The following is a 54,994-nucleotide window of genomic DNA, read 5'->3' on the forward strand; positions in this document are numbered from 1 at the left end:
GATGGCCGACCTCGGCCGGGCTCATGCCCTTCTGCTCGATGAGGTGCAGCACCACGCCGGGGTCAAGCGCCCCGCAGCGCGTGCCCATGGGCAGGCCGTCCAGAGCGGTGAAGCTCATGGTGGAATCCTGGCTGTGCCCGTCCTGCAGCGCGCAGGCCGAGGCGCCGGAACCCAGATGGGCGATGACCACGCTGCCGGCGGCGGCTTCCAGGTCGAGTTCGCGCAGGCGGCCCGCGACATATTCATAGGACAGCCCGTGAAAGCCGTAGCGCCGCACGCCGTCCTCATAGAGCGCCCGGGGCAGGGCGAAGCGATCGGCAATCTCCGGGTGGTCGCGATGGAACGCGGTGTCGAAACAGGCAACCTGCGGAAGATCGGGTCGACGCTGGCGGATGACGCGAATGGGGTCGAGGTTGGTCAGCTGGTGCAGCGGAGCCAGCGGGATGAAGCTCTCCAGCCGCGTGAAAACCGCGTCGTCGATCAGGACGGGATGGCTGTAATCGGGCCCGCCATGCACCACGCGATGGCCGACGCCAATCAGATGATGGTCGTCGATCAGCGGCGTGATCCAGTCGCCAATGGCGTGCTGGGCCTCATGCGGGCTGGCGATTTCCTGCGCTGAGAAGGATTGATCGACCAGAGATGCGCCGTCGCCGTCGCGGGCGATGAGGCGCGGACGGGTGCCGATGCCGTCCAGCGCGCCTCCGATCAGGGGGGCGAAATCCTCGCCGTCCACCCGGTAGAGCTTGAACTTGATGGAGGAGGAGCCGGCATTCACCACGAAAAGCACGTCGCTCATGGTCTAGCCCCCAAGGCCCGGTTGGCGCAGCCGCGCATCGGCATAGAGCACGGCGACGGCGCAGGAGGCGAGGCGGGTTTTCAGCGTATCGGCGCGGCTGGTCAGGATCACCGGAACGCGCGCACCAAGCACGATCCCGGCGGCGTCAGCGCCGGCCATGAAGGTGAGGTTCTTGGCGAGCATGTTGCCGGCTTCGAGATCGGGGGCGACGAGGATCTGCGCACGGCCGGCGACGGGCGAGGTCAGGCCCTTGATGCGCGCGGCGTCGGGCGAGATGGCGTTGTCGAGCGCCAGCGGTCCGTCGAGTTCGGCGCCGGTGATCTGGCCACGCTCGGCCATCTTGCACAGCGCGGCGGCGTCAAGGGTGGAGGGGATGCTGGTGGTCACGGTCTCGATGGCGGAGAGAATCGCCACGCGCGGGCGTCCGAGCCCGAGGCCCCGATGCAGGTCGATCGCGTTCTGGACGATGTCGCGCTTGGCGTCGAGGTCGGGGAAGATGTTGACCGCCGCATCGGTGATGAACAGCGGCTCGGGATAGGACGGCACGTCCATGATGAAGACATGGCTGACGCGCCGGCCGGTGCGCAGGCCCGTGTCGCGCGCGGTGATGGCGGCGAGCATCTCGTCGCTGTGCAGGCTGCCTTTCATCAGCAGCGCCGCCTCGCCTTCGCGCACCAGTTCCACCGCGCGCGCCGCGGAGGCCGCGCTGTGCGGGGTGTCAACTCTTTCAATGTCGGTGAGATCGAGCCCGTGCTCGCGCGCTACCGTGTCGATCCGTGCCTGCGGGCCGACCAGTATGGGGATGATGAGCCCGGCCGCGGCGGCATCCAGGGCGGCGCGCAACGAAGATTCATCGCAGGGGTGAGCCACCGCCGTGCGCAGCGGGCCGACGGCGGCGGCGCGGGCGATCAGGTCGCGATAATTGCCGTGGGTGGGATGCGGGCTGACGCTTTGATCCATGACGTTCCTTGCGACCCGTGGCGTGGCCGGGTGGAGCCTTGATGAAGGTTGCCACGGGAAGGTGAAGGGGCCGTGGCGTCCTTGACCTGTCGCAAGAGACCAGAATTTGCAGCCCCCGGCCAGCAGGGGGCTGACGGGTGAGGCTCAGTCCTCGTTGGCGGCGCGCATCTGCTTTTCCAGCAGCTTGCGCTCGACGGTCTGGAGATGGGCGCGCATCGCGGCGGCAGCCCCCGCCATGTCGCGGTGCTCGATGGCGTCGACGATCGCGTCATGTTCGGCAAAGCTGTGATGGGTCGGCAGCGGGCGTACCGGCGCCGTGCGCAGCCGGCCCCAGGTCACGGCCCGGCGTACCGCGTTCAGCGTATCGAACAGGCCGAGCAGCAGGCTGTTCTGCGTCGCTTCGGCAATGGTGCGGTGAAGCCGCGTGTCCCAGCCTTCATATTGCCGCCAGGTTTCCGCCTGCCGCGAGCGGGTGAGGCACAGGCGCATCTCGGAAATGGCGGCGGGGGTCGCGGTGAAGGCGGCGGCGCGGGTAATCTCCGGTTCGATGACGAGGCGCGCGCGCATCACCTCGGCCGGATTGCTGCGTCGGGCGAGGGCGGCGATGTCGGCGAAGGTGTCGAGCGGCCGGCTGCCCATGAAGGTGCCCTTGCCGACATGGCGCCAGAGCTGGCCCTCGGCTTCGAGCACGTCGAGCGCCTTGCGCAGTTCGGTGCGCGAGACGCCGAGGGCGGCGGACAGCTCGCGCTCGGGCGGCAGGCGCCCATCATCGGGCAGGTCCGTCTGGGCCAGATAGGCGCGCAGTTGGGTGACGATGCCCTGTGCCGGATGGGTATCAGGATGGGAATTCAGCATAGGCGCAGGGCTCAACCAAAGTTCGAATTGGTTCAATCTATGAAGCGGCGGACCCGAGCGGTCAAGCCGTTTTGAACTTGACCGCATCTTTCAGCCAATATAAACCAAAAAGCAATTGGTCGTTTACCTCGCGGGGTAACGGCAGCCGTGGATCCAACCACTCGGCATCATGGGAGACGAAAATGCTCAAGAGCCTTACCCAGGGATTGGTGCGCCTGTCGGGCACCGCCGCCGTGCTCGGCGTCAGCGCGACGCTGGCCTTCGCGCCGCAGGCTGAAGCCAAGGTGCGCGTCGCCTATGGCGACATTGCGAGCGTCGAGAACCTCCATCTCCTCGCCGCCTTCGAGCTCGCCAAGCAGAAGGGTGTCGAAATCGAGATGACCTATCTGAAGTCCGAGGACATCGCGGCCCAGGCCGTGGTCGGCGGGCAGGCGGATATCGGCGTCGGCGGTCCCTATGCGCTGATCCAGAAGGTGAAGGTGCCGGTGCGCATCTTCCTGCAGCTCTCCACGCTGCGCTTCTACCCGGCGGTCAATGCCGAATTCTACAAGACCTGGAAGGACCTCGACGGCCAGGAAATCGCCGTGCATTCGCGCGGTTCCGGCACCGAGGCGATCATGAAGCTGATGGAGGAGAAGCAGGGCATCAAGTTCTCCAAGATCAGCTACATCCCCGGCTCGGAAGTGCGCACCGGCGCGCTGCTGCAGGGCAATGTGAAGGCGACCATCGTCGACACCAATGGGCGCAAGCTGCTCGCGGCGAAGGCGCCGGGCAAGTTCATCATCCTGCCGCTGGATGGCATCAACGCCACCGATGAGGCGCTGTTCGCCCGCCAGGACTTCCTCGACAAGAACCCGAAGGACGTCGACATCATCGTCGAGTCGATCCTGACCACCTGGCGCGAAGTCACCAAGAACCCGGCGATCGTTGCCGAGTGGCGCACCAAGTACAAGCTCCTGCCGGACCTGCCGGCCGATCAGGTCGCCGAGATCACGCCCTATTTCACTGAACTCGCCGAAGGCAAGGCTTTCCCGCTCAATGGTGGCGGCGAGGCGGCAGCCAAGGACGACTTCGCCTTCTACACGCTCTCCGGCCAACTCACCGGCAAGCCGGCCGAGCTGAAGGTCGAGGAGTTCTGGGCGCTCGAGCCGCTGAACCGCGCGCTCGGCAAGATCGGCACGAATTGAGGCCGGCTTGATGGCAGTACCCGCTCACGTGAACGGCCCCTCGCGGACCGTCCCCGGCACCGAGGCTTCCTCCTTCTGGAGGAAGCTTTCGGAGCACCGCTCGGCCCTTTGGCGCATCGCCTCCATCGGGCTGTTCTTCCTCATCTGGGAAATCGCCGGCCGCATACCGATCAGCTTCGCCTTCCCGACCTTTCTGGAAACGCTGCGCGCCTTCGTCACCATGACGCTCGACGGCTCCTTCGTCGCCGCCTATGCGGAAACGCTGCAGCCGCTCGTCATCGGTATCGCCATCTCCACGGTGATCGGCATCGCGCTCGGCATCGTCATGGGTCTGTCGCGCTTCGCCGAATGGCTGGCCGCCCCGGTCTTCATCGTGCTGCAGGCCGCGCCGATGGCAGCGCTGATCCCGCTGATCACCTTCGTTTACGGTATCGGCCTGCTGGCAAAAACGCTGGCCGTCATCATGCTCGCTCTGCCGGTGATCGTGCTCAATGGCTATAAGGCGGTGCGCAATGCCAATCCGTCATTGGTTGCCATGTGCTATTCCTTCCAGGGAAACCTCTGGCAGCGCATCACCAAGATCATCATCCCCGATGCCAGCCCGGTCATTTTCGCCGGCCTGCGCCTCGGCCTCGCCGCCGGCTTCATCGGCGTGATCCTCGCCGAACTGCTGATCACCCCGACCGGCATCGGCGATCTCATCACCTATCACCGCTCGGTGGCGAACTACGCGGAAATGTATGCCGCCGTCGTCTCCATCATCCTCGTGTCCACGCTGACGCTGGCGGCGCTTGAGGCCTTCGAGCTTCGCGTGCTGCGTCCGGAAAAGAGAAGGTCCTGAGCCATGCGCAATATCACGGCGCATGCGGCGTCCGCCGCTGCCCATCCCGCCGGTGCCGACGTCGCGGTCGAGGTGCGGGGTGTCTGCAAGATGTATAGCGAGGTCGAGGCGCTGCGCAGCATCGACCTTGATTTCCCCGCCGGCAAGCTGACCACGCTGCTCGGCCCCTCGGGCTGCGGTAAGACCACGCTGCTCAAGATCATCGCCGGCCTCATTCCCGCGACCTCGGGCGAGATCCGCGTGAACGGCAAGACCGTGACCGGCCCCGGCCCGGAACGCGCCTTCGTGTTCCAGGACTTCGCGCTGATGCCCTGGGCGACGGTGATGCGCAATGTCGCCTTCGGCCTTGAGCTGAAGGGCATGGGCAAGGACGAGCGCCAGTCGATCGCCGCCCGATATATCAACGAGGTCGGGCTTGCCGGCTTCGAGAACAAGTACCCGCACGAACTCTCCGGCGGCATGCGCCAGCGTGTGGGCCTTGCCCGCGCCTTCGCGGTGAATGCCGACGTGCTGCTGCTCGACGAGCCGTTCTCGGCGGTGGATGAACAGAACCGTCGCAAGTTCCAGGAAGACCTGCTGCGCCTCGTCGCGCTGGAGAAGAAGACCTTCATCTTCGTCACCCATTCGATCGAGGAAGCGGTCTACTGCTCGGACCGCATCGTCATCCTCTCCCGCCGGCCGGGCCGCATCGCCCAGATCATCGAGCCGGAGATCGACCGCTCGGCGTCTCCCGACGCCATTCGCCGTGACCAGGGTTATCTCGATACCGTCGAGGAGATCTGGCAGGGCCTCAAGCGTTACGTCGATTAGGGGAGGGCGCGATGACACTTTTCGGCTATCGCGTGCCCATGATGGCCTCGCTCCTCGTGTGGTGCGTCATCTGGGAACTGGTGGGGCAATCGGGGGCGATGTTCCTCATCCCGCCGCTCTCGGACGTGCTGGTCGCGGCCGTGGCGCTGGTGCAGACCGGCACCTGGCAGGCGGCGGCGGTGACGACGCTGAACAGCTTCCTCATCGGCATGTTCTTCGCCATCCTTGTTGGCATCATCCTGGGCGTTCTGATGGGGCGCTTCCAGGCGGTCGACAATCTGTTGGGTATCTGGGTCAACATCTTCGTCTCGGCGCCGCTCTCTGCGCTGGTGCCGGTGCTGATGATCCTGTTCGGCATGGGCGAGACCACGGTGGTGGTCACCGTCTTCCTGTTCGCCGTCTGGATTATTGTGCTGGACACGCGGGCCGGGATACAGGGCGTGCCCAATTCCCTCATCGAGATGGGGCGCAGCTACGGCGCCTCGCCCCTCGCCCTCTACGGCAAGATCATTCTTCTCGCCGCGCTTCCCGAAATCCTCGCCGGCATCCGGCTGGGCGTGGTGCGCGGTGTGAAGGGCGTGGTGATCGGCCAATTGCTGGTTTCCATCCTCGGCTATGGCGAGTTGTTCGAGCTCTATTCGCGCAACTTCGACATGGAGAACTTCTGGGCCCTGACCATTATCCTGTTCGCCGCGGCGATGGGGTTGTCGGCCCTGATCGAAAATATTGAGAAACGCGTCGACTATTACGCAGGAGTACGCTGATGAACGCCCCTCTCGACCATTCCGCCTATGTGATCGCGCCTCCTGGCATTCCGACGCTCCCCGTCGAAGGCTCGGACAAGCTGTTCCCCATCCACCGCATCTACTGCGTCGGCCGCAACTATGCCGAGCACGCGATCGAGATGGGGCATGATCCGAACAAGGAGCCGCCCTTCTTCTTCCAGAAGAATCCCGACAACGTCATCACCAATGGCACCTTCCCCTATCCCGACAAATCCAGCGATGTGCATTACGAGCTGGAAATGCTCGTGGCGCTGAGCAAGGGCGGGGTGAACATCCCCGTGGAGACGGCGATGGAACATGTGTGGGGCTATGGCATCGGTCTCGACATGACCCGCCGCGACCTGCAGGGCGAGGCCAAGAAGCTCGGACGGCCGTGGGAAGTGGGCAAGGCGTTCGAAGCTTCCGCGCCCTGCTCGGCGTTGGTGCCGGCCTCGAAGATCGGTCACCCGACCGACGGCAAGGTGTGGCTGAACGTCAATGGCGTGCAGCGCCAGGTCGGCGACCTCAACCAGATGATCTGGAAGGTGCCGGAGATGATCTCGATCCTCTCGGGCCTGTTCGAGCTGAAGGCCGGCGACATCATCATGTCCGGCACGCCCGCCGGCGTCGGCGCGATCGTGCGCGGCGACGTGATGGAAGGCGGCGTCGACGGCGTCGGCAGATTCACCGTCAAGGTCGTCTAGGCCATTCCATCTTAGAGAGAAAAAGGCGGCCTGCGGGCCGCCTTTTTTGTTGGCTCAGGACGGGCGGCGGGCGACGAGGTCGATCTCGACCAGCGCCTCGCGGGCGAGGCCGGTGACGCCAACGCAGGTGCGGGCGGGGCGGCGGTCGGCCGGGAAATAGGACGCATAGGCGGCGTTCATCGCCGGGTAGTCGCGGTGGAATTCGGTGAGATACACCCGTGCCTGCACGACATGGGAGAGGTCGAGCCCCAGCCCGTCCAGCACGATGACCAGATTGTCCATCACACGGCGCGTCTGTGCCTCCACGCCCTCGGGGAGGGGGCGGGAATCATCGTCCGGCCAGGTTGGCATCTGGCCGGTGATGAACACCCAGCCATCGGCTTCGACGGCGTGACTGAAGGGCGCGACCGGCGTCGGCGCGCCGGGAATCATGAGGAATTGCGGGGGCATAGAGGCTCCGGTGAAGAGGCTGATTCAGGCGGCGAGTTTGGTGAGCACGGCGGCGAAGCGGCGGCGGGCAACCTCGCGGTCACGGTGCCGGCCGGCTTCCACCAGCTTAACGCCGCGCCGCCACACACAGTCAACCGCCGTGCCGGCCGCGGCGAAAATCCAGCCGTCGAACAAGGCGTTACCTTGTCGCTCCGTCAGCGAGGGATGGCTTGCGTCGAGGCTGACCATATCGGCGGGCGCGCCGACTTTGAGGCCGGCCGGGGCGCCCAGCGCCTGCGCGCCGCCCTCCAGCGCGCCGGCGAACAGGGCGGCGCCGGTGGAGCGGCCCTCGGTCATCGCCAATACGTTGCGGGCGCGGTGGGCGAGGCGCTGGGAATATTCCAGCAGGCGCAGCTCCTCGGCGGCGTCGATCCGAACATTCGAATCCGAGCCGACGCCATAGCGCCCGCCCGCCTCCAGAAAGGCCGGAGCGGGGAAGATGCCGTCGCCGAGATTGGCCTCGGTGATCGGGCAAAGCCCTGCCACGGCGCCGCTTTTCGCCATGGCGCGGGTCTCCTGCGGCCTCATGTGGGTGGCGTGGATGAGGCACCATCGGGCATCCACCGGGGCATGGTCGAGCAGATAGGCGACCGGGCGCTGACCGGCGAAGGCGAGGCAGTCCTCGACCTCCTTCATCTGCTCGGCGACATGGATATGGACCGGGCCGTCGGTGAGCGGGGCGAGGGCGGCGATCTGTTCCACCGTGGCGGCGCGCAGGCTGTGCGGGGCGAGGCCGAGCACGCCATCGGGAAGATCAGCCACAGGCTTGCGAGCTGATTCAATCAGGCGTTCGAAGCTGTTGATATTATTTATGAAACGACGCTGTCCGTGGGTCGGCGCCTGCCCGCCGAAGCCGCCATGGGCGTAGAATACCGGCAGCAAAGTGAGGGCGATGCCGGTGGCGCTCGCGGCCGCGCAGATGCGCTCAGATAATTCGCCTATGTTTCTGTAGGGATTGCCATTTTTGTCATGGTGCAGATAGTGGAACTCGCCGACGCGGGTGAAGCCGGCTTCCAGCATCTCGACATAGGCGAGAGTGGCGATGGCCTCGACATCGTCGGGGTCCATGCGGTCGACCGCCCGGTACATGGCCTCGCGCCAGGTCCAGAAACTGTCCCCGGTCGGCCCGCGCACCTCGGTGCCGCCGGCAAAGGCCCGCTGGAACGCGTGGCTGTGCAGATTCGGGAGTCCCGGCAAGGCGATGGCATGGCGCTCTGAGGCGGCGCGCGAATCCGTTCCCACATCGATTCCGGTGATCCATCCGTCGCTGACAGACAGAGTCACATTCCGCGCCCAACCATCTGACAGATAAGCGTTTTCGAACCAGAAGCGGGTCGTCGGCGCAGGTGTTGCGGCGGGCGCTGTAGCGGACATGGGCACGTCGCTCCCGAGGGCTATGGACAAGGTAGTGAAAACGTCATTATGTATAGACATTATTCATTGCCCTGTCACCCGATCAAGGAGCGCCCATGCGCTGCGACCGTCTCTGGCGAGGCGCCCGGATCGCCACGCTGGCACCGGACCGCCCCGGCCTCGGCATCATCGAGAATGGGGTGATCGGGGTGCGCGATGGGCGCATCGTGCTGGTGGCCGATCAGTGCAGTGAGGTGGAGTGTCAGGCCGATGAGACCATCGCGTGCGAGGGGCGCTGGATCACGCCCGGCCTGATCGACTGCCACACCCATCTCGTCTTCGGCGGCGACCGCGCGGCCGAGTTCGAGCAGCGTCTCGCCGGGGTCTCCTATGAGGCGATCGCGCGGGCCGGGGGCGGCATTGTCTCGACGATGAAAGCCACCCGAGCGGCGAGCGAGGAGGAGCTGGTCGCTTCCGCGCTGCCACGGCTCGATGCGCTGATCGGGGAGGGGGTCACCACGGTCGAGATCAAATCCGGCTACGGGCTCTCCACCGCCGCCGAAATGAAAAGCCTGCGCGCCGCCCGCGCCCTTGGCGAGGTCCGGCCGGTTTCCGTCACCACCACCTTCCTCGGCGCCCACGCCATGCCGCCGGAATCGATGGGCGACAAGGACGGCTACATTGATCATCTCCGGCGCAACATGCTGCCGGCGATCGCCACTGCCGGGCTGGCGGATGCGGTCGACGGCTTTTGCGAGGGCATCGCGTTCTCGCCCGCCCAGATCGAGCGTCTGTTCAAGGCCGCGCGCGATCTCGGCCTGCCGGTGAAGCTGCATGCCGACCAGCTCTCTAATCTCCATGGCGCGGCGCTGGCGGCCTCCTTTGGCGCGCTGTCGGCCGATCACCTCGAACATACCGACGCGGAGGGCGCGGTCGCCATGGCGCAAGCCGGCACGGTGGCCGTACTGCTACCGGGCGCCTTCTATTTCATCCGCGAGACCAAGCTGCCGCCGGTCGACCTGTTTCGCCGCCATGGCGTGAAGCTGGCGCTGGCGACCGACTGCAATCCCGGCACCTCGCCGCTGACCTCGCTGCTGCTGACCATGAATATGGGCGCGACGCTGTTCCGCCTCACCGTCGAGGAATGCCTCGCCGGGGTGACGCGCGAGGCGGCCCGCGCCTTGGGGCGGCTGGATGAAGTCGGCACCATCGAGGTCGGCAAATATTGCGACCTCGCCATCTGGGACATCGAGCGCCCGGCGGAGCTGGTCTACCGCATGGGCTTCAACCCGCTTCACGCCCGCGTCTGGAGGGGCCAATGAATCATGTCATCCTGAAACCCGGCGCGGTGAGCCTTGCCGAATGGCGCGCGGTCTATCGCGGCACCCCGGTCGCTCTCGATCTGGCCGCGCAACCGGTGATTGCGCGCAGCGCAGCGGCGGTGGCGGCGATCCTTGCCAAGGGCGAGCCGGTCTATGGCATCAATACCGGCTTCGGGAAGCTCGCCAGCGTGCGCATTCCCGATGCCGATCTTGAGACGCTCCAGCGCAATATCGTGCTCTCCCACGCCGCGGGCGTCGGCGAGCCGATGCCGGTGCCGGTGGCGCGGCTGATGATGGCGCTGAAGCTGGCGAGCCTCGCTCAAGGAGCGTCCGGCATCCGCCCGGCGACCATCGAATTGCTGGAGGCGATGCTGGCCAAGGGGCTGACGCCGGTCGTGCCGTGCCAGGGCTCGGTCGGTGCCTCCGGCGATCTCGCCCCGCTCGCCCATATGACGGCGACGATGATCGGGGTCGGCGAGGTGTTTGTCGGCAGCGCCCGCCTTGCCGCCGGCGAGGCGCTGGCGCAGGCGGGCCTCGCGCCGGTGACGCTCGGCCCCAAGGAAGGGCTGGCGCTGCTCAACGGCACGCAATTCTCCACCGCCAATGCGCTGGCCGGCCTGTTCGGGGCCGAGAACCTCTACCGTTCGGCGCTGGTGACGGGGGCGCTGTCGACAGATGCGGCGCGGGGCTCCGACGCCCCGTTCGATCCGCGCATCCATGCCCTGCGCAAGCATCGCGGGCAGATCGAGACGGCGGACGCGCTGCGTGCGCTGATGGCGGGTTCGGCGATCCGGGCCTCGCATCTGGTGGGTGACGAGCGGGTGCAGGACCCCTATTGCCTGCGCTGCCAGCCGCAGGTGATGGGCGCCTGCCTCGACCTGCTGCGTCAGGCGGCGACGACGCTGGAAACGGAAGCCAACGGTGTCTCCGACAATCCGCTGATCTTCCCGGAGGAGGGCGAGGCCCTGTCGGGCGGCAATTTCCACGCCGAGCCGGTGGCCTTCGCTGCCGACATGATCGCGCTTGCCGTGTGCGAGATCGGCTCGCTCAGCGAGCGGCGTATTGCCATGCTGGTCGATCCCGCTCTGTCGGGTATGCCGGCCTTCCTCACCCCGAAGCCGGGGCTGAATTCCGGCTTCATGATCCCGCAGGTGACGGCGGCGGCGCTGGTCTCCGAGAACAAGCAGCGGGCCTATCCGGCGAGCGTCGATTCGATTCCGACCTCGGCCAATCAGGAAGACCATGTGTCGATGGCCGCCCATGGCGCGCGCCGGCTGCTGGGGATGGTGGAGAACGCGGTCTGCGTGCTCGGCATCGAATTGCTGGCCGGCGCGCAGGGCTGCGATTTCCACGCACCGCTCGCCTCCTCGCCGGTGCTTGAACAGGTGCGGGCGCGGCTGCGGAGCGAGGTGCCGCATCTCGACGAGGACCGCCATTTCGCGCCCGACATGGATAAGGCCAACGCCCTCATCCGCTCCGGCGCCATCGCCGGCCTCGCGGCGGCGCTGCTGCCGAATGTGAGCGGGGCGTGAGGGGGATGGCGCGCCAGTCCCTCGGCTTTCTTACCTCTCCCCGTGGGGGAGAGGTCGGCGCGCAGCGCCGGGTGAGGGGCCATGCGCGCGTGGCCCCTCACCCTACCCCTCTCCCCGACGGGGAGAGGGAGCCGGTTGTGCCGGTGGGGATGTCTGACCTCTCCCCGTGGGGGAGAGATCGGCGCGTAGCGCCGGGTGAGGGGGCCTTCCGGCCCAAGGCCGGGCATGACGTCGATCGGCTGGAGCCGCGTTCATTCCCCCGCGTGCCCTCATGCCCGGGCTTGACCCGGGCATCCATGGTGGATGCCGCAGTTTGGGCGGTACGGCTGGATCCTCGGGTCAAACCCGAGGATGAGGGAATTGAGGGGCCGTGCGCATGACCGTCATGACTCATCCCCCCTTCCTCACCGTGCATCGCGGCACCGCCCCGCTGGTGATATCGCTGCCACATACCGGCACCGATATTCCGCCCGAGCTGGAAGCCGACCTCGTCTCGCCCTGGCTGGCGCGCAAGGACTGCGACTGGTGGATCGAGCAGCTCTATGATTTCGCCGCCGGGCTCGGCGCCAGCGTGGTGCGGACCGCGATATCCCGCACCGTGATCGACGTGAACCGCGATCCCTCCGGCGTCTCGCTCTATCCCGGCCAGGCGACGACCGAGCTGTGCCCGACCACGACCTTCGACGGCGAGCCGCTCTACAAGGAGGGGCGGACTCCCGATGTGGCCGCGCGGCGGGCGGCCTTTTTCGAGCCCTATCACGCGTCGCTGGCCGGCGAGATCGCGGCGGCGCGAGAGGTCCATGGCACGGTGGTGCTGTATGACTGCCACTCCATCCGCTCGGTGATCCCCCGCCTGTTCGAGGGCACGCTGCCCGAACTCGATCTCGGCACCAATGCGGGCGCGAGCTGCGCGCCGGAGCTGGAGGCCGCCCTGGCGGCGCTCTGTCGGGGAACCGGACGTTCCTTCGTCAGCAATGGCCGCTTCAAGGGCGGTTACATCACCCGCCAGTACGGGCGCCCGGAGGCGGGCGTCCATGCCGTGCAGATGGAACTCGCCTGCCGCGTCTATCTGGCCGAGGCGCTCGGCGCGGTCGGGCCGGACAATTGGCCGACGCCCTATGAGCCCGCCTATGCGGGCGCGTTGCGCGACAGCCTCATCACCCTGTTCAAGACCCTCATCGGCTTTGCCCGCGCCCGCGCCTGAAGGAGCACGATCATGACCCGCATCGACAATTCCCGCGTCATCCGGGCCCCGCGCGGCACGGCGCTCTCGGCCAAAAGCTGGCTGACCGAAGCCCCGCTGCGCATGCTGATGAACAATCTCGACCCCGATGTTGCGGAAAAGCCCTCCGAACTGGTGGTCTATGGCGGCATCGGCCGCGCCGCCCGCGACTGGGAGAGCTTCGACCGCATCGTCGCCAGCCTGCGCGCGCTGGAGGAGGACCAGACGCTGCTGGTGCAGTCCGGCAAGCCGGTGGGCGTGTTCCGCACCCACAAGGACGCGCCGCGCGTGCTGATCGCCAATTCCAACCTCGTGCCGCGCTGGGCGAGCTGGGAGCATTTCAACGAGCTCGACCGCAAGGGCCTCGCCATGTACGGCCAGATGACGGCCGGCTCGTGGATCTATATCGGCGCGCAGGGCATCGTGCAGGGCACCTACGAGACCTTCGTGGAGATGGGCCGCCAGCATTTCGGCGGCTCGCTCACGGGCAAATGGATCCTCACCGGGGGGCTGGGCGGCATGGGCGGGGCGCAGCCGCTCGCCGCCACCATGGCCGGGGCGAGCTGCCTCGCGGTGGAGTGCCGGCCCTCCTCGATCGAGTTCCGCCTGCGCACCGGCTATCTCGACACCTCGACCACCAGCCTCGACGAGGCGCTGATGATGATCGAACGCGCCTGCGATGAGGGCCGCGCGCTCTCCGTCGGCCTGCTCGGCAATGCGGCGCAGGTGCTGCCCGAGCTGGTGAAGCGCGGCATCCGGCCGGACATCGTCACCGACCAGACCTCCGCCCATGACCCGGTGAACGGCTATCTGCCGCTCGGCTGGCGGCTGGACGAATGGGAGGACCGCAAGCAGAGCGACCCGGCCGGGGTGGCGAAGGCCGCCAAGGCCTCCATGGCGGTGCATGTGCAGGCGATGCTCGACTTCTTCCATGCCGGCGTGCCGACCGTCGACTATGGCAACAATATCCGCCAGATGGCGCTGGAGGAGGGGGTGGCGAACGCCTTCGACTTCCCCGGCTTCGTGCCGGCCTATATCCGCCCGCTGTTCTGCCGCGGTATCGGCCCGTTCCGCTGGGCCGCGCTGTCCGGCGACCCGCAGGACATTGCCCGCACCGACGCCAAGGTGAAGGAGCTGATCCCCGACAATCCGCATCTGCACAACTGGCTGGACATGGCCGCCGCGCGCATCCAGTTCCAGGGCCTGCCGGCGCGCATCTGCTGGGTCGGGCTCGGCGACCGGCACCGGCTCGGCCTCGCCTTCAACGAGATGGTGCGCACGGGCGAACTCAAGGCGCCGATCGTGATCGGCCGCGACCATCTCGATTCCGGCTCGGTCGCCTCGCCCAACCGCGAGACCGAGGCGATGCGGGACGGCTCCGACGCCGTCTCCGACTGGCCGCTGCTCAACGCGCTGCTCAACACCGCCTCGGGCGCCACCTGGGTGAGCCTGCACCATGGTGGCGGCGTCGGCATGGGCTTCTCGCAGCATGCCGGCATGGTGATCTGCGCCGACGGCACGGCGGACGCCGCCCGCCGCCTCGCCCGCGTGCTGTGGAACGACCCGGCGACCGGGGTGATGCGCCACGCCGACGCCGGCTACGACATCGCGCTCGCCTGCGCCCGCGAGCACCAGCTCGACCTGCCGGGCATTCTGGGGTGAGGCGAGGGGCGGCGATGCTGGCCTGTCGAGAACAGGTCAAGAACATGAGCCTTGCCGCCCCCGCCGAATCGCCGGCATTCTGAGCCGTCACAGGCGGAGGCGGGGCATGTCGATCATCGGCGGGCAGGCGGTGGGCCAGTTCGGCCTCGCCCTCATCGTGCAGGACGTCGGCGCCGCCGCGGATTTCTACCGCGACGTCTTCGGCGCGCAGGAGGTGGCGCGGCACTTCGCGCCCAACCCGCTCGATCTGCCGGGGCCGGAGCCGGTGGCGGCCGAGCTGCGGCTGTCCGGCATCCATCTCATGGTGACGCGGGAGAACCCGCGCTGGCGCGAGGCGCCGCGGCCGGACTGGCCGCGCTCGCCCCGCGCGGCGGGGGCGGCCTCGGCCTATAGCGTGATCTATGTCGCGGATGTCGCGGCGGTGTTCGCCCGCGCCTGCGCCGCCGGGGCGCAGCCGAGCCGGCCGGGCGATGCGCCGGAGGAGGGCTATTGGGGCGACCGGATGATCCAGATCCACGACCCGTTCGGCCATGTCTGGCGCCTTCTCGAACGGATCGAGGAGGTGGAGGCGGCCGCCCTCGGCCCGCGTTTGGCTGCGCAGATCGCCGCCTATCGGCAGGCGCGCGACGCGCCGACGGCGCGGCCGGCTGAGGCGTGACCCTCAGGGCGCGAACCTTGCCACCAGATCGTAGACGTCGCCGCGAAACAGCTGGCGCACATAGGTGACAGTGTCGCCCGCGCGCCAGGTGCGCCGCTCCAGGCTCAGGCAGGCCGCGCCCTTGGCGAGGCCCAGCGCCTCCGCTTCGCGCGCGCTGGCGCCGACCGCGCTGATGCGATGCTCCGCCTCGGTCCACGGCACATGACGCAGCAGCCACGAGCCCGGCGGGGTCGCCGCGAAGTCGGCATCAGCCGCCTCGGGAACGGCGGCGAGGCTGATGAGCCGCGCCTCCAGCGCCAGCGGGCGGCCATTGGCGAGGTGCAGGCAGGACAGGTCCAGCACCTCCTGCCCATCCAGCCCCGGCGGTTCGGCCGCCTCGGCGGTGCGGCGCTTCCGGCTGATGAGCCGGTAGCCATAGGTCTCGCCGCGGGCGGCGATCTCGGCGGGAATGTCGGGGATACGCAGCACGGCGGAGTGAATGCGCGGCTGGGCGACGAAGGAGCCGGCCCGCCGGCGCCGCTCCACCAGACCCGCCGCCACCAGCCCGGCGATGACCTTGTTGACGGTCATTCGCGCGCAGCCATACTGCGCCATCAGCTCGTGCTCGAAAGGGATGCGGTGGCCCGGCGGCCAGGCGCCGGACAGGATTTTGCCTTCGAGATCGGCGCGGATGCGCTGGCCGAGTGGCTGGGGCGCCGGCAGGCTCGTCGAAGAATCGGCGGAGGGGGCGCCGCTTGCGCCATCACCGCCTCGCGTGGGTCTCATCTCGCCCATCTTCCGTCCTGCGTGCCCCACCCTCATTGCCGGCAGTTTAGCCGGCTCGGAGGTTATGTATAGACATTCCCGTCCCGCCGGACGCGATGTTGAGGCCGGGTCGGCGGCTCGCCCTTTAAAAGATGCCTGCGCGCGATGAGAACATATTGCGAACGGAGAACAAAACGGATACACACAAGGAAACAGCACCCGTCCCCCTTGCGTGCAACCCGGAGCCCGGCAATGACTCAATCGAGTTTGCGACTCGTCGAAGGATCTTCCATGGACAAGGCCAAGGCGCTGGACGCCGCCCTCACTCAGATCGAGCGCCATTTCGGCAAGGGCTCGATCATGCGGCTTGGCAAGAACGACAAGATCATGGAGATCGAGACGGTCTCCACCGGGTCGCTCGGCCTTGATATCGCGCTCGGCATTGGCGGCCTGCCGCGCGGCCGGGTGGTCGAGATTTTCGGGCCGGAATCCTCGGGCAAGACCACGCTCGCTTTGCACACCATCGCCGAGGCCCAGAAGAAGGGCGGCGTGTGCGCCTTCATCGACGCCGAGCACGCGCTCGACCCGATCTATGCCCGCAAGCTCGGGGTCGATCTCGACAATCTGCTGATCTCGCAGCCGGATGCCGGCGAGCAGGCGCTGGAGATCGCCGACACGCTGGTGCGCTCGGGCGCGGTGGATGTGCTGGTGGTCGATTCGGTCGCCGCGCTCACCCCGCGCGCCGAACTCGATGGCGAGATGGGCGATAACCAGCCGGGCATGCAGGCGCGGCTGATGAGCCAGGCGCTGCGCAAGCTCACCGCCTCGATCAACCGCTCGCACACCATGGTCATCTTCATCAACCAGATCCGCATGAAGATCGGCGTGATGTATGGCAGCCCGGAGACCACCACCGGCGGCAATGCGCTGAAATTCTATGCCTCGGTGCGCCTCGACATCCGCCGCATCGGCTCGATCAAGGATCGCGAGGAAGTGGTGGGCAACCAGACCCGCGTGAAGGTGGTGAAGAACAAGCTGGCCCCGCCCTTCAAGCAGGTCGAGTTCGACATCATGTATGGCGAAGGCGTCTCCAAGATGGGCGAGCTGATCGACCTCGGCGTCAAGGCCGGCGTGGTCGAGAAGTCCGGCGCCTGGTTCTCCCATGACAGCCAGCGCCTCGGCCAGGGCCGCGAGAACGCCAAGAACTTCCTGCGGCAGAACCCGGATGTGGCCGGCCGCATCGAGGCGACCATCCGCCAGAATGCCGGCCTGATCGCCGAGAAGATCCTCGCCGGCGAGGCGGGCGAGGGAGAGGATGAGGGTGGCGACGGCGAGCCGTGAGCCGTCGCGCCTTGAACCTCAGTTCGCGCTGATCGCGCTGCTCCGCCGGTGACGCGCCGGCGGGGCGTGTGCCCCGCGGCCGAGTCGGCACGCCACGCTTCGTGCCACCAAGTCTCGTGCACAAGCCGCGTGCCGCCGCCTCGTGCCCAGCCCTGCGCGCCAGGCGCGCGCTACGCCTGTGCGCCACGCCCTGTAACCATCCGGGACATTGCCCGAGTGGCCTTTCTGGACAAGGCGAGGGGGCGCCGTTAGAACCGTCTCGCGCCGCTGGGCGCGGGCCGGATGCGGATCAGCGCCGGCTGCCTTCTCCTTCTTCGGACTGGTTTCATGAGCGGCGTTAACGAGATTCGTTCGACCTTTCTCGACTATTTCGCGAAGCACGGCCACCAGGTGGTCGATTCCTCGCCGCTCGTGCCGCGCAACGACCCGACCTTGATGTTCACCAATGCCGGCATGGTGCAGTTCAAGAACGTCTTCACCGGCATCGAGAAGCGCCCCTATTCGCGCGCCGTGACCTCGCAGAAATGCGTGCGCGCCGGCGGCAAGCACAATGATCTCGACAATGTCGGCTACACCGCCCGGCATCACACCTTCTTCGAGATGCTCGGCAATTTCTCCTTCGGCGACTATTTCAAGGAGAACGCCATCGAGCTGGCGTGGAACCTGATCACCCGCGAGTTCGAGCTGCCGGTCGAGAAGCTGCTGGTCACCGTCTATTCCGAGGATGACGAGGCCTTCGCCCTCTGGCGCAAGATCGCCGGCCTGCCCGAATCGAAGATCATCCGCATCCCGACCTCGGACAATTTCTGGCAGATGGGCGATACGGGCCCCTGCGGTCCCTGCTCGGAGATCTTCTACGATCACGGCGCGCACATCCCCGGCGGCCCGCCCGGCTCGCCCGACCAGGATGGCGACCGCTTCATCGAGATCTGGAATCTCGTCTTCATGCAGTTCGAGCAGCTGCCGGGCGGCGAGCGGCTGAACCTGCCGCGCCCCTCGATCGACACCGGCATGGGCCTCGAGCGCGTTTCGGCGGTGCTGCAGGGCACGCATGACAATTACGAGATCGACCTCATGCGCGCGCTGACCGGCGCCGTCGAGGAGATGACCGATGTGCCGTCCACCGGCCCGCAAAAGGCCAGCCACCGGGTCATTGCCGACCATCTGCGCGCGGCGACCTTCCTGGTCGCCGATGGCGTGCTGCCCTCCAATGAGGGGCGCGGCTATGTGCTGCGCCGCATCATGCGCCGGGCCATGCGCCACGCGCAGCTGCTCGGCGCCCGCGATCCGCTGATGCACCGCCTGGTGCCGGTGCTGGTGCGCGAGATGGGCCGCGCTTACCCAGAGATCGTGCGCGCCGAGGCGCTGGTGAGCGAGACGCTGCGGCTGGAAGAGACGCGTTTCCGCAAGACGCTGGAGCGCGGCCTCTCGATCCTCGAGACCGAGAGCGAGGGCCTCGGCTCGGGCGCCAAATTCTCCGGCGACACCGCCTTCAAGCTCTATGACACTTATGGCTTCCCGCTCGATCTGACCGAGGACGCGCTGCGCGCGCGCGGCGTCAGCGTCGATGTGGAGAGCTTCAATGCCGCGATGGAACGCCAGCGCGCCGATGCCCGGGCCTCCTGGGCCGGCTCCGGCGAGGCGGCGACCGACACCATCTGGTTCGGCGTGCGCGACGATGTCGGCGCCACGGAATTCCTCGGCTATGAGACCGAGAGCGCCGAAGGCGTCGTCACCGCGCTGGTCAGCGAGGGGCGCCGCGTGAAGGAGATCGCCGCCGGCGCGCGCGGCCTCGTCGTGCTCAACCAGACGCCCTTCTATGCGGAATCGGGCGGTCAGGTCGGCGATACCGGCCGGATGACCGGCGAGGACGGGCTGGTGGTGCGCATTCTCACCACCCAGAAGAAGCTCGGCGACATCTTTGCCCATGAGGTCGAGGTCGAGAGCGGCACGCTGGCGATCGGCGCGGCGCTGGCACTCAGTGTCGATGGCGCGCGCCGTAGCGCGATCCGCGCCAATCATTCGGCCACCCATCTGCTGCACGAGGCGCTGCGCCGCGTGCTCGGCGACCATGTCGCGCAGAAGGGCTCGCTGGTGGCGTCCGACCGGCTGCGTTTCGACTTCAGCCACCCCAAGCCGCTCGACGCGGCGGAACTGCGGGCGGTGGAAGACATCGCCAATACCATCGTGCTGCGCAACGAGCCGGTGGTGACGCGGCTGATGGCGGTCGACGACGCGATCGAATCCGGCGCCCGCGCGCTGTTCGGCGAGAAATATGGCGATGAGGTCCGCGTGGTCTCGATGGGCACCGATCCCGGCAATGGCGCGCCCTATTCGGTCGAGCTGTGCGGCGGCACCCATGTGGCGCGCACCGGCGATATCGGCCTCGTCACCGTGCTGGCGGAGAGCGCGGTCGGCGCCGGCGTGCGCCGCCTTGAGGCCATGACGGCCGATACCGCGCGCCATCATCTGTCCGGCGAGAGCCGCGCCCTGCACGCCGCCGCGGCGGCGCTGAAGGCGCCGGTCGGCGAGGTCGAGGCGCGCATCGTCCAGCTGGTCGAGGAACGCCGCCGGCTGGAGCGCGAGCTCGGCGAGGCCAAGCGCAAGCTCGCCATGGGCGGCGGCGAGGCCGGCGAGGACCCGGTGCGCCGCGTCGGCGCGGTCCAGCTGATGGCCCGCCAGGTCAGCGGCATCGACCTGAAGGATCTCAAGAGCCTGGTCGACGAGGGCAAAAAGCGCATCGGCTCGGGCATCGTCGCCATTGTCGGCGTGACCGAGGACGGGCGCGCGGGCCTCGTGGTCGGCGTCACCGAGGATCTCACCGGTAGCTATGACGCGGTCGCGCTGGTCCGGCTCGGGGCCGAGGCGCTGGGCGGCAAGGGCGGCGGCGGCCGGGCCGACATGGCTCAGGCCGGCGGCCCCGACGGGACGCGGGCCGGCGAGGCGCTCGCCGCCATCGAGGCGGCGCTGGCCGGCTGAGGCTGGCTTCACGCGGCAATGTTGCCCGGATACGTCCCGGCGGCGAAGGCGAGAGCCTGCGCGCCCGTGGTGGGTGCTCTGTGCTGTCGCGTCTGGGCAGGTGCGCTCCGGTGGGCGCGACGGCTCGGGATGCCGGTCGCGTGCCCGTTGGCGCGAGGCTCGGGATGTGGCGGCGACGACGGCTTCGCGCCGGCAAGGCGCGAGGCGTTTCGCAAGGTTGGCCGAGGGCGCGTCCCGTGGGATGCGCCGGTTGCGCGCGCTTCCGGGCGCGACGTCCATAGGTCGGCGTTGCGGCGAACAGGCGTGGCTCTGCCTGGCTGTGTGAATGGCCAGCCTTTCCGATCCTGTGCCGTGCGGCTCGGGGGAGCCGCCTCCGGCCGGCAAGGGCGGCGGCGGCCGGGCCGACATGGCTCAGGCCGGCGGCCCCGACGGGACGCGGGCCGGCGAGGCGCTCGCCGCCATCGAGGCGGCGCTGGCCGGCTGAGGCGCGCCTCACGCGGCAGGCCGCCCGGACACGTCGGGGGGCCGCAGGTGACAGTCTGCGTGCCGGTGTGGTGGGTGCGCTGTGCTGTCGTGTCTATGCAAGTGCGCTCCGGTGGGCGCGAGGGTTCGGGATGCCGGTCGTGCGCCTATTCGCGCGAGGCTCGGGATGTGGCGGCGACGATGCGGCTTCGGGCCGGCGAGGCCCGGGGCGCTGCGCAAGGTTAGCCGAGAGGCTCCCCGTGGGATGCGCCGGTTGCGCGCGCTTCCGGGCGCGACGTCCATAGGCCGGCGTTGTGGCGACCAGCCGTGGCTCTGCCCGGCAGGCCCGTCTGCGGGTAGTTGCCTTGCCGATTCTGTGCCGTGCGGTTCGGGGGAGCCGTCCCCGGCCGGTAGGATATTCGGCTCATGTCGCAGCGACGAGGCTTGGCGGCGACCATGCGAGGCTCTACCCGGCCGTGCCGGCTGCGTTAAGGGCCGTCCTTGCTGATTCTGTGGGGCGCCGCTATTGGCGGGCGCTTTCGTGGGGCGTCTTCGGCTAATGTCGTGGCGGGAAGGCGCCGCGCGGCGAAGTTCTGTGCGGGGGTACGATGATAATGGGCCGCGTGCTCACCCTGGGGGGCGCGGCATGGGTGCGGGTGGCCCGGCGCGGCCAAGCGCGGGCGTGAGGAGGCCGGAATGACGGCCCGGAAGAAAGCCGATGGCGGATCGGCGCCCTGGCGGCTCGCGCAGCGGCGGCGCTGCTACGAGATTCTCGAGCGCGATTCCGCCCATGATCGGCTCGCCGAGCGGGTCAATATCGCCCTCATCGTGCTCATCGTGGCCAATGTCGTCGTCGCCGTGCTGGAGACGGTGCCGAGCCTGCTGCTGCGCGACATGGTGTTCTTCCGCACGTTCGAAATTCTCTCGCTGGCGGTGTTCGCGCTCGAATATCTGCTGCGGCTATGGGCGGCGCCGGAGGATCCGCGCTATCGCGGCATGTCGGCGACACGGGCGCGGCTGCGCCATGCGGTGACGCCGGCGGCGATCATCGACCTCATCGCCTGGCTGCCCTTCCTGCTCTCGATGGTGGCCCATGTCGAACTGCGCACGCTGGCGATCTTCCGGCTGCTGCGCTTCGTCAAGCTGGCGCGCTACTCGCCGGGCATGCAGTCGCTGTTCGAGGTGCTGCACCGCGAGCGCCAGTCGCTGATCGCCTGTTTCTGGCTGCTGGCCGCTTCCGTGCTGATCTCGGCCTCGGCCATGTATGTCGCCGAGGGGAGCGTGCAGCCGGAGCATTTCGGCTCCATCCCCGCCGCCATGTGGTGGGCAATGACCACGGTGACGACGGTCGGCTATGGCGATACCTACCCGATGACGTCGGTGGGCAAGGTGATCGCCAGCCTGACCATGATCACCGGCATCGTGATGATCGCGCTGCCGGTCGGCATCATCGCCACCGCCTTTGTCGACGTGATCAAGCGGCGCGATTTCGTCATCACCTGGGGCATGGTGGCGCGCGTGCCGCTGTTCGCCGATCTCGATGCCGCCGGGATCGGCGAGATCCACAAGGCGCTTTCCGCCCATACCGCCCAGCCCGGCGAAATCATCGTGCGGCGGGGCGAGACGGCGCGCTCCATGTATTTCATCGCCTCGGGCGAGGTTCTGCTGGAATTCGCCGAAGAGACCGTGGTGCTGACCGAGGGGCAGTTCTTCGGCGAGATGGCGCTGGTGCGCTCGGCCAAGCGGGCGGCAACGGCGCGGGCGCGTTCGCGCTCCATGCTGCTGATGCTGGATGCCGGCGACCTCGCGGAGATCGTGCATCGCCACCCGGAAGTCGGTGCGCGTATCGCGGCGATGGCCAAGGACGTGGCCGGGCCGCATGCCCTGCACCGCAGCACGGACATTGCCAGCGGGGAAATCGACGCGTCGGAAACCGGGGCGGGCTGAACACGGGCCGCGCCGAAGCCCGGCCAGACCGGGGCACGGCAGGTTGCGCCAAGGATAGTCCAGACCGGGGCGCGGCAGGCCGCGCCGAAGGGGAGTCCAGATCGGGGCGCGGTGAGCCGCGCCGACGAGTAGTCCAATCCGGGACGCGGCGAGCCGCGTCCCGGGGGAGAGATCAGGCCAGCGCCTTGGCCAGGTTCTCGGAGATCTTGTCGAGGAAGCCGGTGGTGGAGAGCCACTTCTGGTCGGCACCGACCAGCAGGGCGAGATCCTTGGTCATGTAGCCGCTCTCGACCGTGTCGACGCACACCTTTTCCAGCGTGGCGCAGAAGGTGGCGAGTTCGGCATTGTTGTCGAGCTTGGCGCGGTGCGCGAGGCCGCGGGTCCAGGCGAAGATCGAGGCGATGGAGTTGGTCGAGGTCTCCTTGCCCTTCTGGTGCTCGCGATAGTGGCGGGTGACGGTGCCGTGCGCGGCTTCGGCCTCGACGGTCTTGCCATCCGGCGTCATCAGCACCGAGGTCATCAGGCCGAGCGAGCCGAAGCCCTGCGCCACGATGTCCGACTGCACGTCGCCATCATAGTTCTTGCAGGCCCAGACATAGCCGCCGGACCATTTGAGCGCCGAGGCGACCATGTCGTCGATCAGGCGGTGCTCGTACCAGATCTTGTGCTTCTCGAACTCGGCCTTGAACTCGGCCTCGTAGATCTGCTGGAAGATTTCTTTGAAGCGGCCGTCATACTGCTTCAGGATGGTGTCCTTGGTGGACAGGTACACCGGGTATTTGCGCATCAGGCCGTAATTCAGCGAGGCGCGGGCGAATTCGGTGATGGATTCGTCGATGTTGTACATCGCCATGGCGACGCCGGAATCCGGGTACTTGTAGACCTCGTGCTCGATCACCGCGCCGTCGTCGCCGACGAACTTGATGGTCAGCGTGCCGGGGCCGGGCACCTTGAAGTCGGTCGCGCGGTACTGGTCGCCGAAGGCGTGGCGGCCGACGATGATCGGCTGGGTCCAGCCCGGCACGAGGCGCGGCACGTTCTTGCAGATGATCGGCTCGCGGAAGATCACGCCGCCGAGGATGTTGCGGATCGTGCCATTGGGCGAACGCCACATCTTCTTGAGGTTGAATTCCGTCATGCGCCCCGCATCCGGGGTGATGGTGGCGCACTTCACGCCCACACCGACGCGCTTGATCGCCTCGGCCGCGTCGATCGTGACCTGATCCTCGGTGGCATCGCGGTTCTCGACGCCGAGGTCGTAATATTCCAGGTCGATGTCGAGATAGGGGTGGATCAGCTTGTCCTTGATGTACTGCCAGATGATGCGGGTCATCTCGTCGCCATCGAGTTCGACGACCGGATTCTCGACCTTGATCTTCGCCATGGGTTCCTACCTCGCACGGATGCCGCTTCGTAATGGGGCCTCGGCATCGGTCCGCGCAGCCGACACCGGTGAAGGCGTGATACCGCGCCGCAGCGGCAAGCGAAAGCTCGCCGCGGCACGACTTTGGCGGTAATTCGCGGCAACGCCGCATCTGCGGGGCGGCCAGGGCGGCGAGGGGAGATTTCCCGCCGGCGGGAAATGCTCTAGGAGGGCATCATGACCATGCCCTTCCTCCTTTCCGTTTCGTCCGCCCAGTGCGGGGCCGCCCGATGACCGGCGCCGGCACCAATCGCAGTCTCGACTGGCCCGAGGGCGGGCCGGTGGTTGTCCTCGTCGAGCCGCAGCTTGGCGAGAACATCGGCTCGGCCGTGCGGGCGATGGGCAATTTCGGCCTGACGCGGCTGCGCATCGTCAATCCGCGCGAAGGCTGGCCGAATCCGAAGGCGGTGACCTTCGCCTCCGGCGCCGACCGCATTCTCGACGAGGCGGAGATCTTCCCCGATCTGCGATCGGCCATCGCCGACCTCAATTTCATCGCCGCCGCCACGGCCCGCGAGCGCGGCATGCAGAAAAGCGTGATCGGCGCCGACCAGTTCGCCCGTGAGGCGGCCGGGCGCATCGCCGGCGGGGAGCGGGTGGGGCTGCTGATCGGGCGCGAGCGCACGGGGCTCTACACCGAGGAGGTCTCGCTCGCCGATGTGATCCTCACCTTGCCGGTGAACCCGGCCTTCGCCTCGCTCAATCTGGGCATGGCGGTGGCGGTGATCGCCTATGAATGGTTCAAGCTCGCCTCGGGTGGGGCGCTGCCGTTCCAGCCGCCGGACCGCTATGCGGTGGCCGACAAGGCGGACCTGCTCGCCTTTTTCGACCATGTGGAGCACGAACTCGAGGCGGCGCTGTTCTTCCGCTCGCCGCAGAAGAAGCCGGTGACGATCCGCAACATCCGCAACATCTTCCACCGGGTCGGGCTGACCCGGCAGGACATTGCCACCCTGCACGGCATGGTCACGGCGCTGGTGGAGGGGCGGGGCCTGCGCGAGGCGCGCACCGCCGCCCGGCTCGGCCGGGAGATAGGCAAGGAGAAAAGCGGGCAGGAGGATGAGCGCGGGGGCGGGAACGAGGACGGGAACGGGGGCGAACGCTCCTAACGTTCCGTTCACCAAGATGCGCGACACTGCGATGCGCCATAATCCTGCCGGGGATGGAGGACATCAGATGCGCATCGAGGCGTCTCCCGCGTCAGCCCTGAGCGGACCTTTCGGCGTCGCGATCCCTCATGCCAGCGGGCCGTCCGCCGTGTCGTCGTCGCCCAGCCTCACCCATACCCCGACCGCGCTGCGCGCGCCGACCATACTGGTGTTCGATTCCGGGCTCGGCGGGCTCTCCGTGTTCCGCGAACTGGCCCGCGCGCGCCCCGATGCCCGCTTCGTCTATGCAGCCGATGATGCCGCCTTCCCGATCGGCTCCTGGGAGGAGCCGGCCCTGCTGGCACGGCTCGGCATGGTCATCGACGCACTGATCGCCCGCACCGCGCCGGACGCCGTGGTGATCGCCTGCAACACCGCCTCGACGCTGGTGCTGCCGAGCCTGCGGGCGCGCCATTCGATTCCGTTCGTCGGCACGGTGCCGGCGATCAAGCCGGCCTGCGAAAGCTCGCTCACCCGGCAGGTCAGCGTGCTCGCCACGCCCGGCACGGTGAAGCGCGATTACACGCAGACGCTGATCCGCGACTTCGCCGGCAATTGCGCGGTGACGCTGGTCGGCTCCACGCGCCTTGCCGCGCTGGCGGAGGCCGCCATGGCCGGCGAGGAGGTGGCGGATGAGGATTTCGCCGCCGAGATCGCCCCGGCCTTCGTGCGCGCGGGCAAAGCGCGCACCGATGCGGTGGTGCTGGCGTGCACGCATTACCCGCTCGTGCTCGGCCGGCTCCAGAAGGTGGCGCCCTGGCCGGTGCGCTGGATCGACCCGGCGCCCGCCATTGCCCGCCGGCTGACCGCGCTGCTGGGTCCCGTCGCCTTCGCCGCGAGCCCGGCGCCGCTGCGCCTGTTCTCGACCGGGCGGCCGCTGGATGCGGCGCTGGTCGAATCGATTGCCGGGCGCGCCGCCCGTGCCGGCGAGGTGCTGGCGCTGGATATCGCGGCGGCGTGACCGCTCCGGGCGTGAGCCTGTGCGCCCCGCGCCTTGCCGAAACCATGATGGCCGGCCAGCATGATGTATCGGCTGGCTGAGAACAGATGTGCGGGAGAATGTCCTTCGTGACCTATACAGGCCGCCCCGCCACAGGCGTGGTTCCATCCGGCGTCAGCCGCCGCCATCTGCTCGCGGGCGGCGTGGCGCTGGCGGGTGCCGGGCTTCTGGGACTGTCGCCCGGCGCGCAGGCGCAGCAGGCCGCCAAGCCGTTCGATGTCTGGCTGGCCGAATTTCGCGGCCGGGCGCGTGCCAAGGGCATTTCCGACGCGGTCTATGACCGGGTGACACGCGGGCTGGAGCCGGACATCTCTGTCTATGCCAAGGACAGCGCGCAGCCGGAATTTCGCGAGCAGCTCTGGCAATATCTCAACCGGCGCATCTCCGACTGGCGGCTCAATACCGGCCGCGTGGCGGCGCAGAAGAACGCCGCGCTGCTGAAGCGCCTGCAGGGCGATTTCGGCGTCGAGCCGGACGTGCTGCTCGGCCTGTGGGGCATGGAGAGCGCCTTTGGCGAGCTGGTCGATGATCCCGACCACATGAAGCCGGTCTTCCCCGCGCTCGCCGCGCTCGCCTGGGGCGAGCCGCGCCGGCGTAAATATTGGGAGACCGAGTTTCTCAACGCGCTCGCCATCGTCCAGCGCGGCTGGGGCGAGCCGGACGGGATGCACGGTTCCTGGGCCGGCGCCATGGGCCATACGCAGTGGATGCCGGAGGTCTGGCTCAATCTCGGCGTCGATTATGACGGCAATGGCGCGCCCTCGCCCTATTCGGTGCCGGACGCGCTGGCCGGTTCCTCGCGCTATCTGATCAAGCGCGGCAGCTACCAGCGCGGCCTGCCCTGGGGCTTCGAGGTGCGTATGGACGGGGTGCCGGACAAGCTCGCCGACGCCAAGACCCGCCGCGCCGTCGCCGACTGGGCCAAGGCCGGCGTCACCCCGGCGGGGGGAGGGCGGTTCGACTTCCCCAAGGCGACGGCGCGGCTCTGGGCCCCGGTCGGGCCGGAGGGGCCGTGCTTCCTGCTGACGCAGAATTTCTACGCCGTGCGCAGCTACAACCCCTCGATGAACTACGCGCTGGCCGTCTGCCATCTCGGCGACCGGGTGCTGGGCGGCGAGCCTTTCATCACGCCCTTCCCCGGCGGCGAGCGGGCGCTGACGCTGGCGGAGATCCAGGAGGTGCAGCGCCGCCTCACCCGCGCCGGCTTCGATACCGGCGGCACGGATGGGCGGGTGGGCAACATGACCATGCGCGCGGTGGCGAATTTCCAGAAGAAGATCGGCATGGAGCCGGACGGCTATGCCAGCCTCGACGTGCTGGCGGCGCTGAAGAAGGGGCGATGATTCGAGTGGAATTGGGTTGAGGCACTGCTTATATTCATGTGATGGGCGCCATACCGTTTGATACGCTGAAGCTGGCGAGAACATTGCGCGACAAGGCGCACTTCACCGCCGAGCAGGCGGAGGGTGTCGCGGATGCGCTGGCGGACGCCTTTCAGGACCGTGTGGCTACCAAGGACGACCTTGCCCTGTTGGAGCAGCGGCTGACGATCAAGATCGGCGGGATGCTGGTTGTGGCCGTCGGCGTGCTGACCGCCCTCCTCAAGCTTATCCCCTGACGATCCCTCAACCCTTGACCTCCCAGCCTTTTGCGACTATGCACCGCCTCACTCGCGGGGCTGGCAACGGCCCCGTGTTACGTTTCACGCACCCGTGGACCTGACCGGCGCGTTCGGACAGGGCCTGTCACTTCCCGAAAGGGAGGAGAGGAGGGGGCGCGATCCAACCCGCAACCTTGCGAAGAGGACCAGCGCATGACCAAGCGCGTTTCGGCCAAGCACAAGCTTGACCGCCGTATGGGCGAAAACATCTGGGGCCGCCCGAAGAGCCCCATCAATAAGCGTGAATACGGCCCGGGCCAGCACGGCCAGCGCCGCAAGGGCAAGGTTTCCGACTTCGGCGTGCAGCTGCGCGCCAAGCAGAAGCTCAAGGGCTATTACGCCTCGATCGGCGAGAAGCAGTTCCACGCCATCTATGTTGAAGCCTCGCGCCTCAAGGGCGACACCGGCGCCAACCTGATCGGCCTGCTGGAGCGCCGCCTCGACGCGGTCGTCTACCGCGCCAAGTTCGTCCCCACCGTGTTCGCCGCCCGCCAGTTCGTGAGCCATGGCCACGTCAAGGTGAACGGCCGCCGCGTCAACATCCCGTCCTACAAGGTGAAGGTCGGCGATGTGATCGAGGTCAAGGAAGCCTCGAAGCAGCTCGCGCTGGTCATCGAAGCCGCCGCCTCGGGCGAGCGCGACACTCCCGATTATCTGGAAGTCGACGCTGCCAAGGCGACCGCCAAGTTCGTGCGCGTGCCCGAGCTCAACGAGGTGCCCTATCCGGTCGTGATGGAGCCCAACCTCGTGGTCGAGTTCTATTCGCGCTGATCCCTCACCGGATCGCGAGAGACCAGAAAGCCGCCCTTCGGGGCGGCTTTTTTGTTGGTTCGGCCAGCGACAGGCAAGCAGGGAACGGACCGGCGGATCAGCCCGGCCAAAAGAAAAGCCGCCCCGAGAGGCGGCTTTCTCATATTTCAGTGGTGCGGCGACAGCCTCAGGCGGTGGCGCGGCCGGCGACCACGACGCCCTTTTCTTCCAGCAGGGTCTGCAATTCGCCCGCCTGATACATCTCGCGCACGATATCGCAGCCGCCGACGAACTCGCCCTTGACGAAGACCTGCGGGATGGTCGGCCAGTTGGTGTATTCCTTGATCCCGTTCCGGATCTCGTCGGAATCGAGCACGTTGATGCCCTTATAGTCGACGCCCAGCAGGTTGAAGACGTGCGCCACCTGGCCGGAGAAGCCGCACATGGGGAATTGCGGCGTGCCCTTCATGAAGACGACGACGTCGTTGCTCTTCACCTGGCTGTCGATGAAATCCTTGATGCTCATGGCATTGCCCTTTTGGCGGTCCCTTGCGGGAAACAGGTTGAGCGGCGCGGTGACCGGATCAGGTCACGCGGCCGCACTCAGTCCGGCACGTTGGTCTGAAGCGCAAGGGCGTGCAAGACGCCGCCCATCTGACCCTTCAGCGCCGCATAGACCATCTGATGCTGCTGCACGCGGCTCTTGCCGCGGAAACTCTCGCAGATGACGGTTGCGGCATAGTGATTGCCGTCGCCGGCAAGATCGCGGATCTCCACCGTCGCGTCCGGCAGACCGTCCTTGATCAGCCGTTCGATCTCGCCCGCTTCCATCGCCATCCCTGATGCTCCCTCACATCATGCCCGCGCCCATATAGATGGGCAGCCAGGCCTCGTGCCGCTCGCGCAGCGCGTCGATTACAATTGGGCGCTCGCCCGGTATATTCAACCGGTCGCCGGCCGTGGCGCCGATCTTCGACAGGGTGACGCCGGCGATCTCGGCCTGGCGCAGAACCTGCGCCTTCTCGCCGCTGGCGACGGTAATCACATAGCGCGCCTGATCCTCGCCGAACCAGTAGGCATGCGGGTTGATGCCCTCGGGCGCGAGCAGGTTGGCGCCGATGCCGGAGGCCATGGCCATCTCGGCCAGCGCCACCAGCAGGCCGCCATCGGATACGTCGTGCACGGCGGTGACGAGGCGGGCATCGATCAGCGCGCGGACGAAATCGCCGTTCTTGCGCTCAAGCTCCAGGTCGACCGGCGGCGGGGCGCCTTCCTCACGGTCGAGAATCTCGGCCAGGAAGGCGGACTGGCCGAGCCAGCCGGTGGTCTCGCCGACCACGAAGATGACCTCGCCGCCCGCCTTGAAGGCCAGCGTCGCCATGGTGTCGATGTCGTCGAGCACGCCGACGCCGCCAATGGTCGGGGTCGGCAGGATGCCGCGCCCATTGGTCTCGTTGTAGAGGCTGACATTGCCGGAGACGACGGGGAAGTCGAGCGCCAGCGCCGCCGCGCCGATGCCGCGCAGGCAGCCCACGAGCTGGCCCATGATCTCCGGCTTCTCGGGATTGCCGAAGTTCAGATTATCGGTGAGCGCCAGCGGGCGGGCGCCGACCGCGGTGATGTTGCGCCAGACTTCCGCCACCGCCTGCTTGCCGCCTTCGAACGGATCGGCCTCGCAATAGCGCGGGGTGACGTCGCAGCTCATGGCGAGCGCCTTCGGCCCGTCGAGCACGCGCACCACGGCCGCGTCGCCACCGGGGCGCTGGGCGGTGTTGTTGAGAATGAGGTAGTCGTACTGCTCCCAGATCCACCGCTTGGAGGCGAAGTCCGGCGAGCCGATGAGCCGCTCCAGCGCGCCCGGAATGGTCGCGCTGATTTCCAGCGCGGCCGGGTCGATGCGCTGCTGCTTGGGCGTCTCCACCCAGGGGCGGTCATAGAGCGGGGCTTCGTCGCCCAGTTCCTTGATCGGCAGGTCGGCTTTGATCTCGCCCTTGTGCTTCACCACGAAGCGCAGATCGTCGGTGGTGTGGCCGACAATGGCGAAGTCGAGCCCCCATTTGCGGAAGATCGCCTCGGCCTGCTCTTCCTTGCCGGGGGCGATGACCATGAGCATGCGCTCCTGGCTCTCGGAGAGCATCATCTCATAGGCGCTCATGCCGGTCTCGCGGCAGGGCACGTTGTCGAGGTCGAGCTCGATGCCGAGGTCGCCCTTGGCGCCCATCTCGACCGCCGAGCAGGTCAGCCCCGCCGCGCCCATGTCCTGGATCGCGACGACGCAGCCCGCTTCCATGATCTCAAGGCAGGCTTCCAGCAGCAGCTTCTCGGCGAAGGGGTCGCCGACCTGCACGGTCGGGCGCTTTTCCTCGGCGCCCTCGCCGAACTCGGCCGAGGCCATGGTGGCGCCGTGGATGCCGTCGCGGCCGGTCTTGGAGCCGAGATAGACCACGGGCAGGCCGACGCCGGTCGCCTTGGCGTAGAAGATCTTGTCCGCATCCGCGAGGCCGACCGCCATGGCGTTGACCAGCGGGTTGCCGTCATAGCGGGTGTGGAAGCCGACCAGGCCGCCCACGGTCGGGACGCCGAAGGAATTGCCATAGGAGCCGACGCCGCTCACCACGCCGGAGACGAGATGGCGGGTGCGCGGGTGCTTGGGATCGCCGAAGCGCAGCGCGTTGAGCGCGGCGATCGGGCGCGCGCCCATGGTGAACACGTCGCGCAGAATGCCGCCCACGCCCGTCGCCGCGCCCTGATGGGGCTCGATATAGGACGGGTGGTTGTGGCTCTCCATCTTGAAGACGGCGGCCTGGCCGTCGCCGATGTCGATCACGCCCGCATTCTCGCCCGGCCCCTGGATGACCCAGGGCGCCTTGGTCGGCAGGCCCTTCAGGTGCAGGCGCGAGGATTTGTAGGAACAGTGCTCGTTCCACATGGCCGAGAAGATGCCGAGCTCGGTGAAGCTCGGCTCGCGGCCGATGAGCTTGAGGATGCGCTCATACTCGTCCGGCTTCAGGCCATGCTCGGCGACGAGCTCGGGGGTGATCTTCGGTTCGAAGGAGGTCATGCGGGCCGTCTTACGTTTGCGGGGCGAGGCAGGGCGCGGCAGGCGAGGGACATGCTCTCAGGCCCGCTCCAGCGCCCCGGCGATGCTCTCGAACAGGGCGCGTCCGTCGGTCGGTCCGACCACCGGGTCGACATGGTTCTCGGGATGCGGCATCAGGCCGAGCACGTTCAGCTTCTCGGAGACGATGCCGCCGATCGAGTTCGCCGCGCCGTTCAGCACCTGCGTGTCGTCACGCTGGCCGCCGGGGCTGACATAGCGGAACACGACGCGGCCCTCGCCTTCGAGCCGCTTCAGCGTCTCGACATCGGCGGTGTAATTGCCCTCGCCATGGGCGACGGGGAAGCGGACCACCGCCCCCTTGGCATAGCGGCGGGTGAAGGGCGTGTCGTTGCGCTCCACCTTCAGCAGCGCCTCGCGGCAGATGAAGCGCAGGCGCGCATTGCGCACCAGCACGCCCGGCAGAAGGCCGCTCTCGCACAGGATCTGGAAGCCGTTGCAGATGCCGAGCACTAGACCGCCGCGGGCGGCGTGCTCGCGGACCGCATCCATGATGGCGGCACGGCCGGCGATGGCGCCGCAGCGCAGATAATCGCCATAGGAGAAGCCGCCGGGCAGCACCACAAGGTCGGTGCCGGCGGGCAGGGCGGTCTCGGCGTGCCAGACCATGGCCGGCTTCGAGCCGGTGATCATGGTCAGGGCGCGCGCGGCGTCGCCCTCGCGATTGGAGCCGGGGAAGACGAGAACGGCTGATTTCATGGGACGAGCGGGCTTTCGGTCAGTTCAAGACGGCGTTCGATCCGCTCCAGCCGGGCTTCGTGCCGCGTGAGCGTCGCATAGATGTTGTGGATGTCCTGCTGCATGGCGATCAGGTGCCCGCGGACCGCATTCAGCTCCGTCTTGACCTCCGAGACTGCATGCCGGGTCTCTGAGACATCCCTCTGGATCGTCTTCAGGACCTCATAGATCAGCTCGTTGGTGACGTCGGCCATGGCCCGGGCCTTCCCTTGCGTCGGATCAGTCTATCACCCGACAAACTCGATGCGGTAGGTTTCGATCACCGTATTGGCGAGCAGCTTTTCGCACGCTTCCTTGAGCGTGGCTTCCGCCTTGGCCGGGTCGGCGGCGTCGAGTTCGACGTCGAACACCTTGCCTTGGCGGACGCTGGCGACGCCGGGCACACCGAGCGAGCGCAGGGCGCCCTCGATGGCCTTGCCCTGCGGATCGAGCACGGCGGATTTGAGGGTGACGAGAACGCGCGCCTTCATGGGGACCACTCGTGAAAACTTGCTGTTGAAAACACAGACGGGGGCACAACTGGGCCCCCGCCTATCATCAGCCTGCGCCGGGCTCAATGCCCGATCAGGAATGGGAGACCACCGGAAGTCGCAACCCCCGGCGGGCTGGCTACTCTTCGGGCTCGGACTTCACCAGCACCGGGCCGGACTGGTTGCGCTCGTTCTCGGAGATGATGCCGAGGCGGCGCGCCACTTCCGAATAGGCCTCGACGAGGCCGCCCATGTCGCGGCGGAAGCGATCCTTGTCGAGCTTGTCGTTCGACTTGATGTCCCACAGGCGGCAGGAGTCCGGGCTGATCTCGTCGGCGACGACGATGCGCATCATATCGCCTTCCCAGAGCCGGCCGCATTCCATCTTGAAGTCGACGAGGCGGATGCCGACGCCGAGGAACAGGCCGGAGAGGAAGTCGTTCACGCGGATCGCCAGCGCGATGATGTCGTCGATCTCCTGGGTGGTGGCCCAGCCGAACGCCGTGATGTGCTCCTCCGACACCATAGGGTCGTTGAGCGCGTCGTTCTTGTAATAGAACTCGATGATCGAGCGCGGCAGTTGCGTGCCTTCCTCGATGCCGAGGCGCGTCGACAGGGAGCCGGCGGCGACATTGCGCACGACCACTTCGAGCGGGATGATCTCGACCTCGCGGATGAGCTGCTCGCGCATGTTCAGCCGCTTGATGAAGTGGGTGGGAACACCGATCTCGTTCAGCTTCAGGAAGATGTATTCCGAGATACGGTTGTTCAGCACGCCTTTGCCGTCGATGACGTCGTGCTTCTTGTTGTTGAAGGCAGTCGCGTCATCCTTGAAATGCTGGATCAGCGTGCCTGGCTCGGGGCCCTCATAAAGGACCTTCGCCTTACCTTCATAAATGCGGCGGCGGCGGCTCATGGGTGGGTACCGTCGGTTGAGGAAGTCCATTAGGATGCCGGGGCTCCGGTTCCGGGTTCACGGCTGGGGCGCGGCACGTGTACGCGAGGCGACGCGTTCTGGCGATGTCGTATCGCCGACGATTCGTTTCGCAGTGGCACCATCGCCCACGGGCGGACACTAGCCGATCGGCGGTGCGGATACAAACAGGACAGCGTTTGCGTGTAACCGGCAGATCGATCCGTGGCGTCGCCGCCGTGAGCGTCACATTGACGTAGGGAGCGGACAGGCGCCTCGATGACGTTGATTTGGGTGCGGTGTCGCGATAATCAAGCCCGCACTGACCGACAAACGGGGCCAAGCGCATGAGCACGTTCGACAACCGCGAAGAAGCGTTCGAAGCGAGATACGCGCATGACGAGGCCTTGAAGTTCAAGGCCAATGCCCGCCGCAACAAGGCGCTCGGTCTGTGGGCGGCGGAGAAGCTGGGCCTGACCGGCGCTGAGGCCGACGCCTATGCCCGCTCGATGATCGAGGCCGATCTCGAGGAAGCCGGCGACGAGGACGTGTATCGCAAGGTCAAGGGCGATCTCGACGCCAAGGGGCTCGACGTCTCCGAGCACCGCATCCGCCGCACCATGGAAGAATTGCTGGCCGAGGCGATCGTCCAGCTCAAGACTGAAGGCTGATCGCGGCCGCGTGCGGCAGTCGCGGCGGCGCGGGCTGATTCGGTCGCGCCGCTCACAATGGTTGCACCTTGGCAACCATCTTTCCGGCATTTGATTGCGGGCGGCGGTAATTGCGGGCATCCGTGAGGATGGCCGCGGCCGTCCGTCAGGGAAGGTCGTGGCATGGGAGGATCCCATGCGGTTCACGACATCGTTTTTGTTTGCCTCCGGCCTCATGCTCGCCGGGACGGCCACGGCCATGGCATGGCCCGCGACCACGCGCAGCAACGCCAATGTGCGGGGCGGGCCGGGGATCAATTACAATCTGCTGGGCACGCTGCCGGCCGGCGCGCCGGTCGAGGTGGTCGGCTGCGCGGGCGCCTGGTGCCAGACCGCCTATGGCTATGTGAGCGCGAACCTGCTGGTGCAGGCGGCGGGCGTGACGCCGGCTCCCGTCTTGGGCGGCGCGGTCGGCACGGCCTATCGCGCGCCGCTGGCCTCGGTTGCCGTCCCCAGCAATTACATCCCCGCCCCGGCGCCGCTCGCGGGGGCGGCGGCTTTGGGCTATGCGCCGGCCGGCACTGTGAGCGGCACGCCGGCGCTGGCGGGCCAGACCGATTCCGCCGGTGCCGGCAGCGACACCACCATGGCGGGGGCGCGCACCACCATCGGCACCACCAATGTGCGTTCCGGGCCGGGCACCGAATATGATGTGGTGAAGACGCTGCCGGACTTCACCAAGGTGGAAGTGACGGGCTGCGCCAATGGCTGGTGCCAGACCAATGAGGGCTATATCAGCCTGTATCTGCTCTCGCGCGGGCCGGTGCAGCAGGTGCTGAACGCAGCGGCGCAGCCGCGCGTGCCGGGTTCGCAGACGCGCGACGCGATCGCCTCCAACGCGGCGACGCAGGCGGCGATGGGCTATGGCGCGGTGGGTGCGGGCATGGCGGGCGCGGGTGTCGCCGTGCCGGGGGTCGGGGTGGCGCCGGGCTACAGCGCGGCCGGCCGGCTGGCTTATGGGGCCGGCAGCTACGCGGCCTCGCCGGCGGCTCCCGTCACCGCCGCCGGGGCGGCCGGCTCGGCGATGACCACCACCAATGTCAATGTCCGCTCGGGTCCCGGCGTCAATTACAACCTGCTGGGCACGCTGCCCGCCGGGGCGCCGGTGAGCGTCGTCTCCTGCGCCGGCTCCTGGTGCCAGACGCAATATGGCTATGTCAGCGCCCGGCTGATCCGGCAGGGAGCCGGCGCCGTCGCGCCCGCACTGCCGGCCTATGGCGCCCTGGGCGGCGCGCCCGTGGCGTCGGCCTATCGCGCGCCGCTGACCTCTACCGCTGTCCCCGGCAATTATATCCCTGCCCCGGCGCCGCTCGCGGGGGCGGCGGCCCTGGGCTATGCGCCGGCCGGCACGGCGAGCGCCACGCCGGTGCTGCCGCTGGTGGGCCAGACCGATTCCGCCGGTGCCGGCAGCGACACCACCATGGCGGGGGCGCGCACCACCATCGGCACCACCAATGTGCGTTCCGGGCCGGGCACCGAATATGATGTGGTGAAGACGCTGCCGGACTTCACCAAGGTCGAGGTGACGGGCTGCGCCAATGGCTGGTGCCAGACCAATGAGGGCTATATCAGCCTGTATCTGCTCTCGCGCGGGCCGGTGCAGCAGGTGTTGAACGCGGCGGCGCAGCCGCGCGTGCCGGGCTCGCAAACGCGCGACGCGATCGCCTCCAACGCGGCGACGCAGGCGGCGATGGGCTATGGCGCGGTGGGTGCAGGCATAGCGGGCGCAGGGGTCGCCGTGCCGGGGGTCGGGGTGGCGCCGGGCTATAGCGCGGCCGGCCGGCTGGCTTATGGGGCCGGCAGCTACGCGGCCTCGCCGGCGGTTCCGGTCACCGCCGCCGGGGCGGCCGGCTCGGCGATGACCACCACCAATGTCAATGTCCGCTCGGGTCCGGGCGTCAATTACAATCTGCTGGGCACGCTGCCCGCCGGGGCGCCGGTGAGCGTCGTCTCCTGCGCCGGCTCCTGGTGCCAGACGCAATATGGCTATGTCAGCGCCCGGCTGATCACGCAGCCGGGCGCGCTGACCGCGCGGCCGATGAGCGGCCTTGCTCCCGCGCCGCTCGCCCCCACCACGCTCGCTCCCACCACATTTGCGCCCGGCCGGGCCTATGCGCCGGCGGCGGCTTTCCCGGCCACGGCTCCCGCGGCCGGCATCGCTCCCGCCGGGGCGATGGCGACGGCCGGCGGGGCGACCTACAGCGCCACCACCACGCAGGCGGTGAATCTGCGCACCGGGCCGGGCACCGGCTATGACGTGCTCGCCACCCTGCCGGCGGGCACCGCCGTCGGCGTGCGCGGCTGCACCGGAAGCTGGTGCGAGACGGTCGATGGCTATGTCAGCGCCCGCCATCTCTCCGGCGCGGCGATAGGGCAAAGCGTCGGACAGGCGCAGGCGGCCCGCGTCATCGTGCGCCCGGCGCCGGCGCGGGCGGTTGCCTCGTCGCGCCCCACCTATGCCGACCCGATGCTCGCCAGCGACGTCGTTCCCGCCGGCTATGAGGTCACCGCGCCCTATCCCGGCCCGGTCTATCCGGGCATTGCCGTCCCGCCGGCCTATCCCGTGGGCGGCGCCATCCTCGCCGGACTGGCGGCCCCCTTCATCGGCATCGCCGCGGCGGTCGATGCGGTGGATGGCTATGGCGGCTACGGTTATGGCTATGGCACGGCCCCGTTCGGCTACGGCTGGGGCACCGCCTGGCGCGCGAGCTGGGGGCCGGGCTATTGGGGGCCGGGGCTTTATGGCCGCAACGGCGCGAGCTATTGGGGCGCGCGTACCAGCTATTGGGGCGGCCGTCCGAGCTACGCCAACATGCATCCGGGCTATCCCAACATTGCCCGTTTCGGCGATCGCAATGGCGATACCTACTGGTCGCGGCGCGGCGAGGGGCGTCTGCCGCAGCGCGCGAGCTTCTATTCCGGGCTCGGGCCGCGCTGGCAGGGGCCCTATGCGGCCGGGCCGTCCTATAATGGGCGTCCGGTCATGTGGCGCCCGCGCGCGGCGCGCTGGTGACGAGCCGGTGACGAGAGCGTGATCGACACGCTATTTACGTAGAGCAACCAATTCCGCCCCATTGCGTTGCTATTCCACATTGAAGCGACCGCTGCGTCATGCAGGGGAAGGGCGCTCACGGCGCCCACTGCGGTGAGGAGAGCCCGGATGCGTTTCACGAAATCCTTGATGGTGGCCGCCAGCCTGCTGATCGCGGGCACGGTTGCCGCCGCCGCCCGCCCGGCGGTGGTCACCAACGACCTCAATGTGCGCAGCGGTCCCGGCACGCGCTACGCCGTGGTTGGCTCGCTGCCGGCCGGGGTGCAGGTGAATGTCGGCTCCTGCGGCGGCGGCTGGTGCCGTGCCGGCGGCGGATTCGTCAGCGCCAACTATCTGTCCTTTGGCGGACGCGGCCCGGCGCGGGTGGTCGTGCAGCCCAATTATTATGACAATGACGTCGCGCTCGGCGTCGGTGCCTTCGCGCTTGGCGCGGTGGTGGGGTCCGCCTGGGGACCCGGCTACGGCTATGGCTACGGTCCCGGCTATTGGGGCGGCCCGCGCTATGGGTATGGTCCGCGCTATTACGGCCCGCGCCGCGGCTATTGGGGCGGCGGTCGGGGCTGGCGCGGCGGTCCCGGCTGGCGCGGTGGCCGTCCGGCCTATTGGCGCGGTGGCGGCGGCTGGCGCGGCGGCCCGCCCGCCTGGCGCCGCGGTGGCCCGGTGTTCCGCTGAGGCCTGATCCCTCTCAAAAGAAAGGCGCGCCGTGCGGCGCGCCTTTTTCGTTCTGCCCGTGGTGATCGCTCAGGCGCGGCCGAAGACGCGGCGGAAGATCGTGTCGACATGCTTGAGGTGATAGCCGAGGTCGAATTTCTCGGCGATCTCCTCGGCGCTGAGATATTGGCGCACTTCCTCGTCATTGGTCAGCAGGGTCTGGAACTCGCCCTCGCCGCGCCAGACCGGCATGGCGTTGCGCTGCACGAGGCGGTAGGCGTCCTCGCGGCTGGCACCCTTCTGGGTCAGCGCCAGGAGCACGCGCTGGGAATGCACGAGGCCGCCGAGGCGGTCGAGATTCTTCTGCATGGTCTCGGGATAGACGAGGAGCTTCTCGATCACGCCGGCAAGGCGGTTCAGCGCGAAGTCGAGCGTGACCGTGGCGTCCGGGCCGATCATCCGCTCGACCGAGGAATGCGAGATGTCGCGCTCGTGCCAGAGCGCGACATTCTCCAGCGCCGGGGTGACCATGCCGCGCACCAGCCGGGCGAGGCCGGTGATGTTCTCGGTCAGCACCGGGTTGCGCTTGTGCGGCATGGCGGAGGAGCCCTTCTGGCCGGCCGAGAAGAACTCCTCGGCTTCCAGAACCTCGGTCCGCTGCAAATGGCGGATCTCGATGGCGACGCGCTCCATCGAGGAGGCGACGACGCCGAGCGCGGCGAAAAAGGCGGCGTGGCGATCGCGCGGGATGACCTGCGTCGACACCGGCTCGACGGCCAGCCCCATCTTCGCCGCGACATATTCCTCCACGCGCGGGTCGATCTGCGCGAAGGTACCGACCGCGCCGGAAATCGCGCAGGTGGCCACTTCCTCGCGCGCCGTCACCAGACGGGCGCGGTTGCGGGTGAACTCGGCATAGGCCTGCGCCAGCTTGAGGCCGAAGGTGGTCGGCTCGGCATGGATGCCGTGCGAGCGGCCGATGGTCGGGGTCAGCTTGTGCTCGAAAGCGCGGGTCTCCAGCGCCTTCAGCACGCGGTCGACATCGGCGATCAGGATATCGGCGGCGCGCACCAGCTGCACCGACAGGCAGGTGTCGAGCACGTCCGAGGAGGTCATGCCCTGATGGACGAAGCGCGCCTCCGGGCCGACGATCTCGGCCAGATGGGTCAGGAAGGCGATGACGTCATGCTTGGTGACCGCCTCGATCTCGTCGATGCGGGCGACGTCGAAGGTCGCGTCCTTCGCCATCTCCCAGATTTTCGCCGCCGCGTCCTTCGGCACCACGCCGATCTCGGCCAGCGCATCGGTGGCGTGCGCCTCGATCTCGAACCAGATGCGGAAGCGGGTCTGCGGCTCCCAGATGGAAGCCATTTCGGGGCGGGAATAGCGCGGGATCACGGGCGGGCTCTTTCGGCTGGGGACGGCAGGGTTTCGCGCGCTCTAGCAGATAGGCGTAAGCACGACAAATCCCGTCGCCATTTGCCGCCTTAAACGCGCGCGCTCAGACCAGCTCGCCCCGCGTCCGCGCGGCGGCATCGCGGATCGCCGCGATATTGCCGGCATAGGCGCTCGCGCCACCCTTGAAGGTGGCCGATCCCGCCACCAGCGCGTTGGCCCCGGCGGCGATGCAGGCGCCGGCGGTCTCCGGCGCGACGCCGCCATCGATCTCGATGTCGATCGGACGGTCGCCGATCATCGCCTTGATCTGGCGCACCTTGTCCATCACCGGGGCGATGAAGGCCTGCCCGCCAAAGCCGGGATTGACCGTCATGACGATGACGAGGTCGATGATATCCAGCACATGTTCGATGGCGCTGGCCGGCGTCGCCGGGTTGAGGGCGACGCCCGCCTTTTTGCCGAGCCCGCGGATCGCCTGAAGCGAGCGGTGCAGATGCGGGCCGGCCTCGGCATGGACCGAGATGTGGTCGGCGCCCGCCTTGGCGAAGGCTTCGAGATAGGGATCGGCCGGGGCGATCATCAGATGCACGTCGAACGGCTTGGCCGAGAGCGGGCGCAGCGCCTTCACCACATCCGGGCCGAAGGAGATGTTGGGCACGAAATGCCCGTCCATGATGTCGATATGGATCCAGTCCGCGCCGGCGGCGTCCACCGCTTTGAGCTCCTCGCCGAAGCGGGCGAAATCGCTGGCGAGGATCGACGGGGCGATGATGAGCGGGCGGGTGATCATGGCAGGGCTCTCCGTTGCGCGCCCCTAACATGGGGACAGCACGGCCGCAAGAAAACCGCAGGCGACGTTACGCGAAGTCGGGATGCGCTTACCTTGGGCCAGAGGTAATGTCCGAATCGGGCGACATGTTTCGGGGCGTTGCGAACGACCCCTTGGGAGGAGATCTGAATGGCGAGGATCGGATATCTGGCGGCGGGCGCGGCGGTCGCCGTTTTCGGCGTGTTGTCGGCGATGCCGCAGGCGCAGGCCTGGCGCGCCGGCGCCTGCGGGCCGCGCGGCTGCGTCGGCGTGGCCAATCCCGGCCATTATTACGGGGCCGGCCGCTATTACGGGCCGGTGCCGCGCGGCGGCGGCGTGGTGGTGGTCAATCCGCGCCGCTACTGGCCGCCGGGTGGCGCGGTGGCGGCCGGTGCGGCGCTGGGCTTCCTGACCGGCGTTGCCGCCGCCAGCCTCGCCGGCCCGCCGCCCCAGCCGAATTATTGCTGGTACTACACCAACCCGCAGCGCACCCAGGGTTTCTGGGAGGCCTGCCCCTGAGCGTGCCGGTCTGGCGGTGAGCGACGCGGCCGGGGGCGATGCCCCGGCCGTTCTGTCTGGGGATGGCGCGTGGACGCGGCGAACAGGCGGGGTCTGCCGCCTATCTCCAGCGGTCCTTCCAGGCGGGCAGCGTGCCCGGCTGGGGTAAGGCGGTGGCCTCGAACACCGCGCGGGCGCAGGCGCGCGCCAGCGTCTGAACCACGGCCGCGCCGATCAGCGCGAGGTCGAACACCGGGTCGGCCAGCGGCTTTCGTCCCGTGGCGGCGGAAAAGATGGTGTCGCCGTCGAGCGGGGTATGCACCGGCCAGATGGCATGGGCGTAGCCGTCATGGGCCATGATCGCGAGGCGCTTGCACTGCGCCTTGGTCAGCACCGCATCGGTGGCCACCACCGCGATCGTCGTGTTGGCGATGCCCGCCTCGGCGCCCTCCGGCAGGCCCTTGAGACGCGGCCGGGCGGGAAGCGCGGGCAGGGGGCTGGGCAGGCCGAGGCCACCGAACTCGCCATCCCGCTCGAACGGGGCGGCCCAGAAATGCGGGGCGTCCGCCAGATTGGTGGCGCCGCAGGCATTGACCGCGACCAGCGCGCCGACCCGGTGGCCGCTCGCCGCGATCATCGAGGCCGAGCCGAGCCCGCCCTTGAGATCGACCGTGGTCGCCCCGGTCCCCGCGCCCACCGTGCCGAGCGGGAAGTCGAGCCCGGCGGCGTTGGCGGCGGCATAGCCGAGATCGCGATAGGGCGGGAAGCGGCCCCATTCCTTGTCGCCGCCGTTCAGCAGGTCGAACAGCACCGCGCCGGGCACGATCGGCACCAGCGCGCTGCCGACCGAAAAGCCGATGCCGCGCTCGGCCAGCGCCGCCATCACCCCCGCGCCGGCATCGAGGCCGAAGGCTGAGCCGCCGGACAGGACGAGGGCATGGATGGCGCCCACCGTCTCGTCGGGGGCGAGCAGATCGGTCTCGCGCGTGCCGGGCCCGCCGCCGCGCACATCCACCGAGGCGACGGTCGGCGCGTCGAAGAGAACCGCCGTGACGCCCGAGGCGAGGGCCAGGTCGGTGGCGTTGCCGACGCGCAGGCCGGGAACGTCGGTGATCAGGTTGCGCATCGGTTCGGCCACGGGTCTGTCCATCACATCACGGGGAGAGGCCAAGCGGCCGCATTGCATAAGGGGGAGCGGGCGTGCATTGGAAGGTCCTCTGGTCCGGTTAAGGTTGCGCATTTCATGGCCGACGTCACCCTTCCGGCGGCCTTCGCCGCCGGTATTGCCAGCTTCGTCTCGCCCTGCGTGCTGCCGCTGGTGCCGCCCTATCTGTGCTATCTCGCCGGCACCAGCCTCGACCAGATCACCCATAAGGCGCCGACCGACGCCGCCGCCCGGCGCACGCTGGGCGCGGCGCTGCTGTTCGTCGCCGGCTTCTCGACCGTGTTCGTCGCGCTGGGCGCCGGGGCCTCGGTGGCGGGCGGCTATCTGCGCATGTATTCGCAGGAGCTGAGCATCGTTGCCGGCGTCGCCATCCTGCTGATGGGCCTGCATTTTCTCGGCGTGCTGCGCTTTGGCTGGCTGACCCGGACGAAGCGCGTGCATGTGGACGCGCCCTCCACCCTGGCCGGGGCCTATGTGATGGGCCTGGCCTTCGCCTTTGGCTGGACGCCCTGCATCGGCCCGGTGCTGGCGGCGATCCTGGCGGTGGCGGCGAGCGAGCAGACGCTGACGCGCGGAGCCGGCCTGCTGGCGGTCTATTCGGCCGGGCTTGGCGTGCCGTTCCTGCTGGTGGCGGCGATGGCGCGCCCGGCGCTCGGCCTGCTCGGCCATGCGCGGCGCTATCTGCCGATCGTGGAGAAGGTGATGGGCGCGCTGCTGGTGCTGACCGGTATCGGCTTCCTGTCGGGCTGGATGTCGACGGTGAGCTTCTGGCTGCTGGAGACCTTCCCCGCGCTTTCCCGCTTCGGCTGAGGCTTGGGCTTCGGCTCAGACTTGGCGAAGGGCGGGGCGCCGGCCGTGTGAGCGCGGCGGCGGCGCCACCCGTCGCCAACAGGGCGATCGTCACAACCGCCTATCCTAAAAGAAAACCCGCCGGATCGCTCCGGCGGGTGTCGTGTTCGCGATGGTCGGGCAGCGCCGCGCGGGCGCGCCGGATCAGAGCTCGGTGTAGCCGCCGTCCTTCCAGACGTAGACGACGTAGTCGAGATTGGTGCGGTCACCCTTCTTGTCGAAGGTCAGCTTGCCGAGCACCGTGTCGAAAGCCGCGCCCGAGTGGATGTACTCGGCGACCTTCTTCGGGTCGAGCGACTTGGTCGCGTTGACAGACTGCTGGATCACCTGACCGGCGGCGTAGGAGTAGAGAACATAACCTTCCGGGTCGATGTTCTTCTTCTTGAACTCCTCGACGACCTTGGTCGCGGCCGGGTTCTTGCGCGGATCCGGGCCGAAGGTCATGAGGGTGCCGGCGGCGCCCGGACCGGCGATGGTCCAGAACTCCTTGTCGGTGATGCCGTCGCCCGAGAACAGGACGGTGGTCATGCCCTGGTCGCGCATCTGGCGCACGATCAGGCCGGCCTCGGTGTGCAGGCCGCCATAATAGAGCACGTCGACATTCGCCGCCTTGAGCTTGGAGACGAGGGCCGAATAGTCCTTCTCACCCGGATTGATGCCTTCATAGACGACTTCCTTGACGCCGCCGGCATTCATGGCCTTCTGCGTCTCGTCCGCCAGACCCTTGCCGTAGGGGGTCTTGTCGTGGACGATGCCGATCTTCTTGCCCTTCAGGTTCTTGATGATGTACTCGGCGGCAACGGCGCCCTGCTGGTCATCGCGGCCGCAGGTGCGGAACACGTTGGCGAGGCCGCGCTCGGTCAGCTTCGGGTTGGTCGAGGCCGGGGAGATGGCGAGCACGCCGGCTTCGGCATACTGCTCGGAGGCGGGGATCGACACGCCCGAGTTGAAGTGGCCGATCACGAACTTCACGCCGTCGGCGATGAACTTGTTGGCGACCGAGATGCCCTGCTCGGGCTTGGAGGCGTCGTCGCCGACCACGATCTCGACCTTCTGGCCGAGCAGGCCACCGGTCGCGTTGACATCGGCCGCCCACTGGTCGGCGCCGTTCTTGAGCTGCGCGCCGAAAGTGGCGTTCGCACCGGTGATCGGGCCGCCGACGCCGACTTTAACCTGCGCCGAGGCGGGAACGGCCAGCGCCGCCATGGCGCCGAGCGCGATGCCCGCAAACAGAAGCTTCTTCATGAACTTCTCTCCTGATTCTGGAAGGGTGGTCTTCGCAGCCTGAGCGGACAGGAAGCTCGCGCCCCGATCCGCCATCATGCTCTTTTCCGTCCTCGTGTCGACGAGGAAGCGAAACTTGGTGAAGCCGCTCACACGCGGTCGCCGGGCGCCTCGCGGGAGGTGCCTTCGAGCCAGCCGAACGGCCCCGACTGACGGTAGATCCAGCCATAGCGCGTCGCCATCTGGCTCGCCCGCTCAGAACGGAAGCCGAGGGTGACGAGCGCCATGAGGAACGCCGTGTCGGTCAGGAAATAGTGCGCGGACAGCAGCGTGCCCTCGAACAGGGCGAAGTGGAAGAAGCGCACCACGCAGCCCAGCAGGATGGCGTAGAGCACGGCCTGGCGGTAGCCGCGCCAGGTGCGGGCGATCGAGCGCCCGGTGAACCAGGCCGCGCCGCCGCCGAGGAACACGCTGACCAGCAGAAAGTCGCCGAGCGAGACCTCGATCACCAGATCGGGCGCGATGACGGCCGCGACCAGGCTGGCGATGACGACAAGGGCGGGGACGACCACCGCGAGGCTGGTCGTCGGGCCCTGGGAGATGAGGGTTCCTTGGGTCGCCATGCTCAGTGCTTCCCGCCTTCGAGATAGGCCGCCCGGACTTCCGGGCGCTCCAGCAGTTCGCGGCCTTCGCCGGACAGGGTGACGAGGCCGTTGACCAGAACATAGCCGCGATGGGCGAGCTTGAGCGCGTGGAAGGCGTTCTGCTCGACCAGGAACACGGTGAGGCCCTCGGCCCGGTTGAGTTCGCGGATCGCGTCGAAGATCTGCTTCACGATCAGCGGGGCGAGGCCGAGCGAGGGCTCGTCCAGCATCAAGAGGCGCGGCCGGCTCATCAGCGCGCGGCCGATGGCCAGCATCTGCTGCTCGCCGCCCGAGAGCGTGCCGCCGCGCTGGTTGATGCGCTCCTTGAGGCGCGGGAACAGCACGAAGACCTTTTCGAGATCCTGTTCGAAATGGGCGAAGCCGTCGACCGAGGCGCCCATTTGCAGGTTTTCGAACACGGTCATGCGCGGGAAGATGCGGCGGCCTTCCGGCGACTGGGCGATCTTCAGATGCGCGATCTCATGGGTCGGCATCTGCGTGATGTCGCGGCCCTCATAGAGGATCTGCCCTTCGCGGGCGCGCGGCTGGCCGAAGATGGTCATCATCAGCGTCGACTTGCCGGCGCCGTTGGAGCCGATCAGGGTAACGATCTCGCCGCGATGGACGTCCACGTCGACGCCCTTCAGCGCCATGATGTTCCCGTAGAAGGTCTTCACCCCGCGCACCGCCAGCATCGGCGTGGCGTCGGTCGGGGCGAGCGGGGCGCCCGCGCTGCGGGGCGCGGTGGTCAGGGTGTCGCTCACGGATTGGCTCCCGTGGAATGGCCGCCGGTGTCGATGCCGATCTCGGCCTCGACCTCCTCCACCGCGTCCTCGTCGACGCCGAGATAGGCGGCGATGACGCGCGGGTCGTTCTTCACATAGTCGGGCGTGCCGTCGGAGATCTTGGTGCCGTAATCGAGCACGACCACGTGGTCGGAAATCTCCATCACCACGCTCATGTCATGCTCGATCAGCAGGATCGAGGTGCCATGCTCGGCGCGGATCGAGCGCAGCAGATTGTTGAGTTCCAGGCTCTCGCGCGGGTTGAGGCCGGCGGCGGGCTCGTCAAGGCAGAGCAGGATCGGCTCCGAGCACATGGCGCGGGCGATCTCCAGCCGGCGCTGCGCTCCATAGGGCAGGTCGCCGGCCGGATCGTCCGCGCGCTCGGTGAGGTCGACCTTGTCGAGCCAATACTTGGCCTTTTCGGTGGCCGCGCGCTGGGCCGCGTTCCAGCCCGGCAGGCCGAACAGGCCCTTGAGCGAGAAGCCGGAGGCCAGCATCAGCGCATTGTGCTGGGCCACCATCAGGTTTTCCAGCACGGTCATGCCGGTGAACAGGCGGATGTTCTGGAAGGTGCGCGCCACCTTCGCCTCGCCGGAGACGCGGTAATCGGGCAGGCGTTCGAGCAGATAGACGCTCGATCCCTTGCCGACCATGCCGCGCTCGCCGATGAGCGTGAGCCGGGCCACTTCCTCCGGCGTCGGCGCGCGGCCATGGCCGAGCACCAGCCGGCCCTCGCTCGGCTTGTAGAAGCCGGTGATACAGTTGAACACCGTGGTCTTGCCGGCGCCGTTCGGGCCGATCAGCGCGGTGATCTGGCCGCGGCCGACCTTGAAGCTCAGGTCGTTGACCGCGACGAGGCCGCCGAAGCGCATGAACAGATGTTCGACGGAGAGGATGGGGTCGGCCTCCCAGACGGGAATGCCGGTGTCGAGGGTCGCCATCAGCCGTGACCCTCCTTGACGTGATCGCCGGACACCGCCTTGCGCTCCTTCAGAAAGATGGTGGGATCGCGGGTCGAGACGAGGCCGCGGGGCTTCCAGACCATGATCGCGACCATGGCGAAGCCGAACAGCAGCATGCGGTAGAGGCTCGGGTCGAAATCATTGCCGAAGACCTGGGTGAGGAAGCCGAGATTGCGCAGCATTTCCATGCCGCCCATCATCACCGCCGCCGCCACCGCGACGCCGATCTGCGAGCCCATGCCGCCGAGCACCACGATGGCGAGGATCATCGCCGAGATGTCGAAGGTGAAGCTCTCGGGCGAGACGAAGCCGGCGCGCACCGCGAAGAAACAGCCCGCGAAGCCGCCGAACATGGCGCCGGTGGCAAAGGCGGAGAGCTTCACATTGGTGGTGTTGATGCCGAGCGAGCGGCAGGCGATCTCGTCCTCGCGCAGGGCTTCCCAGGCGCGCCCGACCGGCAGCTTGCGCAGCCGCACCGTCACGAAGGCGGTGAGCATCGCCAGAGCGAGGATGACGAAATACAGGAAGATGATGCGGTGCATCGGGTCGAAGGGAATGCCGAACAGCGCCGCGAAGCCGTCCTCGCTGGCATTGAACGGGATGCCGAAGAAGGTGGCGCGCGGGATCGACGCGATGCCGGCGCCGCCGCCGGTGAAGTCCACCCAGTTGATCAGCACGAGGCGGATGATCTCGCCGAAGGCCAGCGTCACGATGGCGAGATAGTCGCCGCGCAGGCGCAGCACCGGGAAGCCGAGGATCATGCCCCAGACACCGGCGAACAGGCCGGCCATGGGCAGGCAGATCCAGAACGCCCAGTTGGCCCAGAAGGTCTCGCCGAGCAGGCCGGCGAAGAAGTCGTTGATCGGCGCCGAGGTCGCCAGCAGCGCGTAGGTGTAGGCGCCGACGGCATAGAAGGCGACATAGCCGAGGTCGAGCAGGCCGGCGAGGCCGACGACGATGTTGAGACCCCAGCCGAGCATCACATAGGTGAGGATGAGGATGCCCAGATCGATCAGATAGCGGCTCTCGCTCAGGCCGCCGAGGCCCAGAACGGCCAGCAGCGGGAAGAAGATGGCGAGGCCGAGCAGCGCCGGCTTGACCGCCGGGCCGACCGTGGTGCCCATCCGGTCGAACACGGTGGGGCCGGTCGAGATGCGCGGGCGCCGGTTCGGCGACCAGACGGTCAGATTGAGGATCAGGCGCCCGACGAAGATGATGCCGACCATGACGGCGAGCGTCATCGGGCGGTAGGTGAGGCCGAGCGCCCCGTCGATGACGATGGTCTCGAAGCCGATCAGCGGGCCGAACAGGCCGAGGGCGACGAGGCCGGCGAGGAAGGCGTCCTTGAAGGCGTGCGCCATCAGGGGGGTGTGCGCCCGGGCGGGCGCGGTGTCGGCAAGTTGCACTGCCATGATGGCCTACCTCAGACCTTCTCGACTTCCGGCCGGCCGAGCAGGCCCTGCGGCATGAAGATGAGGGTGATGGCGAGGATCGAGAACGCGGCCACGTCCTTGTATTCGATCGAGAAATAGGCGGACCAGAAGGTCTCGATCAGGCCGATCAGCAGCCCGCCCAGCACCGCGCCGGGGAGCGAGCCGATGCCGCCGAGCACCGCGGCGGTGAACGCCTTCACGCCGGGCACGAAGCCATCGGCGAAATGGGCGACGCCGTAATACATCATGTACATGACGCCGGCGACGGCGGCGAGGGCGGCACCGATGACGAAGGTCAGCGAGATGGTGTGGTCGACATTGATGCCGAGCAGCGCGGCCATCTTGCGGTCCTGCTCGCAGGCGCGCTGGGCGCGGCCGAGCGAGGTTTTCTGCACGAGGTACCAGAAGCCCATCAGCAGCGCGGCGGTCACCACCATGATGATGACCTGCTTCCAGGCCAGCGTGACCTGATAGCCGCCGGAATCCATCAGCACGATCACGTCGGTCACCATCGGCGGCACCGGCTTGTTGCGCGGGCCCTGCGAGACCTGGACGAAATTGGCGAGGAAGATCGACATGCCGATGGCGGAAATCATCGGGGCGAGGCGGAAGGAGCCGCGCAGCGGGCGGTAGGCCACCCGCTCGATCGCCCAGTTGGTCAGCGAGGTGAAGAACATCGCCACCACCAGCACGATGGCCAGCGCCAGGAAGATGGAGGTGATGCCGAGCACCGTCGTCAGCAGCAGGAAGCAGATCAGCGCGACGAAGGTGGACACCATGAACACATCGCCATGGGCGAAGTTCACCATCCCGATAATGCCAAAGACCATGGTGTAGCCGATGGCGATGAGCCCATAGATCGAGCCCAGCGTTAGCCCGTTTATGAGCTGCTGAATGAAGACTTCCATTTTGTGTTCCGGCTCCCCTCAGCCGTTTGCGAACGCCGCACGCTTGTGGTGTGCATAATTTATAATCTTGCCCGCAACGTATGCGGGTTCCCACTTCTAGCGCGCGTTACGCCCAGATACAATTCGATCGAAAGACGAAATGCAATCGATCGAAACAGGTGATGTATCGGTATTAGGGGACCTTCATGCTGATTTTCCTTGCCTTTCAAGGTTTTGTCGCAATTCCCCTCCACCCCCTCCTTTCGTCGACATCTTCATTTTTGTGTCATGTTTGCCGGGTTGCCCGCCGCCCGCATCGCTCGTCTTCCAAAGGCTTTCCGCGCACGTTATGCACAGCCAATGGGCGCCCGGCATGGGGCGGCGCAGGAGACGCGGGTGGACGAGAGCACAAGGCATACGCCGCATGAGGGGCACAGCGTCGAGGCGGGGCTTTACCGCGAGGCGATGAGCCGTCTGGCGGCGGCGGTGCATGTCGTCACCACGCGCGGCGCGGAGGGGCGGGCCGGCTTCACCGCGACCGCCGTTGCCTCCGTCTCCGACAGCCCGCCGACCCTGCTGGTCTGCCTCAACCGCCGGATCCAGTCGGCCCCCGCCTTCCGGCAGGCCGGCCTGTTCGCGGTGAACATGCTGAGCGCGGAGCAGGAAGCGGTGGCGCAGAGCTTTGGCGGGCGCGGCGGGCTCTCCGGCGAGCAGCGTTTCGGCGTGGGCTCCTGGCACGAGGGCGAGCTTGGCCTGCCGTGCCTGGCCGGCGCGCTGGCCGTGTTCGAGTGCCGGCTGATCGAGGCCCGCCATGTGGCGACGCATGACGTGCTGGTCGGGCGGGTCGAGGCGGTCACGCTCGGTCCCGCGCATCCCAGCCTCGTCTATCTCGGCCGCGACTTCCGCCGGGTCTGAGGCTCAGAGCCTTTTCGAGCGAAGCGAATTCCGGTTCGCGTCAAGACAATGCGTCTGACCAAAAGCTCTAGGCGGTCTGACCGGCGACCCAGCCGGAGGCCCAGGCCCACTGGAAATTATAGCCGCCGAGCCAGCCGGTGACGTCGACCACCTCGCCGATGAAATACAGCCCCGGCACGGTGCGCGCCTGCAGGGTGCGCGAATCGAGATCATCCGTATCCACGCCCCCGAGCGTCACCTCGGCGGTGCGGTAGCCCTCCGAGCCGGTGGGCTTGAGGCGCCAGCCATTCACCGCCGCGTCGATCTTCTGCAGCATCTTGTCGGAGAGGTCCGCGAGATTGCGCCCGCCCGCCTCCCGCTCGGCAATCAGTTGGGCGAGGCGCTTGGGCACGATCTCGGCCAGCGCGGTCGCCGGGGCCTGCCGGCCATTGGCGCCTTTGACCGCGCGCAGGCGGGCGAACACGTCCGTGCCGGGCGCCATGGCGATCTCGATCTCCTCGCCCTCGTGCCAATAGGAGGACATCTGCAGGATGGCCGGGCCGGAGAGGCCGCGATGGGTGAACAGCATCGCCTCCTCGAACGAGGTCTTGCCGTGCCGCACCCGCGCCGGCACCGCCACGCCGGCCAGCGGGGCGAGGCGCTCCAGCAGGCCGGGTTCGAGGGTGAGCGGCACGAGGCCGGGCCGCGTCGGCTGGAGCTTCAGGCCGAACTTGCCGGCGATCTCGTAGCCGAAGCCGGTGGCCCCCATCTTCGGGATCGACTTGCCGCCCGAGGCGATGACCAGCGAGCGGCAGGCGAGCGGCCCGGCGCTGGTGGCGAGCAGGAAGCCGTCTGCGCTGCGCTCGACCGCGTTGACGGCGGTGGTGAGGCGCAGGTCGGCGCCGGCCGCGCGCAGGCCCCCGGTCAGCATGTCGACGATCTGCCGGGCCGAGCCGTCGCAGAACAACTGGCCGAGCGTCTTCTCGTGCCAGGCGATGCCGTGACGGTCCACGAGGCCGATGAAATCCTGCGGCGTGTAGCGTTTCAGCGCCGAGATAGCGAAGGACGGGTTGGCGGAGAGGTAGTTCTTCGGGGTGGTGCCGAGATTGGTGAAGTTGCAGCGCCCGCCGCCGGAGATGCGGATCTTTTCGCCGGGCGCGCGGGCATGGTCGATCACCACGACGCGGCGCCCGCGCTTGCCGGCCTCCCAGGCGCACATCATGCCGGCCGCGCCAGCCCCGATGATGGCGACGTCGACCGTCTCGGCCCGGCTCATGGCTGCGGCCCGCTGGCCGCCGTCTCATAGGCATGCGTGCCGCCGCAATAATCGGTGACGCGCCAGCCCTCGGGCGTGGCGTCGAGATAATCCGGCCCGACCGGCACCTTGCCGTAGCCGCCGGGGATGTCGAGCACATAGGTCGGCAGGGCAAGGCCGGAGAGCCGCCCGCGCAGCGCCCGCATCAGCTCCTGCCCGCGCGCTATCGGCAGGCGGAAATGCGCGGTGCCCGGTGCGAGATCGGGATGGTGCAGGTAATAGGGCTTCACCCGGCACTCGACGAGGGCGCGGAACAGCTCCGCCAGCGTCTGCGCCTCGTCATTGACGCCCCTCAGCAGCACGGACTGGCTGACCAGCGCGATGCCGGCATCGGCAAGGCGGGCGATCGCCGCCCGCGCCGGCGGGCCCAGTTCGCGGGCATGGTTGGCGTGAACCGCGACATAGGTGGTGAGCCGGGGATGGCGCAGCGCCGCCACCAGCGTGGCCGTTACCCGCTCGGGCGCCGCCACGGGCACGCGGGTGTGGAAGCGCACGATCTTCACATGGGCGATGCCGGCCAGCCGCGTCATCAACTCGCCGAGGCGGCGCGGGGAGGCGACCAGCGGATCGCCGCCGGTCAGCACGACCTCCCAGATCTGCGGATGGGCGGCGATATAGGCGAGGGCGGTCTCGATCGCCTCGTCCGACAGGCTGGTCTCGGCCCCCGGCCCGACCATTTCGCGGCGGAAGCAGAAGCGGCAATAGACGGCGCAGACCCCCACCAGCTTCAGCAGCACCCGGTCCGGGTAGCGGTGGACGATGCCGGGCACCGGGCTGTGCGCGTCATCGCCGATGGGATCGGCATCCTCCTGCGGCGTCGTCTCCAGTTCGCGCGCATCCGGCACGAACTGGCGGGCCACCGGATCAGCGGGATCGTGACGGTCGATCAGCGCGGTGAGCGTCGGCGTCACCGCCACCGCATAGCGCGCCGCCACGGCGTCGAGGTCATGGTCGGCAGGCAGCAGGCCGGCGCCGGCAAGCTCGTCCAGCCGGCGCAGCGTACGCGGCATGGCGGCCATGGGCGAGGGCGGGGTGGGGCGGGGCGCGGAACTCATGCGCGGCTTTGTGATCGTTTCCGACTTTATCGGCAAGCCGCCCCATGCTGCACTGCGCTATATGACGCTCGATCCGAGGTGAGGTGCCCCATGTTTGCGCGCGAGGAAGAAGTGCTGGCGGCGGCCGCGCGCTGGCGGCGCGAGGGGCAGGGCGTGGCGCTCGCCACCGTGGTCCAGACCTGGGGCTCGGCCCCGCGTCCGGTCGGCAGCCATCTCGTCGTCGACGCGGAAGGCCGCTTTCTCGGCTCGGTATCGGGTGGCTGCGTCGAAGGTGCGGTGGTCGCGGAGGCCACCGAGGTGATCGCCGACGGGCAGGCGCGGCTGCTGGAATTCGGCGTCGCCGACGAGACCGCCTGGCAGGTCGGCCTGTCCTGTGGCGGGCGCATCAGCGTCTATGTCGAGAAGGTCGACTGATGGACCTCGCTCTGCTTGAGGCGCTCAATGCCGAGCGTGCCGCCCGCCGCGCCACCGTGCTGGTGACCGAACTCGGCTCCGGCCGGCAGCGGCTGGTCCGCCCCAGTGATGTGGAGGGCGATCCGCTCGCCGCGCCGCTGGCGGAAGCGTTTCGCACCGGCAAGAGCGCGCTGGTGGAGGAGGGAAATGAGCGCGTGTTCCTCACCGCGCAGGTGCCCTCGCCCCGCCTCGTCATCACCGGCGCGGTGCATATCTCCCAGGCGCTGGCCCCGATGGCCGCGCTGGCCGATTTCAGCGTGACGATCATCGACCCGCGCACCGCTTTCGCCACCGCCGAGCGGTTTCCCGGCGTCGATATTCGCGCCGAATGGCCGGAGGTGGCGCTGCCGGCGCTGCGGCTCGATCCGCATACCGCGCTGGTCGCCCTGACCCACGACCCGAAGATCGACGATCCCGCGCTCGCCGCGGCGCTCGCCGCTGGCTGCTTTTATGTCGGCGCGCTCGGCTCACGGAAGACCCACGCGAACCGGCTGGAGCGCCTCGCGGGGCGGGGGCATGCGCCGGACCAGCTTGCCCGCATCCACGCCCCGATCGGGCTCGATATCGGCTCGGTCAGCCCGGCCGAGATCGCCGTCGCCATTCTCGGCGAGGTGATCGCCGATCTGCGCCGCAAGCCGCTGCGCCGGGAGCGGGCGGCGTGAAGTTCGGCACGCTGCCGCTCGGCGACGCGGAAGGCGCGATCAGCGTGCACGCCCTGCGCACCGCCGGAGTGGAACTGCGCAAGGGCAGCCACCTCGACAGGGCGACGCTGGACCGGCTGGCGGCGGGCGGCGTTGCCGATATCGTCGCGGTGCGGCTGGAGCCGGGCGATGTCGGCGAGGACGAGGCGGCCGGCGCCATCGCCGCGGCGATCAGCGGCCCGCATGCCCGCCCCGACCCGGCCTTTACCGGACGTGCCAATATCCGCGCGGCGGAGGCCGGCGTCCTTGTCGTCGATCGTGCGGGCGTCGACGCGCTCAACGCGATCGACGAGGCGGTGACGCTGGCGACGCTGCCGGCCTTCGCGCATGTCTCGCCCGGCCAGATGATCGCGACCGTGAAGATCATTCCCTTCGCCGTCGAGGCGGCGGCGATGGAGGGGGCGCGAGCGGTCTGCCGGCCGCTGATCGAGATCGCGCCCTACCGGCTGCGGCGGGTCGCGGTGATCTCCACCCTGCTGCCGGGTCTCGCCGAGAAGGTGATCGCCAAGACGCTGCGCACCATCGCCGCGCGGCTGGAGGCGGCGGGTGCGACCATCGCCTTCGAGCGGCGGGTGGCGCATGACGAGGCGTCGCTCGCCGCCGTTCTCACGCAGGTGCACGAAGCGGGCGCGGAACTCGCCATCGTGTTCGGCGCCTCCGCCATTGCCGACCGGCGCGACGTGGTGCCGGCCGCCATCGCGGCGGCGGGCGGCGTGGTCGAGCATTTCGGCATGCCGGTCGATCCCGGCAATCTGCTGCTGCTGGCCCGGCTGCGCGACATGTCGGTGCTCGGCGCGCCGGGCTGTGCCCGCAGCCCCAAGGAGAACGGCTTCGACTGGGTGCTGCGCCGCCTGCTGGCCGGCCTTACTGTCACGCGGCAGGATGTGATGGGGCTCGGCGTTGGGGGCTTGCTGATGGAAATTCCCTCCCGGCCGCAGCCGCGCGAGACGGCGCCGGTCACCGGACGCGGCGCGGTGGTGGTGCTCGCCGCCGGGCGCGGCACGCGCATGCCGCATGCCCACAAGCTCACCGCCCATGTGGACGGGGCACCGCTCATCCGCCGCGCGGTGGCGGCGGCGCTGGCGTCAAAGGCCCGCCCGGTGATCGTGGTGACCGGGCATGAGGCGGACAAGGTGCGCGCCGCGCTGGCCGGCCTCGATGTCGTGTTCGCCCATAATCCCGATTTCGCGGAGGGGCTGTCCACCTCGCTGCGCGCGGGCATCGCCGCTTTGCCGGAGGAGGTCGACCGGGTGGTGGTGATGCTCGCCGACATGCCCAAGGTCGAGGCCGGGCTGATCGACCGTCTGGCCGGCGCCATCGACCCGCCCGCCGGCGCGCTCATCGCCGTGCCGGTGAGCGACGGGCGGCGCGGCAATCCGGTCGCCTGGGGGCGGCCGTTGTTCGGCGAGTTGACGGCGCTCACCGGGGATGTCGGCGCCCGTCACCTGATCGCGGCCTATGGTGAGGCGGTGGTGGAGATCGCGGTGGAAGGCGAGGGCGCGTTTCTCGATATCGACACGCGCGAGGAGCTGGAGGCGCTGGAAATCCACGAGATCGCCGCCCGTGCCGATGTCGATGCCGGCCCGGCGCTGGACGGCATGCAGGCGGAAGATGCCTGAGGCTCAATAGGGCATGAAGACGGAGAGGGTGAGATAGGCG

Annotated in this window: 54 protein-coding genes (2 of these 54 cut by a window edge); 28 read left to right on the plus strand and 26 right to left on the minus strand. The window is 68.3% G+C overall.

Annotated features, from left to right (window positions below):
* From KIP89_RS01255 to KIP89_RS01265, 3 genes are all read right to left on the minus strand, one after another.
* Positions 1 to 799, minus strand: the 5' portion of a protein-coding gene (locus tag KIP89_RS01255) for an acetate/propionate family kinase (protein ID WP_213753591.1). The gene continues 389 nt to the left of window position 1, outside the view; only the first 799 of its 1,188 coding nucleotides appear in the window; it begins with the start codon at positions 797 to 799; the stop codon falls past the left edge of the window.
* A 3-nt stretch (positions 800 to 802) separates the two neighbouring features.
* Positions 803 to 1,759 (minus strand): phosphate acetyltransferase, encoded by a 957-nt coding sequence (locus tag KIP89_RS01260; RefSeq protein WP_213753592.1) that lies wholly within the window; start codon positions 1,757 to 1,759, stop codon positions 803 to 805.
* A 144-nt stretch (positions 1,760 to 1,903) separates the two neighbouring features.
* Positions 1,904 to 2,614 (minus strand): FadR/GntR family transcriptional regulator, encoded by a 711-nt coding sequence (locus KIP89_RS01265; RefSeq protein WP_213753593.1) that lies wholly within the window; start codon positions 2,612 to 2,614, stop codon positions 1,904 to 1,906.
* A gap of 182 nt (positions 2,615 to 2,796) precedes the next feature.
* Between KIP89_RS01265 and KIP89_RS01270 the strand changes: the two genes are divergently transcribed.
* Genes KIP89_RS01270 through KIP89_RS01290 form a run of 5 tightly spaced genes read left to right on the plus strand, consistent with a single transcriptional unit; the run spans position 2,797 to position 6,920 of the window.
* A complete protein-coding gene (locus KIP89_RS01270; protein WP_213753594.1) occupies positions 2,797 to 3,801 on the plus strand; it encodes an ABC transporter substrate-binding protein in 1,005 nt (334 codons plus the stop codon).
* A 10-nt stretch (positions 3,802 to 3,811) separates the two neighbouring features.
* Complete coding sequence (locus KIP89_RS01275; RefSeq protein WP_213753595.1) at positions 3,812 to 4,642, plus strand: ABC transporter permease; 831 nt, start codon at positions 3,812 to 3,814, stop codon at positions 4,640 to 4,642.
* Positions 4,643 to 4,645: 3 nt separating this feature from the next.
* Positions 4,646 to 5,452: an ABC transporter ATP-binding protein gene (locus KIP89_RS01280; protein ID WP_213753596.1), complete on the plus strand. Its 807-nt coding sequence runs from the start codon at positions 4,646 to 4,648 to the stop codon at positions 5,450 to 5,452.
* Between the two features lie 11 nt (positions 5,453 to 5,463).
* Positions 5,464 to 6,216 carry an ABC transporter permease gene (locus KIP89_RS01285; protein WP_213753597.1) on the plus strand — a complete coding sequence of 251 codons (753 nt, stop codon included), beginning with the start codon at positions 5,464 to 5,466 and terminating at the stop codon, positions 6,214 to 6,216.
* A complete protein-coding gene (locus KIP89_RS01290) occupies positions 6,216 to 6,920 on the plus strand; it encodes a fumarylacetoacetate hydrolase family protein (protein ID WP_213753598.1) in 705 nt (234 codons plus the stop codon). Before KIP89_RS01285 ends, KIP89_RS01290 begins: the two co-directional genes overlap by 1 nt.
* 54 nt (positions 6,921 to 6,974) lie before the next feature.
* Here the strand turns inward: KIP89_RS01290 and KIP89_RS01295 are convergent, their stop codons facing one another.
* Positions 6,975 to 7,370, minus strand: coding sequence for a RidA family protein (locus tag KIP89_RS01295; protein WP_369807018.1), 396 nt, complete (start codon positions 7,368 to 7,370; stop codon positions 6,975 to 6,977).
* Positions 7,371 to 7,394: 24 nt separating this feature from the next.
* Complete coding sequence (locus KIP89_RS01300; protein ID WP_213753599.1) at positions 7,395 to 8,783, minus strand: formimidoylglutamate deiminase; 1,389 nt, start codon at positions 8,781 to 8,783, stop codon at positions 7,395 to 7,397.
* Positions 8,784 to 8,878: 95 nt separating this feature from the next.
* On the opposite strand from KIP89_RS01300, the gene hutI reads away from it, so the two are divergent.
* From hutI to KIP89_RS01325, 5 genes are all read left to right on the plus strand, one after another.
* Positions 8,879 to 10,084 (plus strand): imidazolonepropionase, encoded by a 1,206-nt coding sequence (hutI, locus tag KIP89_RS01305; protein WP_213753600.1) that lies wholly within the window; start codon positions 8,879 to 8,881, stop codon positions 10,082 to 10,084.
* A complete protein-coding gene (gene hutH, locus KIP89_RS01310) occupies positions 10,081 to 11,616 on the plus strand; it encodes a histidine ammonia-lyase (RefSeq protein ID WP_213753601.1) in 1,536 nt (511 codons plus the stop codon). Before hutI ends, hutH begins: the two co-directional genes overlap by 4 nt.
* Positions 11,617 to 12,001: 385 nt before the next feature.
* The gene (hutG, locus tag KIP89_RS01315; protein WP_213753671.1) at positions 12,002 to 12,820 is read left to right on the plus strand and encodes an N-formylglutamate deformylase; all 819 of its coding nucleotides are present in this window, start codon (positions 12,002 to 12,004) and stop codon (positions 12,818 to 12,820) included.
* A gap of 12 nt (positions 12,821 to 12,832) precedes the next feature.
* Complete coding sequence (hutU, locus tag KIP89_RS01320; RefSeq protein ID WP_213753602.1) at positions 12,833 to 14,500, plus strand: urocanate hydratase; 1,668 nt, start codon at positions 12,833 to 12,835, stop codon at positions 14,498 to 14,500.
* Positions 14,501 to 14,606: 106 nt separating this feature from the next.
* The gene (locus KIP89_RS01325; RefSeq protein ID WP_213753603.1) at positions 14,607 to 15,158 is read left to right on the plus strand and encodes a VOC family protein; all 552 of its coding nucleotides are present in this window, start codon (positions 14,607 to 14,609) and stop codon (positions 15,156 to 15,158) included.
* 3 nt (positions 15,159 to 15,161) lie between these two features.
* On the opposite strand, the gene hutC is transcribed toward KIP89_RS01325, so the two are convergent.
* A complete protein-coding gene (gene hutC, locus KIP89_RS01330; protein ID WP_213753604.1) occupies positions 15,162 to 15,923 on the minus strand; it encodes a histidine utilization transcriptional repressor HutC in 762 nt (253 codons plus the stop codon).
* Between the two features lie 231 nt (positions 15,924 to 16,154).
* Between hutC and recA the strand changes: the two genes are divergently transcribed.
* The 4 genes from recA (at position 16,155) to KIP89_RS01350 (ending at position 22,631) form a co-directional block, all read left to right on the plus strand.
* Positions 16,155 to 17,243 (plus strand): recombinase RecA, encoded by a 1,089-nt coding sequence (gene recA, locus KIP89_RS01335; protein WP_213753605.1) that lies wholly within the window; start codon positions 16,155 to 16,157, stop codon positions 17,241 to 17,243.
* Positions 17,244 to 17,570: 327 nt separating this feature from the next.
* Positions 17,571 to 20,222 (plus strand): alanine--tRNA ligase, encoded by a 2,652-nt coding sequence (alaS, locus tag KIP89_RS01340; protein ID WP_213753606.1) that lies wholly within the window; start codon positions 17,571 to 17,573, stop codon positions 20,220 to 20,222.
* Between the two features lie 325 nt (positions 20,223 to 20,547).
* On the plus strand, positions 20,548 to 20,706 hold the full coding sequence (locus KIP89_RS01345) for a hypothetical protein (protein WP_213753607.1): 159 nt from the start codon (positions 20,548 to 20,550) through the stop codon (positions 20,704 to 20,706).
* Between the two features lie 674 nt (positions 20,707 to 21,380).
* Positions 21,381 to 22,631 carry a cyclic nucleotide-gated ion channel gene (locus tag KIP89_RS01350; protein WP_213753608.1) on the plus strand — a complete coding sequence of 417 codons (1,251 nt, stop codon included), beginning with the start codon at positions 21,381 to 21,383 and terminating at the stop codon, positions 22,629 to 22,631.
* Between the two features lie 172 nt (positions 22,632 to 22,803).
* Here the strand turns inward: KIP89_RS01350 and KIP89_RS01355 are convergent, their stop codons facing one another.
* Positions 22,804 to 24,015, minus strand: a complete 1,212-nt coding sequence (locus tag KIP89_RS01355; RefSeq protein ID WP_213753609.1) for an NADP-dependent isocitrate dehydrogenase — start codon at positions 24,013 to 24,015, stop codon at positions 22,804 to 22,806.
* Between the two features lie 269 nt (positions 24,016 to 24,284).
* On the opposite strand from KIP89_RS01355, the gene KIP89_RS01360 reads away from it, so the two are divergent.
* From KIP89_RS01360 to rpsD, 5 genes are all read left to right on the plus strand, one after another.
* Positions 24,285 to 25,163 carry an RNA methyltransferase gene (locus KIP89_RS01360; protein WP_213753610.1) on the plus strand — a complete coding sequence of 293 codons (879 nt, stop codon included), beginning with the start codon at positions 24,285 to 24,287 and terminating at the stop codon, positions 25,161 to 25,163.
* Positions 25,164 to 25,230: 67 nt separating this feature from the next.
* A complete protein-coding gene (gene murI, locus KIP89_RS01365; protein ID WP_213753611.1) occupies positions 25,231 to 26,163 on the plus strand; it encodes a glutamate racemase in 933 nt (310 codons plus the stop codon).
* A gap of 107 nt (positions 26,164 to 26,270) precedes the next feature.
* Positions 26,271 to 27,545 (plus strand): lytic murein transglycosylase, encoded by a 1,275-nt coding sequence (locus KIP89_RS01370; RefSeq protein WP_369807019.1) that lies wholly within the window; start codon positions 26,271 to 26,273, stop codon positions 27,543 to 27,545.
* A 41-nt stretch (positions 27,546 to 27,586) separates the two neighbouring features.
* On the plus strand, positions 27,587 to 27,820 hold the full coding sequence (locus tag KIP89_RS01375; RefSeq protein WP_213753613.1) for a hypothetical protein: 234 nt from the start codon (positions 27,587 to 27,589) through the stop codon (positions 27,818 to 27,820).
* Between the two features lie 195 nt (positions 27,821 to 28,015).
* The gene (rpsD, locus tag KIP89_RS01380; protein ID WP_213753614.1) at positions 28,016 to 28,633 is read left to right on the plus strand and encodes a 30S ribosomal protein S4; all 618 of its coding nucleotides are present in this window, start codon (positions 28,016 to 28,018) and stop codon (positions 28,631 to 28,633) included.
* Between the two features lie 166 nt (positions 28,634 to 28,799).
* Here rpsD and grxD read toward each other — a convergent pair whose 3' ends face one another.
* From grxD to purC, 7 genes are all read right to left on the minus strand, one after another.
* Entirely contained in the window at positions 28,800 to 29,138 is a 339-nt protein-coding gene (grxD, locus tag KIP89_RS01385) for a Grx4 family monothiol glutaredoxin (RefSeq protein WP_213753615.1), read from the minus strand.
* A gap of 77 nt (positions 29,139 to 29,215) precedes the next feature.
* On the minus strand, positions 29,216 to 29,449 hold the full coding sequence (locus tag KIP89_RS01390) for a BolA family protein (protein WP_213753616.1): 234 nt from the start codon (positions 29,447 to 29,449) through the stop codon (positions 29,216 to 29,218).
* Positions 29,450 to 29,462: 13 nt separating this feature from the next.
* Entirely contained in the window at positions 29,463 to 31,673 is a 2,211-nt protein-coding gene (purL, locus tag KIP89_RS01395) for a phosphoribosylformylglycinamidine synthase subunit PurL (protein WP_213753617.1), read from the minus strand.
* A 57-nt stretch (positions 31,674 to 31,730) separates the two neighbouring features.
* Positions 31,731 to 32,429 (minus strand): phosphoribosylformylglycinamidine synthase subunit PurQ, encoded by a 699-nt coding sequence (gene purQ, locus KIP89_RS01400; RefSeq protein ID WP_213753618.1) that lies wholly within the window; start codon positions 32,427 to 32,429, stop codon positions 31,731 to 31,733.
* Positions 32,426 to 32,662 carry a hypothetical protein gene (locus KIP89_RS01405; RefSeq protein WP_213753619.1) on the minus strand — a complete coding sequence of 79 codons (237 nt, stop codon included), beginning with the start codon at positions 32,660 to 32,662 and terminating at the stop codon, positions 32,426 to 32,428. The genes purQ and KIP89_RS01405 overlap by 4 nt, the downstream gene beginning before the upstream one ends.
* A 33-nt stretch (positions 32,663 to 32,695) precedes the next feature.
* Positions 32,696 to 32,938 carry a phosphoribosylformylglycinamidine synthase subunit PurS gene (purS, locus tag KIP89_RS01410; protein WP_213753620.1) on the minus strand — a complete coding sequence of 81 codons (243 nt, stop codon included), beginning with the start codon at positions 32,936 to 32,938 and terminating at the stop codon, positions 32,696 to 32,698.
* Positions 32,939 to 33,077: 139 nt separating this feature from the next.
* Positions 33,078 to 33,884 (minus strand): phosphoribosylaminoimidazolesuccinocarboxamide synthase, encoded by an 807-nt coding sequence (gene purC, locus KIP89_RS01415; RefSeq protein WP_213753621.1) that lies wholly within the window; start codon positions 33,882 to 33,884, stop codon positions 33,078 to 33,080.
* A gap of 314 nt (positions 33,885 to 34,198) precedes the next feature.
* Here purC and KIP89_RS01420 point away from each other — a divergent pair, with 314 nt between their 5' ends.
* The 3 genes from KIP89_RS01420 (at position 34,199) to KIP89_RS01455 (ending at position 38,285) form a co-directional block, all read left to right on the plus strand.
* Entirely contained in the window at positions 34,199 to 34,522 is a 324-nt protein-coding gene (locus tag KIP89_RS01420; protein WP_213753622.1) for a DUF1476 domain-containing protein, read from the plus strand.
* 238 nt (positions 34,523 to 34,760) lie between these two features.
* Positions 34,761 to 37,574 carry an SH3 domain-containing protein gene (locus KIP89_RS19705; protein WP_250152104.1) on the plus strand — a complete coding sequence of 938 codons (2,814 nt, stop codon included), beginning with the start codon at positions 34,761 to 34,763 and terminating at the stop codon, positions 37,572 to 37,574.
* Between the two features lie 147 nt (positions 37,575 to 37,721).
* Positions 37,722 to 38,285, plus strand: coding sequence for an SH3 domain-containing protein (locus KIP89_RS01455; protein ID WP_213753623.1), 564 nt, complete (start codon positions 37,722 to 37,724; stop codon positions 38,283 to 38,285).
* Positions 38,286 to 38,354: 69 nt separating this feature from the next.
* On the opposite strand, the gene purB is transcribed toward KIP89_RS01455, so the two are convergent.
* Together purB and rpe are read right to left on the minus strand one after the other, a co-directional pair.
* Positions 38,355 to 39,662, minus strand: a complete 1,308-nt coding sequence (gene purB / locus KIP89_RS01460; protein WP_213753624.1) for an adenylosuccinate lyase — start codon at positions 39,660 to 39,662, stop codon at positions 38,355 to 38,357.
* 103 nt (positions 39,663 to 39,765) lie between these two features.
* Positions 39,766 to 40,452: a ribulose-phosphate 3-epimerase gene (rpe, locus tag KIP89_RS01465; RefSeq protein ID WP_213753625.1), complete on the minus strand. Its 687-nt coding sequence runs from the start codon at positions 40,450 to 40,452 to the stop codon at positions 39,766 to 39,768.
* Positions 40,453 to 40,620: 168 nt separating this feature from the next.
* On the opposite strand from rpe, the gene KIP89_RS01470 reads away from it, so the two are divergent.
* Entirely contained in the window at positions 40,621 to 40,989 is a 369-nt protein-coding gene (locus KIP89_RS01470) for a hypothetical protein (RefSeq protein ID WP_213753626.1), read from the plus strand.
* 100 nt (positions 40,990 to 41,089) lie between these two features.
* On the opposite strand, the gene KIP89_RS01475 is transcribed toward KIP89_RS01470, so the two are convergent.
* Complete coding sequence (locus KIP89_RS01475) at positions 41,090 to 42,094, minus strand: P1 family peptidase (protein WP_213753673.1); 1,005 nt, start codon at positions 42,092 to 42,094, stop codon at positions 41,090 to 41,092.
* A 117-nt stretch (positions 42,095 to 42,211) separates the two neighbouring features.
* On the opposite strand from KIP89_RS01475, the gene KIP89_RS01480 reads away from it, so the two are divergent.
* On the plus strand, positions 42,212 to 42,943 hold the full coding sequence (locus tag KIP89_RS01480; RefSeq protein ID WP_213753627.1) for a cytochrome c biogenesis CcdA family protein: 732 nt from the start codon (positions 42,212 to 42,214) through the stop codon (positions 42,941 to 42,943).
* Positions 42,944 to 43,126: 183 nt separating this feature from the next.
* Here KIP89_RS01480 and KIP89_RS01485 read toward each other — a convergent pair whose 3' ends face one another.
* The 6 genes from KIP89_RS01485 to KIP89_RS01510 form a co-directional block, all read right to left on the minus strand.
* A complete protein-coding gene (locus KIP89_RS01485; RefSeq protein WP_213753628.1) occupies positions 43,127 to 44,227 on the minus strand; it encodes a branched-chain amino acid ABC transporter substrate-binding protein in 1,101 nt (366 codons plus the stop codon).
* A gap of 128 nt (positions 44,228 to 44,355) precedes the next feature.
* Positions 44,356 to 44,730 carry a DUF6867 family protein gene (locus KIP89_RS01490; protein ID WP_213753674.1) on the minus strand — a complete coding sequence of 125 codons (375 nt, stop codon included), beginning with the start codon at positions 44,728 to 44,730 and terminating at the stop codon, positions 44,356 to 44,358.
* A gap of 101 nt (positions 44,731 to 44,831) precedes the next feature.
* Positions 44,832 to 45,614 (minus strand): ABC transporter ATP-binding protein, encoded by a 783-nt coding sequence (locus tag KIP89_RS01495; protein ID WP_369807020.1) that lies wholly within the window; start codon positions 45,612 to 45,614, stop codon positions 44,832 to 44,834.
* Positions 45,611 to 46,576 (minus strand): ABC transporter ATP-binding protein, encoded by a 966-nt coding sequence (locus KIP89_RS01500; protein ID WP_213753629.1) that lies wholly within the window; start codon positions 46,574 to 46,576, stop codon positions 45,611 to 45,613. Before KIP89_RS01500 ends, KIP89_RS01495 begins: the two co-directional genes overlap by 4 nt.
* On the minus strand, positions 46,576 to 48,009 hold the full coding sequence (gene livM, locus KIP89_RS01505) for a high-affinity branched-chain amino acid ABC transporter permease LivM (RefSeq protein WP_213753630.1): 1,434 nt from the start codon (positions 48,007 to 48,009) through the stop codon (positions 46,576 to 46,578). Before livM ends, KIP89_RS01500 begins: the two co-directional genes overlap by 1 nt.
* A gap of 11 nt (positions 48,010 to 48,020) precedes the next feature.
* A complete protein-coding gene (locus KIP89_RS01510) occupies positions 48,021 to 48,938 on the minus strand; it encodes an ABC transporter permease subunit (RefSeq protein ID WP_213753631.1) in 918 nt (305 codons plus the stop codon).
* Between the two features lie 375 nt (positions 48,939 to 49,313).
* On the opposite strand from KIP89_RS01510, the gene KIP89_RS01515 reads away from it, so the two are divergent.
* The gene (locus tag KIP89_RS01515) at positions 49,314 to 49,832 is read left to right on the plus strand and encodes a flavin reductase (protein WP_369807021.1); all 519 of its coding nucleotides are present in this window, start codon (positions 49,314 to 49,316) and stop codon (positions 49,830 to 49,832) included.
* A gap of 67 nt (positions 49,833 to 49,899) precedes the next feature.
* Here KIP89_RS01515 and KIP89_RS01520 read toward each other — a convergent pair whose 3' ends face one another.
* Both KIP89_RS01520 and KIP89_RS01525 read right to left on the minus strand, forming a co-directional pair.
* Positions 49,900 to 51,087 carry a BaiN/RdsA family NAD(P)/FAD-dependent oxidoreductase gene (locus tag KIP89_RS01520; RefSeq protein WP_213753633.1) on the minus strand — a complete coding sequence of 396 codons (1,188 nt, stop codon included), beginning with the start codon at positions 51,085 to 51,087 and terminating at the stop codon, positions 49,900 to 49,902.
* Positions 51,084 to 52,181, minus strand: coding sequence for a lysine-2,3-aminomutase-like protein (locus KIP89_RS01525; protein WP_250152105.1), 1,098 nt, complete (start codon positions 52,179 to 52,181; stop codon positions 51,084 to 51,086). Before KIP89_RS01525 ends, KIP89_RS01520 begins: the two co-directional genes overlap by 4 nt.
* A 90-nt stretch (positions 52,182 to 52,271) precedes the next feature.
* On the opposite strand from KIP89_RS01525, the gene KIP89_RS01530 reads away from it, so the two are divergent.
* From KIP89_RS01530 to KIP89_RS01540, 3 genes are read left to right on the plus strand one after another with little or no spacing between them, the layout of a single operon-like run.
* Entirely contained in the window at positions 52,272 to 52,595 is a 324-nt protein-coding gene (locus KIP89_RS01530; RefSeq protein WP_213753634.1) for an XdhC family protein, read from the plus strand.
* Entirely contained in the window at positions 52,595 to 53,296 is a 702-nt protein-coding gene (locus KIP89_RS01535) for an XdhC family protein (protein ID WP_213753635.1), read from the plus strand. Before KIP89_RS01530 ends, KIP89_RS01535 begins: the two co-directional genes overlap by 1 nt.
* The gene (locus KIP89_RS01540; protein ID WP_213753636.1) at positions 53,293 to 54,954 is read left to right on the plus strand and encodes an NTP transferase domain-containing protein; all 1,662 of its coding nucleotides are present in this window, start codon (positions 53,293 to 53,295) and stop codon (positions 54,952 to 54,954) included. Before KIP89_RS01535 ends, KIP89_RS01540 begins: the two co-directional genes overlap by 4 nt.
* Before the next feature lie 3 nt (positions 54,955 to 54,957).
* On the opposite strand, the gene bcsS is transcribed toward KIP89_RS01540, so the two are convergent.
* Positions 54,958 to 54,994, minus strand: partial view of a cellulose biosynthesis protein BcsS gene (gene bcsS, locus KIP89_RS01545; protein ID WP_213753637.1) — the final stretch only. It continues 692 nt past the right edge of the window; the window shows 37 of its 729 coding nt (coding positions 693-729); its start codon lies off the right edge, out of view — the gene reads right to left on this strand; the stop codon is at positions 54,958 to 54,960.

Origin of the sequence: Ancylobacter radicis, from assembly GCF_018449475.1 — a bacterium.
GTDB classification, from domain to species: Bacteria; Pseudomonadota; Alphaproteobacteria; order Rhizobiales; family Xanthobacteraceae; genus Ancylobacter; species Ancylobacter radicis.

What these genes read in the sequence shown, in the direction of transcription:
- KIP89_RS01355 (WP_213753609.1), bottom strand. Translation starts at nt 24,015, where the DNA reads ATGGCGAAGATCAAGGTCGAGAATCCGGTCGTCGAACTCGATGGCGAC.
- KIP89_RS01475 (WP_213753673.1), bottom strand. Translation starts at nt 42,094, where the DNA reads ATGCGCAACCTGATCACCGACGTTCCCGGCCTGCGCGTCGGCAACGCC.
- KIP89_RS01375 (WP_213753613.1), top strand. Translation starts at nt 27,587, where the DNA reads ATGGGCGCCATACCGTTTGATACGCTGAAGCTGGCGAGAACATTGCGC.
- KIP89_RS01510 (WP_213753631.1), bottom strand. Translation starts at nt 48,938, where the DNA reads ATGGAAGTCTTCATTCAGCAGCTCATAAACGGGCTAACGCTGGGCTCG.
- KIP89_RS01265 (WP_213753593.1), bottom strand. Translation starts at nt 2,614, where the DNA reads ATGCTGAATTCCCATCCTGATACCCATCCGGCACAGGGCATCGTCACC.
- hutC (WP_213753604.1), bottom strand. Translation starts at nt 15,923, where the DNA reads ATGAGACCCACGCGAGGCGGTGATGGCGCAAGCGGCGCCCCCTCCGCC.
- KIP89_RS01390 (WP_213753616.1), bottom strand. Translation starts at nt 29,449, where the DNA reads ATGGCGATGGAAGCGGGCGAGATCGAACGGCTGATCAAGGACGGTCTG.
- KIP89_RS01520 (WP_213753633.1), bottom strand. Translation starts at nt 51,087, where the DNA reads ATGAGCCGGGCCGAGACGGTCGACGTCGCCATCATCGGGGCTGGCGCG.
- KIP89_RS01535 (WP_213753635.1), top strand. Translation starts at nt 52,595, where the DNA reads ATGGACCTCGCTCTGCTTGAGGCGCTCAATGCCGAGCGTGCCGCCCGC.
- KIP89_RS01290 (WP_213753598.1), top strand. Translation starts at nt 6,216, where the DNA reads ATGAACGCCCCTCTCGACCATTCCGCCTATGTGATCGCGCCTCCTGGC.
- KIP89_RS01485 (WP_213753628.1), bottom strand. Translation starts at nt 44,227, where the DNA reads ATGAAGAAGCTTCTGTTTGCGGGCATCGCGCTCGGCGCCATGGCGGCG.
- KIP89_RS01280 (WP_213753596.1), top strand. Translation starts at nt 4,646, where the DNA reads ATGCGCAATATCACGGCGCATGCGGCGTCCGCCGCTGCCCATCCCGCC.
- KIP89_RS01350 (WP_213753608.1), top strand. Translation starts at nt 21,381, where the DNA reads ATGACGGCCCGGAAGAAAGCCGATGGCGGATCGGCGCCCTGGCGGCTC.
- recA (WP_213753605.1), top strand. Translation starts at nt 16,155, where the DNA reads ATGACTCAATCGAGTTTGCGACTCGTCGAAGGATCTTCCATGGACAAG.
- hutH (WP_213753601.1), top strand. Translation starts at nt 10,081, where the DNA reads ATGAATCATGTCATCCTGAAACCCGGCGCGGTGAGCCTTGCCGAATGG.
- KIP89_RS01300 (WP_213753599.1), bottom strand. Translation starts at nt 8,783, where the DNA reads ATGTCCGCTACAGCGCCCGCCGCAACACCTGCGCCGACGACCCGCTTC.
- livM (WP_213753630.1), bottom strand. Translation starts at nt 48,009, where the DNA reads ATGGCAGTGCAACTTGCCGACACCGCGCCCGCCCGGGCGCACACCCCC.
- murI (WP_213753611.1), top strand. Translation starts at nt 25,231, where the DNA reads ATGCGCATCGAGGCGTCTCCCGCGTCAGCCCTGAGCGGACCTTTCGGC.
- KIP89_RS01345 (WP_213753607.1), top strand. Translation starts at nt 20,548, where the DNA reads ATGGCCAGCCTTTCCGATCCTGTGCCGTGCGGCTCGGGGGAGCCGCCT.
- KIP89_RS01260 (WP_213753592.1), bottom strand. Translation starts at nt 1,759, where the DNA reads ATGGATCAAAGCGTCAGCCCGCATCCCACCCACGGCAATTATCGCGAC.
- KIP89_RS01325 (WP_213753603.1), top strand. Translation starts at nt 14,607, where the DNA reads ATGTCGATCATCGGCGGGCAGGCGGTGGGCCAGTTCGGCCTCGCCCTC.
- grxD (WP_213753615.1), bottom strand. Translation starts at nt 29,138, where the DNA reads ATGAGCATCAAGGATTTCATCGACAGCCAGGTGAAGAGCAACGACGTC.
- hutU (WP_213753602.1), top strand. Translation starts at nt 12,833, where the DNA reads ATGACCCGCATCGACAATTCCCGCGTCATCCGGGCCCCGCGCGGCACG.
- KIP89_RS01455 (WP_213753623.1), top strand. Translation starts at nt 37,722, where the DNA reads ATGCGTTTCACGAAATCCTTGATGGTGGCCGCCAGCCTGCTGATCGCG.
- alaS (WP_213753606.1), top strand. Translation starts at nt 17,571, where the DNA reads ATGAGCGGCGTTAACGAGATTCGTTCGACCTTTCTCGACTATTTCGCG.
- hutI (WP_213753600.1), top strand. Translation starts at nt 8,879, where the DNA reads ATGCGCTGCGACCGTCTCTGGCGAGGCGCCCGGATCGCCACGCTGGCA.
- rpe (WP_213753625.1), bottom strand. Translation starts at nt 40,452, where the DNA reads ATGATCACCCGCCCGCTCATCATCGCCCCGTCGATCCTCGCCAGCGAT.
- KIP89_RS01470 (WP_213753626.1), top strand. Translation starts at nt 40,621, where the DNA reads ATGGCGAGGATCGGATATCTGGCGGCGGGCGCGGCGGTCGCCGTTTTC.
- KIP89_RS01295 (WP_369807018.1), bottom strand. Translation starts at nt 7,370, where the DNA reads ATGCCCCCGCAATTCCTCATGATTCCCGGCGCGCCGACGCCGGTCGCG.
- purL (WP_213753617.1), bottom strand. Translation starts at nt 31,673, where the DNA reads ATGACCTCCTTCGAACCGAAGATCACCCCCGAGCTCGTCGCCGAGCAT.
- KIP89_RS01285 (WP_213753597.1), top strand. Translation starts at nt 5,464, where the DNA reads ATGACACTTTTCGGCTATCGCGTGCCCATGATGGCCTCGCTCCTCGTG.
- KIP89_RS01530 (WP_213753634.1), top strand. Translation starts at nt 52,272, where the DNA reads ATGTTTGCGCGCGAGGAAGAAGTGCTGGCGGCGGCCGCGCGCTGGCGG.
- KIP89_RS01500 (WP_213753629.1), bottom strand. Translation starts at nt 46,576, where the DNA reads ATGGCGACCCTCGACACCGGCATTCCCGTCTGGGAGGCCGACCCCATC.
- KIP89_RS01405 (WP_213753619.1), bottom strand. Translation starts at nt 32,662, where the DNA reads ATGGCCGACGTCACCAACGAGCTGATCTATGAGGTCCTGAAGACGATC.
- purC (WP_213753621.1), bottom strand. Translation starts at nt 33,884, where the DNA reads ATGGACTTCCTCAACCGACGGTACCCACCCATGAGCCGCCGCCGCCGC.
- KIP89_RS01275 (WP_213753595.1), top strand. Translation starts at nt 3,812, where the DNA reads ATGGCAGTACCCGCTCACGTGAACGGCCCCTCGCGGACCGTCCCCGGC.
- KIP89_RS01360 (WP_213753610.1), top strand. Translation starts at nt 24,285, where the DNA reads ATGACCGGCGCCGGCACCAATCGCAGTCTCGACTGGCCCGAGGGCGGG.
- hutG (WP_213753671.1), top strand. Translation starts at nt 12,002, where the DNA reads ATGACTCATCCCCCCTTCCTCACCGTGCATCGCGGCACCGCCCCGCTG.
- rpsD (WP_213753614.1), top strand. Translation starts at nt 28,016, where the DNA reads ATGACCAAGCGCGTTTCGGCCAAGCACAAGCTTGACCGCCGTATGGGC.
- KIP89_RS01480 (WP_213753627.1), top strand. Translation starts at nt 42,212, where the DNA reads ATGGCCGACGTCACCCTTCCGGCGGCCTTCGCCGCCGGTATTGCCAGC.
- KIP89_RS01420 (WP_213753622.1), top strand. Translation starts at nt 34,199, where the DNA reads ATGAGCACGTTCGACAACCGCGAAGAAGCGTTCGAAGCGAGATACGCG.
- KIP89_RS01525 (WP_250152105.1), bottom strand. Translation starts at nt 52,181, where the DNA reads ATGAGTTCCGCGCCCCGCCCCACCCCGCCCTCGCCCATGGCCGCCATG.
- purQ (WP_213753618.1), bottom strand. Translation starts at nt 32,429, where the DNA reads ATGAAATCAGCCGTTCTCGTCTTCCCCGGCTCCAATCGCGAGGGCGAC.
- KIP89_RS01270 (WP_213753594.1), top strand. Translation starts at nt 2,797, where the DNA reads ATGCTCAAGAGCCTTACCCAGGGATTGGTGCGCCTGTCGGGCACCGCC.
- purS (WP_213753620.1), bottom strand. Translation starts at nt 32,938, where the DNA reads ATGAAGGCGCGCGTTCTCGTCACCCTCAAATCCGCCGTGCTCGATCCG.
- KIP89_RS19705 (WP_250152104.1), top strand. Translation starts at nt 34,761, where the DNA reads ATGGCATGGCCCGCGACCACGCGCAGCAACGCCAATGTGCGGGGCGGG.